Source organism: Pseudomonas sp. SO81 (assembly GCF_030374125.1).
Lineage (GTDB): Bacteria > Pseudomonadota > Gammaproteobacteria > Pseudomonadales > Pseudomonadaceae > Aquipseudomonas.
Genome location: NZ_CP126126.1, coordinates 959,568 through 1,013,394, shown reverse-complemented (window position 1 = coordinate 1,013,394; position 53,827 = coordinate 959,568). Strand labels below are relative to the sequence as shown.

Sequence of the window (53,827 nt, the reverse complement as noted above, 5' to 3'; positions counted from 1 at the left end):
AAGTCCAGGGAGGCATCGTACTGGCCGTTGAAGGCGCTGAAGATCGGGCCGTCACCGCCGGTGATGCGGGTGCGGCCTTCCAGGGTGTAGTCGACCTTGGAGTGGTAGGTCAGGCCCCAGGTCAGCTGGTCGGTGACGTCGACCATCACGCCGGCGTTGAAGCCGTAGCCAACGTCGTCGCCCTTGATGCCGACCTTGGTTTCGCCGGTGCCGAAGGCGGCACTGTTGTCCAGCTTGCTGACTAGCTTGCCCTTGATCTTGTTGATGGTCGGGCCGAAGCCGACGGACACGCGGTCGTTGATCTGGTAGCTGATGGTCGGCTGCAGGGTGACCACTTCCACCTTGCTGTACTGGCCCTTAAAGCGGCCGCCGAAGCTCTTCTCGTAGTCGCTGATCAGTGCATAGGGCACGTACAGGCCCAGGCCCCAGTGCCAGCTCTCGTCGATCGGGCTGGCGTAGAAGGCGAAGGGCACCGGGGTCAGCGGCACCATGTCGCCCTTGGCGGTTTCGTCACTGGCGTTGTCGAGGTCGACCTTGGCGTCGACCAGGCCGAAGCCGCCGGTCACTTCCGGGCGCTTGAGCTTGGTCAGGCCCGCCGGGTTGCCGAACAGGATGGAGGCGTCGTTGACCGCGGAGGCGCGACCGGCGAAGGAGGTGCCCATGCCGCTGACGCTCTGTTCGTTGATGGCAATTCCGTTGCCCAGGCTGTGAGTGGAAACCGCACCGATGGCCAGTGCGAGAGAAGTCTTCAACCAGAGTTTTTTCATTAGGAGGCTCACGAACAGCAAAAACGAGGGCGGCAAGCTAACCGGTTTGCCGGACCTTGCCAACCGCTCTGGGACGGCTTTTTCGTGAACTTTCGTTAACCCCGGGTCGGCCTGTAAGTGACTGGTTAGTCACAGAAAAGGTTCCACCTTTACCGCGTTCAAGCCGCCTGGTGAGGTTGTGGGATGCATTGCTGCCAGGCCTGTAGAAAGTCGCGCAGGCGGCCATGCGGATGGAACACCTTGCGCCAGATGCGCGCCATTCCGTGCAGGTCGTCGGCGGCCGGTAGCTCCGCATGTTCGCTCTCCACCAGCAGCCAGGCGATGGCCGTGGCGTAACGCAGGTTGACCGTCAGTTCGAGGTGCGGTGCGGCGAGGAACGCGTGTTGGCTGGCGAGGCCGCGGACCAGGCTGGCCAGGTCCGGATCGCGGGCCAGGTGCAGGTCCCACAGCTGCTCGTGGCGCAGGGCGCTGATGCGGTAGAGACCGTGGCCCTGGCTGTCGTCCAGCGCGCTGCCGAGTGCCGATTGACTGGCGGCGGCGCCCAGGAGCAGGGCTTCGGCGGTGGGTGAATGGCGCCCCAGATAGACGAGAGTGGGGCGGATGACGTGTTGGCACAGCTCGCTGGCAGCAATTCCCATGAGGCCCTCGCGAAAGGTGCCGGCGGGGTCAGGTGCTTGGCAGCTGTTCTTGGTTCTAATAAAGACCCCGCCGGAAGCGGGGTTAGCCGCTCAACTTGAAGTCTAGTGCGACAAATAGGATGTAAAGGCTTGTTTTTAAATCATTTGAGCCTCTAGTCGCGTCTGCATATGTCGAGCTGCGATTAAGAGTGATCTATTTACAAGCAAGCGCCGGCAGTAGCCGGCGCCTGTTACTCGCTTATTGGTGAGTGATCTTCAGTTGGTTGAACTCCGCGGCACCTGCCTCGGTGTTGTCGCCAATGTTGTCCTGAACATAGGAGCCGGCCTTGAAGTACATGGTCTGTGCGCCCCAGGTCGGGTCCAGCTTCGTCGTCCAGCGCTGGCTCACCGAATTGACCTTGGTATAGACCGCCAGCGTGCCGGCACGAGTGAGGCGGATGGAGTAGGAGAACGACTGGTTCATCGCTACGCCGCTGCGAATGGTGACGCTGACGCTATCGACACCCGGTTTGCTGCGATAAATCGCAACGATCTTCCCGGTCTTGTCCGAAGCGCTGTACTGGTACTGCACCTTGATGGGCGGATCGTCACCTTCAACGTTGTGGATCTGGCCGATCACGACCTTTCCGGTGGACGGAACCTGAGTGACTTTCAGCGTGGCGTCCAGGTTGTTGTTGTCGGCATCCTGATACTTCCAGTTGCGACGCGTGCCGTCGGCATAGGTCTCGCGCAGTTCGCTGCGCGGGTACTTGGCGTTCTTGGTGGTGGTGCCGTCTACCGGTGCCCAGAAGAACAGGACGCCATTGATGTTCTTGAAGTAGTCGTCCTGGTAACCGCCGGCGAGCATCGGGGTGTCGATGGTGGTAGCGGGTTCGCCAACAGGGATGGTGAGGTTCCAGGTGTTGAGGTCGATCATGAAAGTAAAAAACTCCGATGAATAAAGAGGTAAATCTCATTCGGAGCGCAGGTCGATCCCGACTTGAAAAACTGCCTAGCCGCCCTGCCAGTTACTCGCACACAGAATGAAGCTTTTGAAACCTGGCCAGTGATCCGGCCGGGGATGGAGCGCTTTATACGGAGCTGCGTCGGCTTTGGTAATTACCGTTCGTCGATATACTGGCGCCTACAAATTGACGGTAATTCGACACTGGATGCGATTTCTCTATCACATTGATGCGCAAGGGGTTTCCAACAGCGAAGCGGCGGATTGTCAATATTTGTTCGAAGATGACGACCGACGAACGGAAAGCCTCAGGCTAGAGCGGTTTGTGAAGCGATTCTCAAATCGTCAGGGGAGGATGTTTCAACAGCGAAACGGCTAATGGCGGCGGGATGTGAAGGGCGTCACGTGGCGTCGGCGGGGTGTCGGCGAACCCGAGAAGATTTCGTCAGTCTAGTGAGAGCTGCCCATCGTTCAGGCATCGATGGCGGTCGCCGGAAGCCGAGCATTCTCCGACTGGGAGTTCTCAATAATCTGGAGGATCGCCATGCACATCCGCTCTGCTTGCTTCTCTTCTATTGCTCTGGCCGCCGCGCTGTCCGCGCCTACGGCTCAGGGTGCCCCGACCATTATGGTCAGCAACACCCAAGACCTGTTTCGCCCGGCCTGCGTAAATGACTGCTCGCTGCGCGAGGCCATCTACAAGGCCAACCTCAACCCCGGCCCGGATCGCATCGAGCTGCGTCCGGGTACCTATCCCCTTACGCTGGCCGACCCTGGGTGGAACCCGGACGAGGAGCCCGATCCAGATGAGGACGTGGGTGTTCGCGGCGACCTGGATATCACCGGCGAGCTGACCATCGTCGGCGACATCTATACCAACACCTTTATTCAGGGTGTTTCCGATCGCCTGGTCGAAGTGTTGCCGGGTGCCAAGTTGAACCTGCGCAACCTAAGCCTGCGTGGCGGTCGTGCCGACACCTATGGCGGGGCGATACGCAACGACGGCGAGGCGGTGATCACCTACGTCGGCTTCTATGACAACCGCGCCACGCCGGGCATCCAGGGCAAGGGCGGGGCGATCGCCAACTTCGGCGAGCTGAATGTCAGGTTCAGCCTGTTCCGCGACAACAACTCCAACGGCGACGAGGGCTTCTCCGGGCGGGGTGGTGCCATCTACAACCTGGGCACGCTGGTGGTGCGCGACACGCACTTCCAGGGCAACAGCGTCACCGACAACGACGTCGACTACGCCCATGGCGGAGCCATCTACAACGAGGGAAATGCCGACGTGGCCCGTTCCTCCTTCGTCGGCAATCTGGCCGGGCAATATGCCGGCGGCGGTGGCGGGGCGGCGATCGTCAACAACGAGAGCGGCGTGCTGCGACTGGTCAACAGTACGGTCAGCGGCAACTTCGGCACCGACACCAATGGCGTGATCGCCAACGGCCTGGCCGGCTTCTCGCCCAGCGGCGCCGAGGCGCAGATGCAGCTGAGCTATGTCACCGTGGCCGGCAACGAGGGGCTCGGAGTCAGCAACCTGGGCAGCCTGGTGCTGCGCAACAGCATCGTCGCCGGCAACCGGCTCAACCAGGTGCCGATGAACTGCAGCCACCAGGGAGTTGGCTACCGGGCCCTGGGACTGTTGCTCGGATCGGACCTCACCACCTGCACCGATAACAGTGTCACGGTGGAGGACGATGTGGTGTTCACCCAGGTGCTCGCTGCGCGGCTGTCCTCGACGACAGTTGCCAACGGCAACGGGCCCGGCACCCAGTACCACCAGCTGCGCAATGGCAGCCCGGCGGTGGATGCCGGTCTGGGCTCCTGTACCCACAACGACCAGCGCGGCGTCGCCCGGCCGCGCGATGGCGACCGCAACGGCAGCTCGATCTGTGACCTGGGTGCCTACGAGCGTTGATAGGCCTGCCTGACCGGCGGTGCGGGCTGGCCGCCTTATTGGCTGGCTCGCACTGCTGACTCCGCTCGCCCCCCTCATTCCTTTCTTCCGGTACGCCATTCGGCCGATGTCGCGGCGCGTTCGTTGTGCTCTAGAGTCCCGTCGCTTATCGCAAGCGAGACAGGCCGGGCAGTGCTGTCCCTGCACCTCCAGCCAGATAACCATAACCACGGGGAATGCCTGATGAGCGATAACGCCAGCGACAGCCGGGATGTTCTTGCCGCCCGGCGCTTCGACATCCGCTACGACGAGCATGAAACGCCGCGGATCTGGGTCAAGGACGACGTCTTCCTGACTCATTGGCTGAACGCATACTCGATGACCATCCCCGACGGCGAGACCTTCATCGTCCAGACGATCAAGAAGTACCTCGGCCAGATCGAAGACCCCGCGCTGCTCCAGGAGGCGCGGGGCCTGATCGGCCAGGAGCTGTCCCATTCCCGCGGCCACGAGCAGTTCATCGAGGTGTTGCAGCGCCAGGGTTTCCGCATGCAGACGTTCCGGCGCTTCACCGGCTTCCTCTCGTTCAAGATCCTCACCCCGACCTCCACCGCACGGCAGCAGCTGGCCTTCGTGGTGGGCGTCGAGCGCATCAACGAGCTCTTCGCCGAAATCACCCTGAGCAGCGGCCGGTTGCGGCATTGCGATGCGCGGGCCGGCGCCCTGTACGAGTGGCACTTCGCCGAGGAGATCGAACACAAGTCGGTGGCCTTCGATGTGTACCAGGCCACCGAGGGCAGCCGTTTCTGGCTGGGCTACGGGGTGGTGATGGCCTACCTGGTCAACATGAGCTACCTGGCTCTGGCCTGCGCCACTTTCCTGCGCCAGGACGGCCAGTTGTTCCGTCTCGCTACCTGGCGCCGTGCCTTCCGCTACTTCTTCCGCGACGAGCGCTTCTTCGCGCGCATGACCCGTGGCTGCCTGCAGGTGCTTCGGCGCGACTTCCACCCGACGCAAACCGACAACCATGCGCTCGCCGAACACGTGCTGAGCAAGCAGGTGATCCGCGTGGATATCGGCGAAACCCAGCCTTCCGGGGGCTGAAGCGATGCAGACCGTTTCCACGTTGCTGGACGGCGACTGCGCCGAGCGGACGCAGCATTCACTGCTGTGGCCATTTCTGCTGCGCCACGGCAGCAGCGCGATGGCCTATTCCTCGCTGCAGCCCGGCGCGACCCAGTTCATTCACCCGCAGCTGGGCTATCTCGCCTATATCCCGGTCAGGCATCCCCTCTATGCGCCGCGCGGGATGAATGTGGTGATCGGCGACCCGATTGCGGCCAGGGCCGACTTCGCGCCGCTGCTCGACGCCTATCTGGCGGCCACCCGGGTGCTCACGGTGTTTCTCGACATCGGCAGCGCCTTCGCCGATGTGCTGAGCGCCCGCGGCTATCCGGTGAACGAGTTCGGCGTCAATTCGGAGATCGACCTGGCCGGCTTCGACCTCGAGCTGCGCGGCAAGCAATATGCCCACCTGCGCCGCTGGCGCAACAAGGCGCGCAGCGAAGGCGTCGAAGTGCACGAGGGGCGGCTCAGCGAGCAGGGCGGCGAGGAGCTGGACGAGCTCAACCGCGAATGGCTCGCGCGCAAGGGCGGCCATGATCTCGCCGGCCTGACGCGGCCACTGGTGTTGGAGGACGAGGAGGGCGTCCGCTACTTCTGGGCGCGCAAGCACGGCCGGCTTCTGGCCCTCGCCGTTTTCGACCCGCTGTACCGCGACGGCCGGGTCATCGGCTATCTGCACAACGCATCGCGGGCGATCAAGGACGCGCCGAACGGCACCAACGATGCCATCGTCCTGCATGCCATGGGTCAGTTCAAAGCCGAGGGCAAGGAACTCCTCACCCTGGGGTTGTCGCCGCTGGCGCTGAAGAAAGGCGAGGTCTATCCGCACAACGCCTGGGTGGCCTGGGCCTTCGACTTCATCTATCGCCGCTGCGCGTTCATCTATCCCTGCCAGGGGAATTTCTTTCACAAGCAGAAGTACTGCGGGCGCCAGGAGGCTTCCTTCGTCGCCGGCGTGCCGACGCTCAGGCTCTACCACCTGCTGGGAATCCTCAAGGCTCTGCGGGCCTTGTGATCGGCAGTCCCACAGGCACAACGTCACGAGGCAGGTGCATATGTCGGTACAGAACTCGCAGGAAAAACTCGCCAGAGGCCAGATGGTCGAGTTGGCGCAGCGCTACGCGACCCCCAGCTATGCGCGCTCGGGTTGGCAGATCGCGTCGACGCTGATTCCACATTTCGCGCTGAACTACCTGATCTACCAGAACTGGAGCGGGCCGCTGTGGATAACCGTTTCTCTGCTGCTGCTCAACAGCCTGTTCCTGGCGCGCAATTTCGTGCTGTTCCATGACGTCATGCACGGCTCGCTGTTCCGTTCCAAGCGCCTGAGCGATATGGTCGGCCCGTTGCTGGGGTTGCTGGTGTTCATGCCGGCGCACCACTGGCAGCACGAGCACAACATCCATCACGGCAGCACCAATGACCTGTCCCGCACCGGCATCGGCGACATGCCGCTACTCAGTGTTCGCCAATACCAGGCGCTGGGCCGCCGGCAGCGGCTCTACTACCGGATACTGCGCCATCCGGCCTTCTTCTTTACCCTGCACGCACTGTACAAGCTGGTGATCTTCCCCCGCGTGGTCGCGGACCGGCGCTGGCCGCGTCATGTGCACCTGTCCGTGCACCTCACCAGCCTGGCTATCCTGGTGATCGGGTTGGGCCTGTGGGCCTCGGGCTACGGCCTGGTGTTCGTGATCCAGCTGCTCAGCTACGCCCTCGGCACGCCGGTGATGGTGTTCCTGTTCTACATCAATCACCACTTCGAACAGTCACGCTGGTATCCGGCGCAGGAGTGGAACTTCGTCGACAGCGCGCTGCACGGCTCGTCCATCTTTATCTTCCCGCCGATATTGCGCTGGTTCTCCGCGAGCATCGGCATTCACAACGTTCACCACCTGATACCGCATATCCCCAACTACAACCTGAAGCGCTGCTGGCAGGAGAACGAGTTGTTCGTCAACTCCCAGGTGATTTCCTTCTGGGAGGGTTTGCGGGCGATGCGCCTCAGGCTCTGGGACGAGCGGACGGGGTGCTATGTGGGCAAGGAAGGCTATCGCTTCCCGGTTGCCGACGAAGCCTCTGCACCCGATACCAGCGCCTCCCCCGCGTAAGGGGAGGGGCTGGTCGGATTGGGCAGGTGCTGGTCAGTCGCGCAGCGCGTGATTCAGGCGATGGTCACTTGCCCGGCATCAGCATCAGGCGCTTGTTGCCGTAGACCTTGTCGACGTTGCGGCTCTGGAACGGGAAGCTCATGTAGCCGCCCTTGAGCCAGGCGTCGATTCCGTCGGCATAGTGCGGGCTGGCCGGGTTACCGGACTGGCCGGAGCTGTTGACCCCGATCATCGGTTCTTCCAGGCCGAAGTCGACCACCACTCGCATGGCCGGGATCAGCCATACGTTGAAGTCATTGCCCCATTCGTAGGCGGCCACGTTGAGGGTGCCGTGGTCGCCGCCGGCCGGGTAGGGGCCGCGATCCAGATAGCTGCTGATGGCCTCGATACCGCTGCGCTGGCTGGCGCTCAGGTAGGGCGCCATCTTGGTGGCTTCGCTGGTCCAGCGGTACTGGTGCAGCTTGCCCCACTGCCAGGCGCTGCGGTTGGCGCCCAGCTCGGCCTCCAGGTAGCTGACGGCGCCGGCCAGGCTGCGCGCCATGATCGCCGGCTTGTCTTCCTTCTGCGCGGTCTTCACGTCGTCCCAGAACGGGCTGTCGTCGCGCCCCAGCAGGTGGTCGGCCTGGGCCGAATAGCTGTTGTTGCCGATCTCCACCAGCGCACGCCAGGCCGGGCTGGTCTGCGGGCCCAGTTCATCGAGGAAGGTGGCCTTGGCGCTTTCCTGGAGGAAGGCGCTGTGCAACGCGGCGTCGGCGGAGGTGGCGGCCATGCGGCCATCGAAGGCCATCAGGCGCTTGTAGGCTTCCTCGGCCTTGCCGCGCTCGGCGGCCGGCAGGGCGGCGATGGCCTTCTTCAGTGGCGCGGCCATGCCCGGTGCGTCGAACATCGCCTGCAGCTTGCCGGCGAACGGCGTGGTCTGGTCGTACTGCATGGCGATCATGCTTTTCTGGTCATGCCTTCCGGAGCCGGCCAGCTGCGCGATGCGCTCGGCACGCTCGGGGTAGAACCAGGAATTGGACAGCTGCATGCCATAGCCGCGCGGCACCGTGCGGTGGTTGGCGGTGCCCAGCCAGCCCTGCATCGGGTCCTGGTCGTAGGGGTGTAGCATGGCGTCGGCGTAGCCGTCCCAGTCGTAGGCGCCGTCCCAGCCCGGCGACGGCACCAGGCCGGTGCCCTGCCTGCGGTTGGGGTAGCGGCCGGTGACCTGCCAGCCGATGTGCTGGGCGTCGGCGAATACGATGTTCAGCGCCATGGCGCGCACTTCGCGGGTGGCTTCGAAGGCCTGCTCCACGGACTGGGCGCGAGACAGGTCGAAGAAGGCGTCGATCGACTTGTCCGCCTCGCCCTGGATGGTGCGCAGGGCCAGGCCGTAGCCACTGGACATCTGCAGCGGTTGCAGTGGCGATTTGCGCTCGCCGAGGGCCGAGTTGAGCAGCGGGCCGTTGCGCGTCTCGTAGACGGTCTCGCGGATCGGTCGCTGGCCCCTGATGAAGAAGGTCTCCTGGCGCTCGCGGGCCGGCTGCCACTTGCCGTTGGCCTGGTAGTAGAGGCGGCCGCCCTCGCGCTTGACCTTCTCCAGGAACAGATCCTGGTTATCGCCCATGACCATGGTCATGCCCCAGGCCAACTTGCCGTTGAAGCCAGCGACCACCGCCGGCACACCGGCGATGGACACGCCGGCGGCCTGGAATTTCGGCGAGCGGATCTGCACGAAATTCCAGATCGACGGCATCGACAGCGGCAGGTGGGTGTCGTTGGCCAGCAGGCTCTTGCCGCTGCGGCTCTTCTGCGGGGCGATGGCCCAGTTGTTGGAAGCGGCGACGCCGAGCATGTTCAGCTCCGCCACCTGGCCGGCGGCGTTGTCCACCGCGGCCAGACCCGGAATCTTGCCGGTCAGGCTCAAGCCGCGCAGCTTCTCGGCTTCCTCGAAGGGCAGCGGCTCGTCCGGGTAGCTCGGCAGCAGCCAGGCCAGCTTGTCGGCACCGACCTTGTCCGCCAGGTTCAGCGAGGCGATTTCCTCCTGCAGGTTCACCGACAGGCCGAAGTTGAGCAGGCAGAACAGCAGTACCGAGTCCTCCGGCTTCCAGTAGGCCGGGCGGTAGCCGCTCTCGGCCAGGTCCATCGGCAGCTTGTCCTGGTAGCGGAACAGGTAGGCGTTGACGCCGCGCGAGTATACCTCGAAGAACTTCTTGATGCGCGGCGAGGCGTTCTTGTACAGCACCTCGGCGCTGGCGCGCAGGTTGACGGTGCGCATGAAACGGTCGATTTCCAGTACGCCGGGGCCGTTCATCTCGGCCAGGCGACCCTCGGCGAGCAGGCGCATGCCGACCATCTGGCTGAGGCGGTCGGCGGCGTGCACGTAGCCCAGGGCGAACAGCGCGTCGTGGAAGGTGGTGGTCTCGATCAGCGGCATGCCCAGCGGGTTGCGCCGTACCACCACACTCTGCGCCAGCCCCTGGACGCGGACGATGCCCTGGTCAGGATGGACGCTGCTGGCGTAGCGGCCATTGAGGAAGGACTGGCAGCCGCCGAGGAGCAGGGTGCTGCACAGGGTGGCGGCAGTGGCGACGAACAGCGGACGAGAAAACAGGCGCGAACCCATGACTGGCTCCTGGAGCAGGGCGGCGGACGATGGGCGGATTGTAGAGGGCGGAAGCAGCGGGGAGTAGGGGCCTGGCAGGGCATTGCGCCCTGCCGGGTGGGTTCAGGTCAGGCGCCGTGGCACTTCTTGAACTTCTTCTGGCTGCCGCACGGGCAGGGATCGTTGCGGCCGACTTCCTTCAGCGGGTTGCGCACCGGCTCCTGGTGATGATGGTTGCAGTGCGGGCCGTGCACGTGGCCATCGTCATCGTGGTGATGATCGTGGTCGTGGTTGCAGTCGGGGCCGTGAACGTGGGGTTGCTGAGTCATGAAGCTACTCCGGAATATGATCGCCGGGGATTATCTCGCCATTGCGCTGCAGATGCACGTCGCGGCCGAACAGCAGCCCGGTCTTCACCTCGCCGCTCAGGCGATAGCGGATCGGTCGGTTGGGATCTTCCAGGGCCTTGACCACGCCCTTGAGGTGGCGCCACAGGTTCGTGCGCACCGGCACCTCGAAGTTGCTGTGGCCATGGGCGGGAACGTTGAGCCACTCGCTGGACTCGCCTTCGGCCAGTGGCACGCCGTTGAGCTCGATGTCGTAGCTTAGGCCGCGCATCGGCAATTCGAAGTCGTTGGGATTGTCGATGCGAAAGCGCAGGGAAAACTGCTGCTCCAGCAGTTTGGCCTTGATCACATCGACCTTGACGAGGCGGACTTCCGGGTCCTGGAAGTCACCGCTGAACCAGCTGGTGCATCCCGTGAGGCCTGACACCAGACCGGTGATGATCGTCAGGGCGATGATGTGAAATCGCATCTGTGAAAACATTGCATCGCTCCAATGGACGCCCCAGTGTAACAAGCGGCTGCTTGGCGGCCACCTGCTGTTCCCAGAAAAAAACTGCGCCATACTGGGGGCCGAACTGGACAGGAGTGTGACCATGAGCCTCTACGAGATCGCCTTCGCCGGGCAGGTGGTGCCGGGTGCGGCGCTGGAGCAGGTGAAGGAGAATCTGGCGCGATTGTTCCAGGCCGATGCCCAGCGTATCGCCTTGCTGTTCTCCGGTCGGCGCATCGTGATCAAGAGCAACCTGGATGCCGCCGGTGCCGAGAAGTACCGCGCGACCATGGAGCGCGCCGGGGCGCTGGCCATCGTTCAGGCGCTGGAGGTGGAAGAGGTGGAGATGGCGCCGCCGCCGGCCCCTGCTCCGGTTGCCACCCCCGTTCCGGCACCTGCCGCAGTAGCTGCGGCGCCGGTTGCTGCCGCCAACAGCGCTACCTCGACGCGGGTGATTCCACGTGACGAGTACATGGCGGCCTTCAGTGATGTGCAGGCACCGGACTTCGGGATCGCGCCAGTAGGAACCGACCTGCAGGACGCCAAGCCCGAGGTCCAGGCCCCACAGGTGGATTTCTCGCAGTTCAGCCTGGCACCGACCGGCAGCGACATGGGCCAGGCCAAGGCCGCGCCGGCCGGGCCGCCGCCCGACACTTCGCACCTCAAGCTGCAGGAGTGAAGAACAAGGCCCGCATTTGCGGGCCTTGTCTTGTGCGGCTTCAGCTCTTGCTGGTCGTGCACTTGGCCTGGGCCTGAGGCGGCGTAAGGTTGCGGATCGAGGTGTAGAACAGCTCGCAGGTCTGCACCTTGTCGGTGACCTGCCATTTTTGCGTGCAGCTGTTGAGGGTCTGCTGCGGGTCGGCGGAAGGGTTCTGGCCCATGCCGGCCTGCCAGCAGGCGGCGCTGATGTCCTGGCCCATCACCTTGAGCCCGGCGGCATCGGCCTTCGCCTGGTCGCCGCCGTAGTTCTCCGGATCGGCCGCGTACCAGATATAGCTCGGGTGGTTGGCGCCGAGCACCGGCACGTTCTGGCCCGGTGCCGGGGTGATCTCGTCCAGGCCCAATACGCCGATGTTGACCTTGTACTGATTGTTGACCCAGGTGCGCACCGGTCCGCCGAACGCGACCATGGGCAGCGGCGTGCCGCTGCCGGCGGTGAGCTGGGCGACCATCGTCGTCTGGTAGTCGGTGAAGTAGCTGTAGACACCTTCCAGATCGCTGCCGGCGCTGGCCGGTGCGGCGATCGGAGCAATGTCGATGATGGTCTGGTAGGCCGGGGTCTGCGCCGCCGCCACGCCGTTCTCGGTCAGCAGCGAGGCCCAGCGGTCGGTGGTCTTGGACTCCAGGTAGTCCTGGGCCTGGGTCAGCGAGTAGTCCGGTGGGAAGTGCAGCAGTTCCACGCTCTTGCGGTTGTCCAGGGCCATGCCCAGGGGCAGGAAGAAGTACCAGCTGTACTGCCACTTGCCGTCACCGTTGAGCTTGCTGGCGCCCTCGAAGGCCGAGTCGCCGGCGGCCAGCAGGTTGCTCAGCGGGGTGCCGTAATCGGCGGGGACACCGCTGAAGCTGGCCGTTAGCATGTCGCCGCTCTGGCTGACCTTGACGGTGGCATCGGTGTAGCCGTCGCGCTCCAGGCTCTGCTGCAGGTAGTGCTCGGCGGTCTGCTCCAGCGTCCAGTCGCGATAGCAGATCACGCTGCAGTTGTTGGGGTAGGCGAACAGGCGGGTGACGCGCTCGCTGCTGCCCAGACTTACCTGCACGTCGTCCGCCTGCACGGCACCGACCATCAGCAGGGCGACCAGGCCGGCCGCCGCTCCACTGTGCTTGTGCTTCATCTACTGCTCCTTGTTGGCCCCGGCCCCCGCCGGGTTCTGGCTAACAAATGAAGCAGAGTTTTCTCAGCTCAGGTAGCTGCTGCAGCACTTCTTGAATTTCTGTCCGCTGTTGCAGGGGCAGGGGTCGTTGCGCCCGGCCTTGAGTGGCGTGGTGGGGTCGAGGAAGTACCAGCGGCCTTCGCGCTGGACGAAGGCCGAGCGCTCACGGTGGCTGTGCTCGCCGCTGCCATCGTGCCAGCGCGCGGTGAAAGTGACGAAGGCGTGCTCGGGCTGCGCGCCGATCAGCTCGCTGCCTTCCACCTCCAGCCCCAGCCAGGTGCTGCCCAGGCTCCAGGCGCGGATGCCGTCGCGGTCGAGACCCGCCTGCTGGGCGGGCAGGGTGGTGGCCACCAGGTAGTCGACCAGGCCCAGCACATAGGCGCTGTAGCGCGAGCGCATCAGGTGTTCGGCGCTAGGGGCCGGAGTGCCCTGGTGATAGTGGCCGCAGCAGGCGTCCAGCGAACTGCCGCTGCCGCAGGGACAGGCTTGGCTCATGGCATCACCACCAGTACTTGCCGAAGTTCTGCGGATTGGCCCAGAACTTGGCGTTCAGCCAGTCCGGAACCTGCTTGTAATCGCGCAGGTCGTAGGTGAACAGGGTCAGCGTCTGGCCTTCGCGCTGGAAGCTTTCGCTGGCCTGCAGGGCCAGGGCGAACAGCTCGGTTTCCTGCCAGCCACAGGCTGCCAGGTCGACCAGCACGGCCAGGCGACTGGCGTTGAGGTTGCGGATGCCACCGAGCAGTTCCAGCGCAGTGCGCTTGGGTAGGTGCTCCAGGCAGTCCACCACCAGTGCAAGATCGTAACGCTGGGCCGCCAGTTCCGCCGGTAACGCCCCGGCCGGAGCATGCGCCAATAGAGTTTGCGGATGGGCTTCCTGGAAGGCGGTTACCGCCGGCAACTGGCTGGCTCCGACCAGCAACAGACGCTGCGGCGTATGGTGATCGAGCAGCGCGGCCAAGGCCTGCTGCGGGGTGCGTGAGGATGGAGCGTGAGTCATATGGTGAAAATCCCGAATTCGAATGCCAAGACTATCGCGCTCCGAGCTTATGGCCTATGGACCTTGGTATGGAAACTGCCTATAACTGGCAGATAGTAAGGAAGCCATCTTTACTTCTTTGCTGTCGGTTGTATGCCGATTCCCTACAGGAGACCTAAGAAGATGAGTATCACAAGGAAAGCTGTACCCCTGATCCTGGCAAGCGGCCTGCTGACCGGCTGTGCTGGCATTCAGAAAACCGACTGGCCGACCTGCGCGGCCGTTGGTGGTGTGACCGGTGCTGCACTGGGTGCGATTGAAAGCTCTGAGTGGGCCGGTGGCGGTGCGCTGGTTGGCGCCGGTATGGCCGCGGCTTATTGCTGGGTGCACGGCGCCGAAGAGCAAGTGGCCGTGGTCGAAGAGACCGTGGTCGAGGAGACCGTCACTCCGGAGCCTGCTGAGCCGGTACGCGTCGAGCTGGACGTCAAGTTCGACTTCGACAAGGCCGCGGTCAAGGCTGAAAGCCAAGGCGACATCAAGGCACTGGCTGATTTCATGAGCCAGTATCCGTCCACCAGCACTGTGGTTGAAGGTCACACCGACTCCGTCGGCACCGACGCTTACAACCAGGGTCTGTCCGAGCGTCGTGCCAATGCCGTACGTGACGTACTGGTCAACCAGTATGGCGTCGGCGGTGACCGCGTGAGCTCGGTGGGTTATGGCGAAAGCCGTCCGGTGGCTGACAACTCCACCAGCGAAGGCCGTGCCATCAACCGTCGCGTGGAAGCCGAGGTTGAAGCTCGCCCCTAAGTAGTCATCTCCCGGCAAGGCGGCTGCAGCATATGGCGCAGTCGTCCACCGGGACTGGCTTGTACACTTTGGGGGACGGGTCTTTACTCCTGTGTTACCGGTAATCGAACCGGTGACACAGGAGATCCCGCCATGAGAAGAATCTCAAGGGCAGTTGTACCCCTTCTCTTGGTCAGTAGTGTTCTTTCTGGTTGCGTCACGACTTCCAGTACGGGAGATGCGCCGCTCAACCAAGGGAACTGGCCCATTTGCACGGCGATTGGCGGCCTGGCCGGAGGAGGTCTTGGCGCCATCGAAAGTTCTACTTGGGCAGCTGGAGGTGCCGTGGCCGGTGCGGTCATCGGAACTCTCATCTGCTATGCCCAGGACGGCGACCAGGATGGCGATGGTGTATTCGATCGCCGCGATCGTTGCCCCGATACCCCGCCCAACACTCCGGTACGGCACAACGGTTGCCCGCTGCCCACCTACCCGGATTCCGCCCCTGCCGCTGAGCCTGTAGTCGATGCAGGTGATCCGGTGCGTGTCGAGCTGGACGTCAAGTTCGATTACGACAAGTCTGTGGTCAAGCAAGAGAGCCAGGCCGATATCAAGGCAGTGGCCGACTTCATGAGCCAATACCCGCAGACCAGCACCACGGTGGAAGGCCACACCGACTCCAATGGCTCCGATGCCTACAACCAGGGTCTGTCCGAGCGGCGTGCCAATGCCGTGCGTGACGTGCTGGTCAACCAGTACGGCGTCGCGGGTGATCGGGTGTCGTCGGTGGGATACGGCGAGTCTCGCCCGGTGGCCGACAATGGCACCGACGAGGGGCGTGCCGTCAACCGTCGGGTTGAGGCGTCAGTCGAGGCGCAGCCCGCGCAATAGCGTTTTTGGCGGTGATCTACTCCCGCACCACTCTTGGGTGGTGCGGGAGCTGATTCGACGCTATCAGAAAGTCGGGCGGGCGGCCGCAATGGCCACCAGGGCAAGCCCCACCAGCAGATTGCTTCCCACCAGACGGCGGATGCGTCCGAGGGCTTCTCCACCCGCCGGCCAGTTCTGTGCCTCCACGGCCTGACGCAGCAGCGGCAGCTGCAGAAAGCGCACGCGCAGGAACAGGGCGAGCATCACCAGATACAGCCCCATCATCACCTGTACATAGCGCGGCGCCGTCTCGAAGCCGGCGAAGCGCATGTGCAGCATTCCCACCCCGGACACCGGCAGAAGCAGCACGGCGATCCATACCCAGAGAAAGAAGCGGCGGAACACTTCCAGCCACAGGGTCAGGCGTTCCGGTGCCTGCAGTTTGGCCACGGCGGCCGGGCGCAGGATCATCCAGGCGAAGAACATGCCGCCGACCCAGACCAGGGCGGCCAGCAGGTGCACGGCATACATAGCAGAGAAGACGGTCATCGGGAGTCTCGGTCGCGGGATGGCGCGCGAGCATAACCTATCGGTAAACTACTGAAAATTTATCCAGCCTTTTCCGCGCCCATGCTCAGCTCCGAACTCAAGTCCCAGATCCAGGGCGCCTACAGCCGTTTTCTCGAAGCCAAGGGGCTCAAGGCCCGCTATGGCCAGCGCCTGATGATCGCCGAAGTGGCCAAGGTGCTGGGGGCGATCAAGCACAACGAAGAAGGCCAGCGCGATGGCGAGCCCGCCGTAGTGGCGGTGGAGGCGGGGACTGGTACCGGCAAGACGGTGGCCTACAGCCTGGCCGCCATCCCCACCGCCAAGGCTGCCGGCAAGCGCCTGGTGATTGCCACCGCCACCGTGGCGCTGCAGGAGCAGATCGTCCATAAGGACCTGCCGGACCTGATGCGCAACGCCGGCCTGCAGTTCAGCTTCGCCCTGGCCAAGGGCCGCGGTCGCTACCTGTGCCTGTCCAAGCTGGACATGCTGCTGCAAGAGGGCCAGGCGCAGAGCGCCACGGCGCAGATGTTCGAGGAAGAAGGCTTCCGCATCGACGTCGACGAGAACAGCCAGAAGCTCTATAGCAAGATGATCGAGAAGCTCGCCGGCAACCGCTGGGACGGCGACCGCGACAGCTGGCCGGAGGAACTGGAAGACCAGGTCTGGGGCACCCTGACCACCGACCACAGCCAGTGCACCAATCGCCACTGTCCGAACTTCCAGCAGTGCGCCTTCTATAAAGCGCGCGAGGGCATGACCAAGGTCGACGTGATCGTCACCAACCACGACATGGTCCTGGCCGACCTGGCCTTGGGCGGCGGCGCCGTGCTGCCGGACCCGCGCGAGACGCTCTACGTGTTCGACGAAGGCCACCACCTGCCGGACAAGGCCATCGGCCACTTCGCCCATTTCACTCGCCTGCGCAGCACCGCCGACTGGCTCGGCCAGGTGGAGAAGAACCTGACCAAGCTGCTGGCCCAGCACCCGCTGCCCGGCGACCTCGGCCGCCTGATCGAGCAGGTGCCCGAGCAGGCCCGCGAGCTGCGCACCCAGCAGCAATTTATGTTCAGTGCCTGCGAACAGCTGGCCGACTTCCGCGCCGGCGAGGACATGGAGGGCCGCGAGCGCCCGCGCCATCGCTTCGAGGGCGGCCTGGTGCCCGAGCACCTGCGCGAGCTGGGCATCGAGTTGAAGAAGGGCTTCGCCAAGCTCACCGATGTCTTCACCCGTCTCACCGAACTGCTCAAGCAGGCCATGGATGACGAGGGCACCAGCATTGGGCTGGCCAGCCACCAGGCCGAGGAGTGGTACCCGTTGTTCGGCAGCCTCCTGGCCCGCGCCCAGGGCAACTGGGAGCTGTGGACCGCCTTCACCGTCGAGGACCCGGAGGACAGTCCGCCGATGGCGCGCTGGCTGACCCTGGCCGACAGCGGTGCACTGTTCGATATCGAGGTCAACGCCAGCCCGATCCTCGCCGCCGAGACCCTGCGCCGCAACCTGTGGAATGTCGCCTACGGGGCCCTGGTGACTTCGGCCACCCTGACCGCGCTGGGCACCTTCGACCGCTTCCGCATGCGTTCCGGCCTGCCCAAGGCGGCGGTTACTGCCGTGGTGCCTAGTCCGTTCCACCATGCCGATGCCGGCGTACTGCGGGTGCCGGACCTCAAGGCCGACCCGCGTGATGCCGCCGCCCACACCGCCGCCATCATTCGCGACCTGCCGGCACTGGTGAAGGGCGCGCGTGGCACCCTGGTGCTGTACTCCTCGCGCAAGCAGATGCAGGACGTGTTCGACGGACTCGACCGTGACTGGCGCAAACGCGTGCTGATTCAGGGCAACCTGTCCAAGCAGGAGACCCTGAACAAGCACAAGGCGCGGGTCGACGACGGCGAGGAGAGCGTGCTGTTCGGCCTGGCCAGCTTCGCCGAGGGCGTCGACCTGCCCGGTGCCTACTGCGAGCACGTGGTGATCGCCAAGATTCCCTTCGCCGTGCCGGACGACCCGGTGGAGGCGGCGCTGGCCGAGTGGATCGAGGCGCGCGGCGGCAATCCGTTCATGGAGATCGCCGTGCCCGACGCCTCCCTGCGCCTGATCCAGGCCTGCGGTCGCCTGCTGCGCACCGAGGCCGACCGCGGCACCATCACTCTGCTGGATCGCCGCGTAGTGACCCAGCGCTACGGCAAGGCCATCCTCAACGCCTTGCCGCCGTTCCGCCGCGAAATCGCCTGAATTCATTCACCTGCCAGGGAGTTGGCCATGCGCACCATCCTGATCACCGGTTGTTCCACGGGCATCGGCCATGCCACGGCGCTGGCCTGCCGCGCCGCCGGCTGGCGGGTGTTCGCCTCGGCACGCAAGGTCGAAGACGTCGCCCGTCTGCAGGCCGAAGGCTTCGAGGCGGTGCGCCTGGACCTGGACGACTCCGCCAGCATCGCCGAGGCCCTGGCCTGGGTGCTCGAACAGAGCGGCGGTGGCCTGGATGCACTGTTCAACAACGCTGGCTACGGCCAGCCCGGCGCTATCGAGGACCTGCCGCGGGTGGCCTGGCGCGAGCAGTTCGAGAGCAACCTGTTCGGCCCCATCGAACTGACCGCCGCGGTGCTGCCGGTCATGCGCCGCCAGGGTCACGGCCGCATCCTGTTCAACAGCTCGGTGCTCGGCTATGCGGCGCTGCCGCTGCGCGGCGCCTACAATGCCTCCAAGTTCGCCATGGAAGGGTTGGTCGACACCCTGCGCCTGGAATTGGCCGGCAGTGGCATCGAGGCGGTGCTGATCGAGCCGGGCCCGATCATCGCGCGTTTTCGCGCCAACAGCCTGCTGGCCCTGCGCAAGCACGTGGACACCAGTCGTGGCGCGCATGCCGCCAGCTATGCGCTGATGGAGGAGCGCCTGGCCAAGGAGGGCGCCGCGGTGAAGTACACCCTGCCGGCGGAGGCGGTGGCCGAGGCGGTGCTGCAGGCGCTGGACAGCCGCGTGCCGCGCACCCGCTACCCGGTGACGGTGCCGGCCAAGCTGTTCCGCGTGCTCAATCGCCTGCTGCCGGATCGGCTGCTTGACCGGATGAAAGGCGGTACCGTCTGATGCCGACGTGAGCTGGCGCAAGTCGGTGCGGATGGCGGCCTGCTAGGCTGCCGTCATCGCTCATGGATGAACCGAGGGGCAAGGATGAACCTGCACGATCTGGCCGCACGTACGGCCCTGGTACTGGAAACCAACAACCTGCGCGGTGGCGCCGACCTGGCCAAGGTGGCCGGCAGTCTCGGCCGCCTGTTCGAGCACCTCAAGGGCCAGAGCTTGCCGCTGGACCGCCTGGCTCAGGTGGTGGTGACCCACGACGGCCTGCCGGCGCAAACCTGCGCCGAGCTGGTTCGCAGCTCCGGTCTGGCCCTGGAGTTTGTGCTGATCGATGCCAGCACCGGCTACTACTCGGCGAAGAATCTCGGCTTCGCCGCCACTGACGCCGCGCGCTGTGATCATGTGGTGTTCGCCGATGCCGACTGCATTCCCGCCGCCGATTGGCTGGAGCAACTGCTCCTGCCGCTGTGCGGCGAGCAGCCACCGGCCGTGGTGGCCGGACGCACCAGCTACAGCACCAGCCTGGCCGGCACGGCGCTGACCACCATCGACTTCATGTATTTCCCCAGCCCTTTGCAGGCCGGGGCCACCCGTAACTTCTACGCCAACAATGTGGTGTTCCGCCGCGACGTGTTCGCCGAGCATGCCTACCAAGCGCTGGACGGCGTGTACCGCGCCCACTGCCAGGTGCTCGGCCTCAACCTGCAGGCTGCCGGTGTGGCCCTGCATTACGCCGCCGCAGCGCACACCGAACACCGCCTGCCGGACAGCCGCGGCGAAGCGCTCAAGCTGCGCTGGATGCGCGGTCAGGACTCGGTCGGCCTGACGCCCTATCTGTTGCGCGCCTATTTGCCGGCCCGCCTGCAGTGGCTCGCCCGCAGCGGCCCGCTGGCGCCGCTGGCGATCCTCTTTGCGCGTCTGGGCTTCAGCCTGCGCGCGCTCAACCAGCAGGACCTGCCGCCCGTGCGCGGCCTGCGCCTGCTCGGCGCCATGGGCCTGATAGTGGCGTTCTCCGCCGTCGACATGTGCGGCGCCCTGGCCCGTGGCCTCGGCATCAATACCCTGGGCCGCAGCGATGCCGATGCCCAGGCCCTGTCCTACCACAAGCCCGCCATCCACTGAGGAACGACCATGGAAGTGTCGAAGTTTCTAGCGCGCAGCGCCCTGCCACTGGTCCTGGGTCTGCTCTCCAGCCTGGCCCAGGCCGAGCAGTTCAGTGGCCGCGGCGTGCACACCTTCGCCAGCGCCAGCGGTTGCCCGCTGGCGCCGCTGACCAGTTGCAACCGCATCGCCCTGGACGACGAGCACGGTCGCGTCGAGCTGGACCAGACGGCCGGAACCATCCTGTTCGGCAATGGCCACGAGTACGCCGATGAAGCGGTGATCGGCGACGTGCTGCTGCACGGCCAGGCCAAGGCCGCCGATGGCCGCGTGGTGCCGGTCAGCCTGCACCTGCTGGTCAGCAAGGATGGCCAGGAGTGGAGCAGCAGCGTGCATGCCCACGCGCCGGTGCCGGGCGATCTCGGCGAGGTGCGCCTGGACGCCTACCGCATCGAGGCCGAGGTCGATGGCAAGCGCCAGGTCCTGCTGCCCCACGAGCAGGCGCTGCAGACCCTGGCGTCGCCTTCCACCGCCGCCAGGCTGGCCAAGCAGTTCGTCCAGGTGCGCGACAACCGGGTCGAGGCGGCCAAGGCCGAGTACGCCGACATCACCATCGCCCTTGGCCTGGAAAAGGCCGCGCTGCCGGCGGTACGCGCCAGCCTGCATGCGCCGGGCGGCCATGGCGACCTGGCCAAGACGCTGCAGGGCGGCAGCTGGACCCTGGAACTGCAGGCCCTGCGCAGCCGTTTGCCGCTGTCAGTGATCCAGCGCGACCTGTTCCTGTTCGGCATGGAGAACGTCGAGCTGCTGCAACCGCTGAGCAGCGAGGGCTTCGCCAAGCACGACAAACTGCTGCTGGGCGCCCGCGACGGCAAGGGCTACCTGGCCTTCCGCGGCCAGCAGATCGACTACCCGCAGGCTGGCGCAGCCGCCCAGGCCTTCCTGCAGGACAGCTTCATAGGTCTGGTGCTCAGCGGCCAGCAACACGCCAGCCAATGACCGTCGTCCACCTGTCGGCCTTCGCCGCACCGCGGCTGCGTGGCTGGCCGCGTCTGCAGGCCTGGCTGGTCGATCGCATCAAGCGCGCCGCCCTGCGCCAGCTGCACGGCAGCAGGGCCGGTGAGCTGTTGCTGCTGCGCATCTACCTGATCGGCGAAGAGGCTACCGAGAAGACCCTGCAGCACGAGCTGATGCCGACCGCGCCGGCCTGGCTTGAGCGTCAGGTGCAGCAGCACCTGCGCGAGGAGCAGGAGCACAGCGAGCTGTTCGCGGCGGCCATGCGCGAGCGCGGCATGCAGCCGCCTGCGGAGCTGCGCCTGGACTGGCTCAGCCGGGCCAAGATCCGCCGCTGGCAGCGCATCGCCCGACGCCATGCCCCGCATTTCCAGCAGGGCGTACTGGTGCCGGCCTATGCCATCGGCCTGTGTGCCGAACAGATGGCCGAGCGGGTGCTGGCGCGCCACTGTGCGGTGCTGGCCGCCGATCATCCGCTACAACCGCTGCTGAGCCGCGTGCTGCAGGACGAGCGCAAGCATGTGCGCCTGTGCATGCGCACCCTAGGGCTGAGCGTGGGCGATGCGGAGATGCCGCGCCTGCAGCGCATGCTGGCCGAGGCGCGGGCGGTGGACCGGGCCTTCGGTGTCAGCGGGGCGCTGGGCATGTACCTGGCCGGCGTTGGCCTGCGCTTGAGGGCGCGTTTCGCCGGATGAAACCACGAATTCTCTATCTGGCCACCGCCGATGCCCGTGGCCATCTGATGCGTGCCCAGCTGCTGGCCCATGCCCTGATCGAGCGCGGCGCCGATGTACAGGTGCTGACCACCTCGGACGCGGGCGCGACCTTCCTCGGCGAGTTCGGCATCGCGGCCGAGGTGCTGTCGCGTCACTACGCGGTGCAGTTCGACGAGCGGCAGAACATGCAGCGCGGCGCCACCGACGGCAATGTTGCGCGCTACCTGTTCGACCCACGGCACATGCTGCGCGATATCTGGCGCCTGCGCCGCCGCATCGCCACGGTCGACCTGCTGGTCAACGACTCCTTCCATCCGGCGCTGCTGGTGATGGGCTGCCTGCCCGGTTGGCGGCGCAAGATCGTGCATGTCTATGGCGCCAGTCTGCGGCGAGCGTTGCTGGATAATTTCCAGGGGCGCCTGCCGAACTGGCTGGCGCGGGGTTTTGCCGCGGCCATCGGCTTCGAGCTGCGCCGGGCGCGGGCCTGCCTGCAGCACGATTTCGCCTATGCCGCGCCGGCGCGGGTGGCGCCGCGGGTGTTTAACCTGCCGACGCCGATCGCCCTGGCACAGCTTCCGCAGCAAGTGCAGGGGCCGCGCGCCGCCGTCTATCTCAATCCGCATTTTCGCGATCCACAGCTGGCTACAGGTCTGGAACAGGGGCTGGCGGCCATGGGCCTGCAGGCGCTGCTGGTGGGCGAGGGCTATGCCGGACGCGCCGGCTGGACACCGCGCGATCCGCAATGGATCGATGCCGCGGCGCATAGCGCGTTGATCGTCTCGGCACCGGGCATGGCCGCGCTGTCGGCGGCCCAGGTGTACCGCCGACCGATCCTGCTGCTGGTCACCGACCAGCCGGAGCAGCGCAGCAACGCCGCCCGCGCCGCCGAGCTGGGCCTGGTGCACGAGGTGGTGTGCTGGTCGGGCGATGCCCGGCTGTTTGCCACACAGGTGCAGGAGGCCCTGCAGCGGTTGCGCGCAGCGCTGGTCGAGGAGGGCGCCGATGCTGGCTCGCAGCGGGCACAGCAACGCCTGGATGCCTGGGGCGATTGTCTGCTGGAGCTCGCCGCAGAGCCCAAGTAAGGCGTTTCGGGGTGGCATTGGCAGGCCCGCCTGGTGTCTACTTGGCAATCTTCCGGAGTACCAGTTCGATGATTCGCCGTTATCTCCCCCTCGTTCTCGCCCTCCATCTCGCAGCGCCCGCTGTGGCCGCTCCCGAGGGCCAGCAGACCCTGTTCAGTTTCATCAAGCCCACCGACGTGGTGAAGGTCGAGAGCCAGGCCGCCAGCTTTCCCGAGCTGACCGCCGAGCCCACCGCCGAAGGCGAGGTGCTGCGCCGCTTTACCTTCAATGTCGGCGATAACCCCAGCCTGCGCCTGAGCCCGCAGAGCGGCGACTGGGACTGGTCCCAGGCCGGCGCCATGAGCCTGCGCCTGCAGAGCGCGATGGACTGGGCCATCACCCTGGACGTACGCATCGAGAGCCGTGACGGCAAGGTGCTGACCAGCCGCATCGCCCTGCCGGCCGGCCCGGCGCAGACCCTGCTGGTGCCGCTTGCCGCCACCTCGCCGCGTGCCCAAGGCATGCGCGCCGGCCCGCCCATGCCGGTCACCGTCGACGGTCAGCGCGTGCTGCTGGCGGAAACCGTGGAGGGCGAGCTGAACCCGGCCCAGGTCAGCGCCGTGGTGCTGAGCATGAGCAAGCCGAACGCGCCGCAGAGCATTCTCCTCAGCCGCTTCGGCGTGCAGTCGGCCGCCGCCGCGCAGCAGGCCATCTATAACGGCATGGTCGACGAGTGGGGCCAGTACAGCCGCGGCCAGTGGCCGGAGAAGATCGGCAAGGACCAGCAGCTGCGCGATGCCGCCGCCCGCGAAGGCGAGCAGCTCAAGGCCTGGCTGGCCGAGCGCCCCCAGCAGGACAAGTTCGGCGGCTGGCTGAACGGCCCGAGCTTCGAGGCCAAGGGCTTCTTCCGCACCGAGAAGCGCGACGGCCGCTGGTACCTGGTGACTCCCGAGGGGCATCCGTTCTATTCGCTGGGCGTCAACGCGGTCAGCGCCTGGCAGAGCCAGACCTACGTGGAAGGCCGCGAGAGCATGTTCGCCGCGCTGCCCAAGGACGGCGAGCCGCTGGCCGCCTACTATGGCAAGCGTGACAGCCGCAGCAACAGCGGCGCCAGCCGCGGCCGCGCCTTCGACCACGGCCGCTGGTACGACTTCTACCGTGCCAACCTGCAACGCACCCATGCCGAACCCTGCGCCACCGCCCAGCCGCCGCTGGCCGCCACGCCGGCGCCGGCCGAGCTGGCGCCGTGCCCGGCAGCGGGCTTCGACGCCGACCGCTGGACCCAGCACACCCTCGACCGCCTGCAGGCCTGGGGCTTCAACAGCCTGGGCAACTGGAGCGACGACACCCTGGGCAAGACCCAGCGCATGCCGTACAGCATCCCGCTGTCGATCTCCGGTGACTACGCCATCATCAGCACCGGCCACGACTGGTGGGGCGGCATGCCCGATCCGTTCGACCCGCGCTTCGCCATGGCCGCCGAGCGCGCCATCGCCATCGCCACCCGCGATCGCCGTGACGACCCCTGGCTGCTCGGCTTCTTTGCCGACAACGAGCTGGCCTGGGCCGCGCCGGGCGACGATCCCAAGGCCCGCTACGCCCTGGCCTACGGCACCCTGCGCCTGACCACCGACGTGCCGGCCAAGCGCGCCTTCCTCAAGCAGCTGCGCGACAAGTACCGCAACCAGAACGGCCTGTCCAAGGCCTGGGGCATCGAGCTCAAGGCCTGGGAGCTGATGGAGGACCCGGGCTTCGAGCCGCCGCTGCCGAGCGCCGAGTTCCCGCAGATCGAGAAAGACCTGCAGGCCTTCCAGCGCCTGTTCGCCACCACCTACTTCAAGACCATCGCCGATTCGCTGAAGTGGCATTCGCCCAACCACATGCTGCTCGGCGGCCGCTTCGCCATCGCCACCCCCGAGGCGGTCGAAGCCTGCGCCGAGTACTGCGACGTGCTCAGCTTCAACTTCTACGTGAACGAGCCGCAGCACGGCTACGACTTCGCCACCCTGCGCGCGCTGGACAAGCCGGTGCTGGTCAGCGAGTTCCACTTCGGCTCGCGCGACCGCGGTCCGTTCTGGGGCGGCGTGGCCGAGACCTACAAGGAAGAGGAGCGCGGCCCGGCCTACGCCAACTTCCTGGCCAAGGCCCTGGAAGAGCCGTCGATCGTCGGCGTGCACTGGTTCCAGTACCTGGATCAGCCGGTCAGCGGTCGCCTGCTCGACGGCGAGAACGGCCACTTCGGCCTGGTTGCCATCACCGACCGCCCCTGGCAGGGCTTCGTCGAGGCGGTGCGCAAGGCCAACCTCAAGGCGCCAGCCGCGCTGCTGCCCAAGACCGCGCCGGCCAAGGCCGCGGAACCCGCCAAGCCCTGATTTTCCTCGCTTGCAGTCCAACCCGGAGCGCCTCGCGCGTTCCGGGGCTGCGGACCGTTGGTCCGACGAAGTGACTTGAGCAAAGCGCCAGGATTCACAGGAGTAGCCGGGACTGGAACAATGCCGGCCATTCTGACCGAGGAGTATCAGGTTGCAGATTCAGGGCCATTTCGACCTGCGCTTCGAAGCGCTGAAAGATGCCTTCGTCGAACTGTTCGACGATCCCCAGGAACGTGGCGCCGCGTTATGCGTGCAGATCGGCGGCGAAACCGTCGTCGATATCTGGGCCGGCACGGTCGACAAGGACGGTGCCGAGGCCTGGCACAGCGACACCATCCTCAACCTGTTCTCCTGCACCAAGACCTTCGCCGCCGTCGCCGCCCTGCAGCTGGTGGAGCAGGGCAAGCTGGAGCTGGATGCTCCCGTGGCGCGCTGGTGGCCCGAGTTCGCCGCCGCCGGCAAGGAGCGCGTGACCCTGCGTCAGCTGCTCAGCCACCGCGCCGGCCTGCCGGCCCTGCATGCACCGCTGCCGGCCGAGGCACTCTACGACTGGCCGCAGATGACCGCCGCCCTGGCCGCCGAACGCCCCTGGTGGACACCGGGCGATGCCCACGGCTACTCGCCGATCACCTACGGCTGGCTGGTGGGCGAACTGCTGCGCCGCGCCGACGGTCGCGGGCCCGGCGAGTCCATCGTCGCCCGCATCGCCGAGCCGCTGGGCCTGGATTTCCATGTCGGCCTGGCCGAAGACCAGTTTCCCCGCGTCTCCCATATCGCCCGCAAGAAGGGCGACATGGGCGATGCCGCCGCCCAGCGCCTGCTCAAGTGCATGATGAACGAGCCGGCCTCGCTGACCACCCGCGCCTTCACCAATCCGCCGTCTATTCTCACCAGTACCAACAAGCCGGAATGGCGGCGCATGCAGCAGCCGGCGGCCAATGGCCACGGCAATGCCCGGGCCCTGGCCGGCTTCTACGCGGCGCTGCTGGACGGCCGCCTGCTTGAGCCGGAGCTGCTTGGCGAGATGACCCGCGAACACTCCAGCGGCGAAGACCGCACACTACTCACCCAGACCCGCTTGGGCCTGGGCTGCATGCTCGACCAGCCGGAGGTGGCCAACGCCACCTACGGCCTCGGCCGCACGGCCTTCGGCCACCCCGGAGCGGGTGGTTCGGTGGGCTTCGCGGACCCGGAACGCGAGATCGCCTTCGGTTTCGTCACCAACAGTCTCGGACCTTACGTACTCATGGACCCGCGCGCGCAGAGACTGGCGCGAACGCTGGGCCAATGCCTGTAACTTGCCTGGGGGAAGATCTAACCATGCACAAGAAATCACTCGTCCTGCTCTGCTGCCTGAGCCTCGCCGCCTGCGCCAACTCCGACAAGAAGGAGGAGGGCGGCAGTAGCTGGTGGTCCTTCGGCGGCAGCGACAAGCCGGCGGCGGCCGCCAAGAAGGCCCCGCCGAAGATCGATCACGAAGTCACCAACGCCTGGCTGGACGAGTACGAGCCGCGCCTGAAGGTCGCCCTGAGCGGCAGCAAGATGGAGCTGGAGCGCCGCGAGAACGTGCTGGTGGTCACCGCCCCGGTGGACAGTTCGTTCAACCCGGATCGCCCGAGCATGCTGATGCCGGCCGTGCTCGGTCCGTTCACCAAGGTCGCCAAGATCTTGGAGAAGGACCCGCGTACCGGCGTGCTGATCCTCGGCCATGCCGACAGCCGCGGCCAGCTGGACGCCAACTTCAAGCTGAGCGAGGACCGCGCCAAGGCCGTGGCCTCGATCTTCCGCCTCAGCGGCCTGCAGCGTGATCGCCTGCTGCTCAAGGGCGTCGGCTCGGACATGCCGCGCGCCGCCAACGACAGCAACGCCGGCCGTGCCCTGAATCGCCGGGTGGAAATCGTCCTGACCGCGAAGCCGACTCTGGTCGCGCTGCTGGCCAAGTACAACCAGCCGGCGCCGGTGGCGGCCATGCCGGTGGCCCAGGTTGCCGCAGATCAAAAGAAAAAGGACAAGGCGCAGTAAGCTGACGCTTCACTGTCCGAGGAAGCCAGCATGGCGGAGAACCGCATGTCCCAGTCCCTTGCCGATATGCGTCGCGACTATACCCGCGACGGCCTCAGCGAAGCGGAGGCGCCGGGCGAGCCCTTCGCCCTGTTCCGCCGCTGGTTCGACGATGCGGTGAAGACCGAGCAGCTGCCGGTTGAGCCCAATGCCATGACCCTGGCCACAGTGGACGGCGAAGGCCGTCCGCACTGCCGGGTATTGCTGCTCAAGGGCCTCGACGAGCGTGGCTTCACCTTCTTCAGCAACTACCACAGCGCCAAGGGCGAGCAGCTGGCGGCGCGTCCGTTCGCCGCCATGACCTTCTTCTGGCCGAGCCTGGAGCGCCAGGTGCGCATCGAAGGACGGGTGGAGAAGGTCTCGGCAGCCGAATCCGATGCCTACTTCCAGGTCCGCCCGCTGGGCAGCCGCCTGGGGGCATGGGCCTCGCCGCAGAGCCGGGTGATCCGCGACCGCGACGAGCTGCAGCAACTGCTCGCCGACACCGAGCAGCGCTTCCTCGACCGCGCCCCGGACTGCCCGCCGCACTGGGGCGGCTATCGCCTGCTGCCCGAGCGCATCGAGTTCTGGCAGGGCCGCTCCAGCCGCCTGCACGACCGCCTCAACTACCGCCTGCAGGACGACGCCTGGCTGCGCGAACGCCTGGCACCCTGACCCGCCGATGAAGCTGGTCATCGCCCCCGACTCGTTCAAGGAGAGCCTCTCCGCGCCCGAGGTGGCGGCGGCCATCGCCCGTGGCTGGCGCCAGGTCTTTCCCAACGCCGAGATCCTCCTGCGGCCCATGGCCGATGGCGGCGAGGGCACGGTCGACGCGGTCCTGGCCGCCGTGGGTGGCGAGCGCCGCGAGCAGATAGTCCGTGGTCCGCTGGGCGAGCCGGTAACGGCTCCCTGGGGCTGGCTCGGCGACGGCACCGCGGTGCTGGAGATGGCCGCGGCCAGCGGCCTGCACCTGGTGCCCAGCGAACGCCGCGATGCCACCCTCACCAGCAGCCAGGGCACCGGCGAGCTGATCCGCGCGGCGCTGGACGCCGGCGCCCAACGCATCATTCTCGGTCTAGGCGGCAGCGCCACCAACGACGGTGGCGCCGGCTTGTTGCAGGCCCTCGGCATGCGCTTCCTCGACGCCGCCGGGTGCGAGTTGCCGCCCGGTGGCGCGGCGCTGGCGCAGCTGGCGCGCATCGATGCCAGTGGCCTGGACCCGCGTCTGGCGCAGGTGCGGATAGAAATCGCCGCCGATGTCGACAACCCGCTGTGCGGCCCGCGCGGCGCGTCCCGGGTATTCGGCCCGCAGAAGGGTGCCAGTCTCCAGCAAGTCGAATTGCTGGACGCCGCCCTGAGTCATTACGCCGATGTGGTTGCGGCGACACTGGGTGAGGATCATCGAACGCTGCCCGGCGTCGGCGCCGCCGGCGGCCTGGGCTTCGCCGCCAAGGCTTTTCTGCGCGCCGGTTTTCGCCCCGGTGTCGAGCTGGTGGCCGAGTTGTCCGGCCTGGCCGAGGCGCTGCACGGCGCCGATCTGCTGATCACCGGCGAGGGGCGCCTGGATGCGCAGAGCCTGCACGGCAAGACGCCGGTCGGCGTGGCGCGTATCGCCCGTGCCGCCGGTGTGCCGGTGATCGCGTTGGCAGGTAGCCTGGGGGAGGGCTATCAGGCGCTGTATGAGGTGGGCATCGATGCGACGTTCAGCCTGAGCTCGGGGCCACAGAGCCTGGAACAGGCAATGGCCGCTGCCGAGGTCGAGTTGCAGGCGCGCGCCTGCGACCTGGCGCGAATATGGCGTCTGGCGAGGCGTAGCTAGTTATTGCGCTGCAGATAGTCGCGCGCCGCCTGGTGCAGCCAGTCTTCCAGTTGTCCGCGGCGTACGCCTCGAGAAGCGGCCTCGGCGAGACGCTCGAGCATGTAGCTCTGCATGGCCGGGTCGCCGGCGGCCATGGACAGGGCCAGGTCACGGTCCATCCAGCGGCGGATGCGCAGGTACAGCCAGCCATGGAAGACCAGGCCGGCTAGGGTGGCGATGGCAACGATGAAATAGTCCATGGCATGGCTCGCGAGGGTGAATCGCCATCCTGCGCCAGCCCGCCACGCCTGCAAATCTGACCCGATGTCGCACCCTGGCGCCAGACGGGCTGGTGACAGCCGCCTGGCGCCGCGGTCTAATGGACACTGCCTCATATGGAGAGAACCACATGCGTAATACCAAGCTGTTGACTGCCTCCCTCGTCGCCCTGACCCTCGCGCTGGGTGGCTGTGTCTCCAACCTCAGCGGCGACAGCTACAGCCGCGACGAGGCCCGCAAGGTGCAGACCGTGCGCCTGGGCACCATCGAGATGCTGCGCCCGGTGAAGATCGAAGGCACCAAGACTCCGATCGGCGCAGGTGCCGGTGCGGTGGTGGGCGGCGTAGGCGGCAGCGCCATCGGCGGTGGCCGCGGCTCGGTGGTGGCGGCGGTGATCGGTGCCGTGGCCGGCGGTCTGCTCGGTTCCATGACCGAGGAAGGCCTGACCCGCACCCAGGGCGTGGAAATCACCGTGCGTGAAGACGACGGCACCCTGCGCGCCTACGTGCAGCAGGTGCAGGAGAACGAGATCTTCCGCGTCGGCGAGCGTGTGCGCATCATGACCGTCGACGGCACCAGCCGCGTCGCACACTAAGCGTTACCCAGGGCCCGGCATTTGCCGGGCTTTTCTTTGTCCACTTCTTCGACCAGGGAAGGCTCATGAAGAAGATCGCTCTGCCGCTGGCGGTACTGATCGCGTTTTCGGCCTATACGGCCTTCGTCATGCTGCAGGCCGACCAGTCGCTTCTGCAGTTCGGCCTGCAGCTCGTGTCCCGCCTGGATACCGCCCAGGTGGTGATCGATCTCTACATTCTCGCGACGCTGGCCTGCGTCTGGATGTACCGGGACAACCAGGCGCGGCATAAGCCGTTCGCTGCCATCGCTCCCTATCTTCTGCTCACGCTCGTGTTCGTATCCATCGGCCCTCTGTTGTATCTGGTGGTCAGAGGCGTGGCCACACCGGCGGCTACCCATGAGTGAAGCTCGTCGATTACCGGGAGTTATTGCGCTTTATCAGCGCCATGCCCGGGGATTGCGGCGGGCAAGCACGCGACGGTATTGATGTTCCCCTCATTGGGAGCCTGATCTGCCGGGCTCCAGGGCTGAAAGGGAACTGCCAATGTCCGGTCTGCTGCGAAATCTTATCGCCTTTTTTATCGGCCTGTGCGGCTACGCCAGCCGGGCGACCACCGATACCGTCGAAACGCGCTTCTGGGTCACGCCCTTCGACTCGGGTGTGCGCGTGCTCAAGAGCGACAAGTACCTGCAGTACGCCGAGACCGCGCAGCTAGACTACCTGCTCAAGGTCGGGTGCTTCTTCGCCGTGCTGCGTGGCGGTGCCGGTTTCGTCAACCTGGCTCAGCAGGTACGCTTTCTGCGTCCCATCGCCTTGTTCAGCCGGGTGAGCGTGGAGACTCGGCTGCTGTATGCCGATGACAGGTGCGCGTATTTCCAGCATGCGCTGCATGCGCGGGGCAACCTGGCGGCGGAGGTGCTGGTGAAGATGAAGTTCAAGAGGGCCGGCCGCACCCTGGCGCCTGCGACCTTCCTGGCGTTCAGCTTCGACGCCATGCCCGACTCCGTGCGCAGCTGGGAAACTGCACTGCAGGGATGAGCGGCGCTGGATTCAAGCTGTCCACTATCTGATCTATCCTCGCTGCTGAGCGGAAAGCTCTGTGCATAATGTAATAATTTATCCATGGCTTAGTTCTGATAGTTATGGATAATCGCGGCACGCCCTTCGCAAACAGAGGCCCGGCCGCGCGAGGAACAGAGTAGATTTGCCCGATCCGCCAGCCGGACCGGGCCTGGACAGGGGAGATTCATGGAGCTGCTGCTCATCGTCGGACTGCCGTTTCTCGGCGCCTTCCTTCCCGTCCTGTTCGAGCGTCATGGCCGCCTCGCGTGCAGCCTGGCCACCGCTGTGGCGCCGCTGCTGGGCCTGGGCATCCTGCTGTGGCTGGCACCGCGGGTATTCGCCGGCGAGCTGTTGCTGGTGTCGCAACCTTGGTTGAGCCAGATCGGTTTCAACCTGTCCCTGCGCCTGGATGGCCTGGCCTTCCTGTTCGCCCTGCTGATCCTCGGCATCGGCCTGCTGGTGATCCTCTACGCCCGCTACTACCTGTCCGAGCGCGAGGCCATCGGCCGCTTCTTCAGCTACTTGCTGCTGTTCATGGGCGCCATGCTCGGCGTAGTGCTGTCGGAAAACCTGCTGCTGATGCTGACCTTCTGGGAGCTGACCAGCCTGTCGTCGTTCCTGCTGATCGGCTTCTGGAGCAAGCGCAGCGATGCCCGCAAGGGCGCACGCATGGCCCTGGCGGTGACCGGGGGAGGAGGGCTGGCGCTGCTCGCCGGCATCCTGCTGATCGGCCATATTGTCGGCAGCTTCGAGCTCAGCGTGGTGCTGGCCTCGGCCGAGCTGATCCACGCCCACGCCCTTTACCCGGTGGCACTGGTGCTGGTGTTGCTTGGCGCCTTCACCAAGTCGGCGCAGTTCCCCTTCCACTTCTGGCTGCCCCACGCGATGGCGGCGCCCACCCCGGTGTCGGCCTATCTGCACTCGGCGACCATGGTCAAGGCCGGGGTATTCCTGCTGGCACGTCTGTATCCGGCGCTGGCCGGCTCGGATCTGTGGTTCTACCTGGTCGGCCTCACCGGCCTGGCGACCCTGCTGCTCGGCGCGGTGATGGCGCTGTTCCAGCACGATCTGAAGGGCCTGCTGGCGTACTCGACCATCAGCCACCTGGGCCTGATCGTGCTGCTGCTGGGCATGGACTCGCAGCTGTCCAACGTCGCCGCGGTGTTCCATATCATCAACCACGCCACCTTCAAGGCCTCGCTGTTCATGGCCGCCGGCATCATCGACCACGAGACCGGCAGCCGCGACATGCGCCGCATCAACGGCATGTGGAAGTACATGCCGCATACCGCCGTGCTGGCCATGGTGGCGTCCTCGGCGATGGCCGGGGTGCCGCTGCTCAACGGCTTCCTGAGCAAGGAAATGTTCTTCGGCGAGACCCTGCAACAGGCGCTGCAGGGCAACTACTTCAACTGGCTGATCCCGCCGCTGGCGACCCTGGCCGCGGTGTTCTCGGTGGCCTATTCGCTGCGCTTCATCCACGACGTGTTCTTCAACGGCGAACCGATCAACCTGCCCAAGTTCCCGCCTCACGAACCGCCGCGCTACATGAAGATTCCGGTGGAGATCCTGGTGTTCCTCTGCCTGCTGGTGGGCATGCTGCCGGGCTACACGGTGGCGCCGCTGCTGGCAGTGGCGGCGCAGGCCAGCCTGGGCGGGGCGCTGCCGGCCTATGACCTGGCGATCTGGCACGGCTTCAACCTGCCATTGGCGATGAGCTGTCTGGCGCTGGTCGGCGGCATCCTCGTCTATGTCGGGCGCAAGCCGCTGTTCCGCGCCTACGAAAGCCTGCCGGAGGTGGATGCCAAAGAGGTGTTCGAGCAACAGGTCCAGCGCCTGGTGGCCCTGGCCGGCTGGATCACCTCGCGCCTGGAGAACGGCTCGCTGCAACGCTATCTGGCGTTGCTGCTGGGCAGCGCCCTGGTGCTGGTCGGCGTGGCCCTGGCGCCGCTGCCGCAGCTGACCGGCGAGCGCGGCCTCAGCCCGCTCGACGGTTTCACCGCCCTGGGCATGCTGGTGCTGGCGGCCAGCGGCTTGCTCACCGCGATCTTCCATCGCCAGCGCCTGGTGGCGCTGCTGATCCTCGGTGTCGGCGGCATGCTGGTGGCCCTGGCCTTCGCCCGTTTCTCCGCACCGGACCTGGCGCAGACCCAACTGGTGGTGGAGGTGGTGACCATCATCCTGCTGATGCTGGCGCTCTATTACCTGCCGTCGCGCACGCCCGGCGAGAGTTCGCTGCCGCGCATCCTGCGCGACCTGCTGCTGGCCGGCGGTTGTGGCGCACTGGTGGCGGTGCTGGCCTACGCGGTACTGACCCGCCCCTACGACACCGGCATCGCCGAGTTCTTCCTGGCCAACAGCATCAGCGGCGGTGGCGGCACCAACGTGGTCAACGTGATCCTGGTGGACTTCCGCGGCTTCGATACCCTGGGCGAGATCACCGTGCTGGCCATCGCCGCCGTCGGTATCTTCGCCATGCTCGACGGCCTGCGCCTGACCCATCCGACCTGCGATCCCCAGGGCCGGCGCTGGGCCTGGGCGAAGAACCCGCTGATCCTGATGACCCTGTCGCGCCTGCTGCTGCCGCTGGCGTTGCTGATCTCGGTGTTCATCTTCCTGCGTGGCCACAACCTGCCGGGCGGCGGCTTCATCGCCGGGCTGATCACCGCTGTGGCCTTGGCCCTGCAGTACATCGCCAGCGGCGTGGTCTGGGTCGAGCAGCGCCTGCCGCTGAACTACCAGCGCATGGCCGGCGCCGGCGTGCTGATCGCCGCGCTTACCGGGCTCGGCAGCTGGGTGTTCGGCCGGCCCTTCCTGACGTCCGCCTTCGGCCACTTCGAGCTGCCGCTGGTGGGTGAGTTCGAGCTGGCCACCGCCATGCTGTTCGACCTCGGCGTGTACCTCACCGTGGTCGGCGCCACCCAGATGGTGCTGGTCAACCTGGGCAAGCTCAGCCTGTCCCCACCCGCGAGCAAGGAGATCCACTGATGGAAGCGCTGTTCGCCGCAACCCTCGGCCTGCTCACCGCCAGCGGCGTGTACCTGCTGCTGCGCGCGCGTACCTTCGCCGTGGTGCTGGGCCTGACCCTGCTGTCCTACGCGGTCAACCTGTTCCTGTTCTCCATGGGCCGCCTAAGTGGCGACGTAGCGGTGCTGGGGCAGGGCGGCAACCCGGCCGACCCGCTGCCCCAGGCGCTGGTGTTGACCGCCATCGTCATCGGCTTCGCCATGACCGCCTTCGTCGTGGTCCTGGCCCTGCGCGGCGTGGCCAACCTGGGTAATGACCATGTGGACGGTAAGCCGGACGGCCAGTCGGACCGGGAGCGGGCGTCGTGAATCACTTGATCATCCTGCCGATCCTGATCCCCCTGCTGGTCGGCGCGCTGCTGCTGGTGCTGCCGTCGCTGGAGCGCCTCAAGCGCACCCTGTCGCTGCTCGCCACCCTGGCCCTGTTGCCGCTGGCCGTGGCCCTGCTGCTGCAGGCCGACGATGGCCGCCTGCACGTCTATGCCCTGGGCGACTGGCAGCCACCGTTCGGCATCGTCCTGCTGCTCGACCGGCTCAGCGCCCTGTTGCTGCTGGCCGTCGCCGTGCTGGCCAGCGCCGTGGTGCTCTACGCCCTGCGTGGCGATGATCGCCGCGGCCCGCGTTTCCACGCCCTGCTGCAGTTCCAGCTGCTGGGCATCAATGGCGCCTTCCTTACCGGCGACCTGTTCAACCTGTTCGTGTTCTTCGAGGTCCTGTTGATCGCCTCCTACGCGCTGCTACTGTACGGCCGCAGCGCCGAGCGGGTGAGGGCGGGGCTGCACTACGTGATCCTCAATCTGGTCGGCTCGGCGCTGTTCCTCATCGCCCTGGGCCTGATCTACGGGGTCAGCGGTACCCTGAACATGGCCGACCTGTCCCGGCGGGTCGCCACGGCCAGCGGTGACAGCGTGCCGCTGCTGGCCGCCGCCGGCCTGCTGCTGATACTGGTGTTCGCCCTCAAGGCGGCGCTGTTGCCGCTGTCCTTCTGGCTGCCGCGTGCCTATGCCGCGGCCAGTGCACCGGTGGCGGCACTGTTCGCGATCATGACCAAGGTCGGCATCTACGCCATCCTGCGGGTCTGCACCCTGGTATTCGGCAGCGGTGGCGGCGAGCTGGCCAATCTGGTCCAGCCCTGGCTATGGCCGCTGGCCCTGGCCACCTTGGCGTTTGGTGCGCTGGGCGCCCTGGCCGCGCGCAACCTGCAAACGCTGCTGGCCTACCTGGTGCTGGTGTCCGCCGGCACGCTGCTGGCGGCGGTGGCCATCGGCACGCCCGAGGCCATTGCGGCGGCGCTGTTCTACCTGCTGCACAGCACCTGGGTGGCCGGCGGCCTGTTCCTGCTCGCCGACCTGATCGTCCGCCAGCGCGGCAGGCATGGTGGCGAACTGGTGCAGGGTGCGGCGCTGGAGAATCCCCATCTGCTCGGCGCGCTGTTTTTCTTCGGCGCCGTGGCGGTGATCGGCCTGCCGCCGCTGTCCGGTTTCCTCGGCAAGCTGCTGTTGCTCCAGGCCGCACCGTCGGCAGCGCTGTGGGCGGTGGTGCTGCTCGGTGGCTTCGCCGCGCTGGTGGCCTTCAGCCGCGCCGGCAGTACCCTGTTCTGGCGGGTCGGCACCAGCACCCTGGACAGCGCCGAGCTGGACCGCGGCCGCCTGGCGGCCTGTGTGCTGCTGCTTGCCAGCAGCCTGGGATTGGTGGCCCTGGCTGCGCCGCTGCTGGACTACAGCCGCGCCGCCGGTGCCCAACTGCACGACCTTGCGCCGTACCGGGCGCTGATCGGGGAGGTCCGGCCATGAAACGACTGCTGCCGCACCCGGCGCAGAGCCTGTTGCTGCTGCTGACCTGGATGCTGCTGGTGGACACTTTCGCCTTCGGCCAGTGGCTGCTGGGCGGCGTGCTGGCCGTGCTGATCCCGCTGGCCTGCAACCGCCTGCTGGTGGAGCACCCGCCGCACTGGAAGCCGCTCAAGCTGCTGCGCTTCCTGCTGATGGTGATGGGCGACATCCTGGTCGCCAACTTCCAGGTGGCGCGCCTGACCCTGGGGCGCGTGCGCGAGCTGCGTCCGGCCTTCGTCGAGGTGCCGATCGACCTGGACAACGAGCTGGCCATCAGCGTGCTGGTCAGCGTGGTGTCGCTGACCCCCGGCTCGCTGGCCGCCGACCTCAGCCTGGATCGGCGCAACCTGTTGGTGCATGGCCTCGACGTGCCGGATGCGCAGGCGATGATCGACGAGATCAAGCAGCGTTACGAGGCGCCGCTGAAGGAGATATTCCCATGCTCGGCTACGTGATCCCGGTCTGCCTGGCCATGCTCGCCGCGGCTTTGCTGCTGGCCGCCGCGCGCCTGATCAAGGGCCCCAGTCTGCCGGATCGGGTGCTGGCGCTGGACACCCTGTACATCAACGCCATCGCCCTGATCATCCTCTACGGCATCTGGAAGGGCACCGAGCTGTTCTTCGAGATCGCCCTGCTGATCGCCGTGCTCGGCTTCGTCAGCACCGTGGCGGTGGCCAAGTACATGCTGCGCGGAGACATCATCGAATGAGCCTGTGGCTGGAAATCCTCATCTGCGCGCTGCTTCTGCTCGGCAGCGGCTTCGTCCTGATCGGTGCCATCGGCCTGTATCGCCTGCCGGACTTCTTCACCCGCCTGCACGGCCCGACCAAGGCCACCACCCTGGGTGTCGGCGGGATGGTGGTGGCCTCGCTGATCTTCTTCAGCGCCGGCGAGCGCACCCTGAGCTCTCACGAGCTGCTGATCAGCCTGTTCCTGTTCATCAGCGCCCCGGTCAGCGCCTACATGCTGGCCAAGGCGGCGGTGCTGCAGCAGCTGCCGCTGGAGCCAAGGACACGCGGCAAGCCCTGGGAGCAGTAAGGCGACACAGTTTCTCCTCGCCGCTGTGTCTGTCCGCCTCTGGGCCCGCCACCTACACTGAGTTTTTGACCCAGAGGTAGTGGTGATGGCCCCGCAGGGACGGTTGTTCGCGATGGCGTGCCTGGTGCTGGCCATGGCCCTGTGGGGCAGCTCCTTCATCGCCCTCAAGTTCGCCTTCGCCGAACTGCCGCCGATGTGGGTGATCTTCGGCCGCATGGCCCTGGGCAGCCTGGTGTTCCTGCTGGCCTGGCGCTGGCGTGGACGCCTCGACTACCGCCCCGGCGACTGGCGCTACCTGCTGGCCCTGGCGGCCTGCGAGCCCTGCCTGTACTTTATCTTCGAGGCTCTGGCGCTGCAGCACACCAGCGCCACCCAGGCCGGTATGATCACCGCGTTGCTGCCACTGCTGGTGGCCATGGGTGCGTTCCTGTTTCTGCATGAGCGCGTGGCCAGAAGCACCTGGGCCGGCTTTCTCCTGGCGGTGATCGGGGCGATCTGGCTGAGCGTGGCCAGCGAGGCGGACAGCCATGCGCCGGCGCCGCTGCTGGGCAACTTCTACGAATTCGTCGCCATGCTCTGCGCCACTTGCTACACGCTGCTGCTGAAGTTCCTCTCCGAGCGCTACTCGCCCTTCATCCTCACCGCCATGCAGGCGTTCATCGGTTCGCTGTTCTTCCTGCCGCTGGCGCTGGTCACCGAGCCGCTGCCGAGTCAGTTCGGCCTGCTCGGCATCGGTTCGGTGATCTACCTCGGCGTGGTGGTGACGGTCGGCGCCTACGGCCTGTACAACTTCGGCGTCAGCCGCCTGCCGGCCAGTCAGGCGTCCGGCTTCACCAACCTGCTGCCGGTGTTCACCCTGATCTTCGCCGCGCTGCTGCTGGGCGAGAGCCTGACACCGGCCCAGTACGCCGCCGCGGCCCTGGTGTTCGTCGGCGTGGCGCTGAGCCAGTGGCGCAGCGCCGCCCCAGCGCCCGTCGGCATTCTGGATTGAGGAGCACGTCATGACCGATACACGCCAGTGGACCCGCGAGGCGGTGCGCATCATCGAGGCGGACTTCCAGCGCAGCGCCGATACCCACCTGATTCCCCTGGCACTGCCGGGTTTGCCGGGCGTCGAGCTGTACTTCAAGGACGAGTCCAGTCACCCCACCGGCAGCCTCAAGCACCGCCTGGCCCGCTCGCTGTTCCTCTATGCGCTGTGCAATGGCTGGCTCAAGCCCGGTGCGCCGGTGATCGAGGCCTCCAGCGGCTCCACCGCCATCTCCGAGGCCTACTTCGCCCGCCTGCTGGGGTTGCCCTTCATCGCCGTGGTGCCGGCCAGCACGGCCAGAGAGAAGCTGGCGCAGATCGCCTTCTACGGCGGCCAGGCCCACCTGGTCGACGACCCCACGCGCATCCACGCCGAGTCCGTGCGCCTGGCCGGCGAGACCGGCGGCCACTTCATGGACCAGTTCACCTACGCCGAGCGCGCCACCGACTGGCGGGCGAACAACAACATCGCCGAGTCAATCTTCCAGCAGATGCGCCATGAGCGTTTCCCCGAGCCGACCTGGCTGGTGTCCAGCCCCGGCACCGGCGGCACCCTGGCCACCCTGGGCCGCTACGTGCGTTACCGCCAGTACGCCACCCGCGTGCTGTGCGCCGACGCCGAACGCTCGGTGTTCTTCGACAGCTACGTCAGCGGCGATCGCAGCCTCACCCTGGACTGCGGCTCGCGCATCGAGGGCATCGGCCGGCCGCGGGTCGAGCCGTCGTTCATGCCTCAGGTGTTGGACGCCATGTGCAAGGTGCCGGATGCCCTGTCCCTGGCCGCCATGCATTACCTGGCGCAGCGCCTGAACCGCCGCGTCGGCGCTTCCAGCGGCACCAACCTGATCGGTGCGCTGCTGGCGGCGCTGCAGATGGTCGAGGCCGGCCAGAGCGGTTCGGTGGTGACCATCCTCTGCGACGGCGGCGAGCGCTACGCCACCAGCTACTACTGCGATGCCTGGCTGACGCAGCAGGGCTACGACCTGACGCCGCTGATCGAGGCGGTGGCGGCCTGTGTCGAGCGCGGCGCGGCCCTGCCGGATTTGCCCAGGAGCGGACTGTGAACGAAACCTTCACCAGCCGCGCGGCGCGGCCCGAGGACATCCCGGCCATGGCCGTGTTCATCTTCGAGCACGGCCCCAATCCCTGGAACTACCTGCCGCAGGAGGCCGTACTGGCGCACCTGCAGGGCATCGCCGAGGGCTCGGTACAGGCCGTGCTGGCGGAACAGGAGGGTGGTGCGCTGGCCGGCTTCGTCACCTTCCTGGCCAGCAGCAACTTCGAGCGCTATCAGGCGAAAGAGCGTCGTGATCGGCCCATGGGCTATGTCGGCGAGGCGGTGGTGCACCGCGAACTGGCCGGGCGCGGCCTGGGCAGTCGTTTGCTCGGCGAGGCGATAGAGGGCCTGACTGCCCAGGGCATTCGCGATATCTACATCGAGCGCCACGAGGAGAACGCCGGCTCGGCGGGCATGATGCGCAAGGCCGGTTTCGTCGAGGTGGAGACCTTCCCCGACCCACAGCGGCGTGGCGCCGGTTCGCGGCGTACCACCCTGTGCTATCTGCGGGCCGGCGACTAGCCGGGCTGCACCGGCACCGTGCGATTCGGCTCCAGCGGCTTGAGCCAGGCCTGCAGCACGTCCAGCAGGCGATTGGCGAAGGCCCACTCGTTGTCGTACCAGGCCAGCACCTTGACCAGATTGCCGTCCTGCACCCGGGTGTGGTTGAGGTCGACCACGCAGGACACCGGGTAGCCGTTAAAGTCGGCGGACACCAGCGGCAGGTCGTTGCACTCCATCACCCCCAGCGGCAGCTGGCGCGCGGCCTTCTGCAGGATGTCGTTGACCGCCTCGCGGCTGGTCGGGTGTTCGCTGGTGAAGGTCAGGTCGAGCAGCGACACGTTGGCGGTCGGTACCCGCACCGCCATGCCGTCCAGGCGGCCCTCCAGTTCGGGGATGACCAGGCCGATGGTCTTGGCCGCCCCGGTGGCGGTGGGGATCATCGACAGCGCGGCGGCGCGGGCGCGATAGAGGTCGTTGTGGGTCTTGTCGAGCAGGTTCTGGTCGTTGGTGTAGGCGTGCACCGTGGTCATCAGGCCCTGCTTGATGCCCACCGCGGTGTGCAGCACCTGGGCCAGCGGCGCCAGGCAGTTGGTGGTGCAAGAGGCGTTGGAGACGATCTGCTGGTTGCCCAGCAGGTGATGGTTGACCCCGTAGACCACGGTCAGGTCGGCCGTCTCCAGCGGGTGTGAGAGCAGCACGCGCGGCGCGCCGGCGGTCAGGTGCTGTTCGGCGAGAATGCGTTTCTTAGCCTTGCCGGTGCAGTCCACCACCACATCCACCGCCAGCTGCTTCCACGGCAGCTGGGTGAAATCCTTCTGGCCGATCAGGCGGATCGACTGGCCGCGCACCTGCATCACGTCTTCATGGATGTCCACCTGGCCGAGGAAGCGGCCGAAGGTGGAGTCGAAGCGGGTCAGATGGGCCAGGGTGGTGAAATCGCCGGTCTCGTTGATCGCCTCGACGTGCAGCTGGCTTTCCAGCCCGCGTTCGAACAAGGCGCGCAGCAGGGCGCGACCGATGCGCCCGTATCCGTTCAGGGCAATACGCAGCATGGCAGTCTCCGACTGTCTGGGTCCGTCTTCAGCATAGGCGGCCCAGGGGCCTCACGAAAGCGAGGCGCGGTCGGCTCAGCGGTTGCGCGCACCACCCAGGGACGCGCAGCCGCGCTGCACTTCGCCGTTCAGGCGCAGCTCGGCACTGAGGTGCTGCACCGCGCCGCTCATGCTGTCCACGCAGCTTTGCGGCGCCAGCCACAGTTCCAGGCGCTGGCCGTTGGCCTCGCTGCTGAGGCTGAAGCTGCCGTTGGGCAGCTGCTCTTCCAGGTAGGGCACGGCCAGCGGCTCCTGGCTCGGGCGCAGCAGCACCAGGCCCTGTTCGCCGACACCCAGGGTCCAGTCCGGCTCATGGCCGCTGGCGCGCAGCAGCAGGCGATCGAAGCCCGGCTCGTTGCAGGCCGGGCCTTCGCCCTGCAGGCGGTAGACCTGGTCCAGGCGCAGCTCGCCGTCCAGGCCCGCCTGCTTGGTCGCCACCGGCCAGCCGCGCAGGTCGACGAACAGGCTGTCGTTGCCGCCGGCCAGCAGCTCGCCCGCATCACGCATGATGTCGCTGCTGCCGTCGTTGATCAGGGCAATGCGGCGCTCTTCGCCGCAGGGCTGGAGAATCAGCTGGCCCTGTTCCAGGAACAGCTGGCCTTGCAGGCGCTGGACCGGCGTGGGGGGCGTGGCGTCGTACACTTCGAACAGCTGACAACCGGCAAACAGCGGCAGCAGGGCGGCGAACAGCAGCGAACGGGCGTGGGTCATCGATGGCTCTCCTTGCGAGTGCGGCAAACTTACCCAGCCCGGGCCGCCAGCTCAAGTCGGAAACATCCCGCAAGCTTGTATAGTCGCGGCGATGCGGCCATCCTCATGACGAGACCGCCCCGAGTGTGACCATGGATAGAAGCACGGGCTCTGGCCTGTCATTCGCCAAGCGCATCTACCTGCCCCGCGGCATCGGCCTGGGCATCGGCTTCTTCTGTGTGGCGTTCGCGCTCTGGCCGCTGCGCCCGGCGCCCTGGCTGTGGGCGCTGCTGGTGTTCAACGGCTTCCTCTGGCCGCACCTGGCCTACCAGCTGGCACGTTTATCGGCCACACCCTATAAGGCCGAACGGCGCAACCTGCTGATCGACTCGGTGTTCGGCGGCTTCTGGGCGGCGACCATGCAGTTCAACGTGCTGCCGACCGTGACCATCCTGGCGATGATGGCGATGAACAACATCGCCGCCGGCGGCGCGCGCTTCTTCCTCAAGGGCAGCCTGGCCATGTTGGCTGGCACCGGCCTGGCCCTGCTGCTGTTCGGCCCGGCATTCAACCCCGATACCAGCATGCCGCAGCTGTATGCCTGCCTGCCGATGCTGATCCTCTATCCGCTGGCGCTGGGCTGGGTCAGCTATCGCCTGAGCATAAAGCTGGCCGAGCACAAGCAGGCGCTGCGCGCGGCCAGCCGCACCGACAGCCTGACTCGCCTGTTCAACCACGGTTACTGGCAGGACCTGCTGCAGAGCGAGTTCATCAAGTGCCGCGGCGGCCAGCAGCGCGCCACGGTGGCGCTGATCGACGTGGACCACTTCAAGCGGATCAACGACCAGCACGGCCACCTGGTCGGCGACAGCGTGCTGCGCCTGCTCAGCGAGAAGCTGGTGCTGAGCCTGCGCCAGGAGGACATGGCCGGGCGCTACGGCGGCGACGAGTTCTGCGTGATCCTGCCCAACACCCCACCGGTGCTGGCTGGCGAAGTGATGGAGCGCCTGCGCCAGGAGCTGGCCGAGGTGCGCAGCCCGCTGGCGCCCGAGCTGCGCATCACCCTCAGCATCGGCCTGGCCGGCTACAGTCCGTTCCAGCTGGACGCCACCCAATGGCTCAACGCCGCCGACCAGGCCCTCTATCAGGCCAAGAGTCGTGGTCGCGACCAGGTGGTGACCGCCAGCGAAACCCTGGTCGCCACCGACGAAGAGCTGCAGGCCTACCCGGGCGCCTGAGTTCCCAGCGCGCGCCGCTCGTGGCAGGCTAGTGGCCTTTTCTACCTCGCACGGAATCGCCCCATGTCCAGCGCCACCGAAGGCTTCGAGCCGCTCAACGCCACCGAGGTCCGCATCCTCGGCTGCCTGATCGAGAAGCAGGCCACCACCCCGGAAACCTACCCGCTGACCCTCAACTCCCTGGTCCTGGCCTGCAACCAGAAGACCAGCCGCGAGCCGCTGATGAACCTCACCGAAGGCCAGGTCGGCCAGGCCCTGCGCGCCCTCGAGGGGCGCGGCCTGACCCGCCTGGTGATGGGTGGCCGCGCCGACCGTTGGGAGCATCGGGTGGACAAGGGGCTGGAGCTGGTCAAGCCGCAGCAGGCGCTGCTCGGCCTGCTATTCCTGCGCGGGCCGCAGACCATCAACGAGCTGCTCACCCGCAGCAACCGCCTGTACCAGTTCGAGGACGGCGCCGAGGTTCAGCACCAGCTGGAGCGCTTGATCGGCCGCGAGCTGGCCTGCCTGCTGCCACGCCAGAGCGGCCAGCGCGAGGACCGTTACATGCACCTGCTGGGCGAGGCGGCTGATCTGGAAGCCCTGCTGGCCGCGCGGCAGGCCGATGCACCGGCGCGCGGCGCGCAGGACGACTCGCGCATCGCCGAGCTGGAGGCCCGGGTGGCCGCCCTCGAGGAGCGTCTGGCGCGCCTGGAGGCTGGCGCCTGAAGTCTTCCGGTAGCTTCAGGATTCATTAAGACTCGCTACCGATACTCCCCCTCAAGGCAAACCAGAGAGGGGAGTGCCATGGCTCATTCCGATTGGAATAGCAGTTTTCCGCTGCCGCTCGGCGGCGAGTCCGAGCGCAGCACCAGCCTGTGGCTGGCGCGGGCCGGCAACGTGCAGCGCCAGGCCTTCGAGGAATTCATCCGCCAGCGTTTCGATGAGGCGCACGGGGCGCGGATCAGCAGCTTCATGCCCGACCTGTTCGGCCTGCACGATGCCCGGCAGCACCTGAGCGCCGTGTGTGGCGCGCGTCTGGCCGTCGAGCAGCCGCTGTTCCTCGAGCAGTACCTGGCCGCGCCGGTCGAGCAGATCATCGCCCGCCTGGCGGAGCGTCCGGTGTTGCGCGACGAGATAGTCGAAGTCGGTAACCTGGCGTCGGTCAGCACCGGCAGCGCACGCATGATCATCGTCATCATGACCTACCTGCTGGCCCGGCGCGGCCTGCAGTGGGTGGTGTTCACCGGCGCCGCGTCGCTGATCAACAGTTTCCATCGCCTCGGTCTGGAGCCGCTGCGCCTGTGCTCGGCCGATCCGACCGTGCTGGGCGAGCAGCGTCATGACTGGGGCCAGTACTACGAGCAGCGCCCGCAGGTGTTCGCCGGCAGCATTCAGCTTGGCTATCGCCAGCTGTGCGAACGCGGCATCCCGCAGCGCCTGGGGCTGCACTCGGCCTGTGCGGAGGCGCCCCATGCAGCCTGATCCGCTGTTCGCTGCGCTGCAGCACCATGCCGTCCAGTGTCCCACCGCCCTGGCGCTGAGCGACAGCCAGCGCCAGGTCGATTACGCCCAGCTGTGGCGGGAGGTGGAGATCCGTGGGGCGCGGTTGCGCGCCCTACAGGTGCCACTGCTGGCCCTGGCCCTGAACAACGGCTGCGAGGCGCTGATCTGGGACCTGGCGGCGCTGCGCGCCGGCGTGGCCTGCCTGATCCTGCCGCCGTTCTTCAGTCCGGCCCAGCGCGCCCATTGCCTGGAGCAGAGCGGTGCCACCCTGGCACTGGCCGAGGGGCCGTTCGCCGAGGAACTGGCACCGCTGGGCTTCGCCGTCGCCGGTGAGTTCTGGCAGCGTGACAGCGCGCCAGCCGGCCTGCCGCTGCCCGCCGGCACGGCGAAGATCACCTACACCTCCGGCACCACTGGCGTGCCCAAGGGCGTGTGCCTGAGTGCCGAGGCCATGCTGCGGGTCGCCGCCGAGCTGGAGCTGGTCAGCCGCGAGTGCGCGCCGCAGCGTTACATGGCTGTCCTGCCGCTGGCCGTGCTGCTGGAAAACCTCGGTCTGTACGCCGCACTGATCGCCGGCGCCACCCTGCATCTGCCGACCCAGCAGGAGCTGGGCATGAGCGTCGCCGGCTCCGTCGAGTGGCCGAAGCTGTTCGGGCAGATGGTCCGGCACGGTTGCCAGAGCCTGATCCTGGTGCCGCAGCTGCTGTTCGGTCTGGTGGTGGCGGTGGAGCGTGGCTTTGTCCCGGCAGCCGGCTTTCGCTTTATCGCCGTCGGTGGCGCGCGGGTCTCGCCGGAGCTGCTGGAGCGTGCGCAGCGCGTCGGCCTGCCGGTGTTCGAGGGCTACGGCCTGTCGGAGTGCGCCAGCGTGGTCTGCCTCAATCGCCCCGGCGCCCAGCGTCCCGGCACGGTCGGGCGGCCGCTGCCGCATGTGCAGGTGCGCCTGGCCGAGGATGGCGAAGTGCTGGTCGCCGGCTCGACCCTGCTCGGCTACCTGGGGGACACGCCCTTCGCAGGGCAGTGGTGGCCTACCGGCGATATCGGCGAGTTCGATGCCGACGGCTACCTGAGCCTGCGCGGGCGCAAGAAGCACCAGTTCGTCACCAGCTTCGGCCGCAACGTCAACCCCGAGTGGGTCGAGGCCGAGCTGACCCAGGGCGGCGTGCTGATGCAGGCCTTCGTCTATGGCGAGAGCCTGCCGAGCAATGTCGCGCTGCTCTGGCCGCTGGACCCGAACTGCGCCGATGCGGCCATCGAGGCCGCCGTACAGAAAGCCAACGGCGGCCTGCCGGATTACGCCCGAGTCGGGCGCTGGGTGCGCCTGGATACACCGTTCAGCCCCGCCAACGGTTTGCTCACGGCCAATGGCCGACCTAAACGCGACGCCATCCTGGCGCGCTACCGCGAACACTTTTCCGAACCCGTCAACGCCTGAGGTATTCCCATGAATTTCTTCGACCAACTGCAGGAAGCCACCTGCGAGGAACGCGAAGCGCTTTACGCCGTACCGGTGATCCGCGATGCGCTGGCTGGCCAGGTCGGCCTGGAAGGCTACGTCGCCTTCCTGACCCAGGCCTACTACCACGTGCGCCACACCGTGCCGCTGATGATGGCCTGCGGCGCGCGCCTGCCGTCCTCGCAGGAGTGGCTGCGCAAGGCGGTGTGCGAGTACATCGACGAGGAATACGGCCATGAGCAGTGGATCCTCAACGACATCGCCGCCTGCGGTGGCGACGCCGAGGCCGTGCGCCTGGGCCAGCCGAGCCAGGCCATCGAGCTGATGGTCAGCTATCTGTACGACACCATCGCCCGTGGCAACCCGGTCGGCCTGTTCGGCATGGTCAACGTGCTCGAGGGCACCAGCATCGCCCTGGCCACCCAGGCCGCCGGCACCATCCAGCAACGCCTGGCCCTGCCGCCGCAGGCGTTCAGCTACCTGACCTCGCACGGCGCCCTGGACATCGGCCACATGCAGCATTTCCGCGAGCTGATGAACCGCCTGGAGCGCGACGAGGACAAGGCGGCGGTCATCCATGTCAGCAAGGTGGTCTATCGCCTGTACGCCGACATGTTCCGTGGCCTACCGCGCACGGTGCAGAACGAGGTGCAGCATGCGCTTGCCTGAGTGCCGTGCGGTGCTCACCGGGGCCAGCGGCGGTATCGGCCTGGCCCTGGCAGAAAAGCTCTGTGCCGGCGGCGCGCAGCTGATCGCGGTGACCCGCCAGGAGGGGGCGCTGAGCGAGCTGCGCGGGCGTTATCCGAAGCAGGTACGGGTGGTGGCGGCCGATCTCGGCAGTGCCAGCGGCCGCCAGGCGGTGGTGGATGCCGCGCGTGCCCTCGGCGGGGTCAACCTGCTGATCAACGCGGCCGGGGTTAACCGTTTCGCCCTGCTGGAGCAGCTGGATGACCAGGCCGTGGCCGAGCTGCTGGGTATCAACCTGGTCGCCACCGTCCAGCTGACCCGCGCCATGCTGCCGCTGCTGCGTCAGCAGCGGCAGGCGCTGCTGGTCAATGTCGGCTCCATCTACGGCTCCATCGGCTACCCCGGCTATGCCACCTACTGCGCCAGCAAGTTCGCCCTGCGCGGTTTCTCCGAGGCGTTGCGCCGGGAGATGGCCGACACCGGTGTCGGCGTGCTCTACGTGGCGCCGCGTGCCACCCGCACCCCGATGAACAGTGCGCAGGTGGTGGCCCTGAACAGCGCCCTCAAGGTGGCCATGGACCCGCCTGAAAGCGTCGCCGATGCAGTACTGCGCGCCATCGAGCTGGACCACAGCGAGCTCTACCTGGGCTGGCCGGAAAAGTTCTTCGTCCGCCTCAACGGCCTGCTGCCGGGCCTGGTGGATAAGGCGCTGCGCAAGCAGCTGCCGCTGATTCGTCAATTCACTCACAAGGAGATGCGCCCATGAAACGCTTGCTGCCCCTGATGCTCGCGGCCGGACTGAGCCTGCCCGCCTGGGCCCTGGACGAGGCTGGCCAGGCCCGCCTGCATGCGGTACAGACGCGCTGGGCCGAGATCCAGTACCAGCTGCCCGAGCCCCAGCGTGAGGCCGCGCTGGAGAAACTCGCGGCCGACAGCGCCGCCTTCACCCGCGAACAACCGCAGGCGGCCGAGGCCTGGGTCTGGCATGGCATCGTCACCAGCAGCTGGGCTGGCGCCCAGGGCGGGCTGGGCGCGCTGGGCAAGGCCAAGGACGCCAAGGCCTACCTGGAGAAGGCCATCGCCCTCGACCCGGCTGCGTTGCAGGGCTCGGCCTACACCAGTCTGGGTACGCTGTATGACCGTGTGCCGGGCTGGCCCATCGGTTTCGGCGACGAGGACAAGGCCGACCAGCTGCTGCGCCAGGCGCTCAAGGTTAATCCCGAGGGGATCGACAGCCTGTATTTCTGGGGTGACCATCTGCTGCGCCAGGGGCATTATGCCGAGGCCAAGGCGGCGCTGGAGAAAGCCAAGCAGGCCGCGCCGCGGCCGGGACGCGAGTTGGCCGACAGCGGCCGGAAGGGCGAGATCGACCAGTTGCTGCTGGAAGTGAACAGGAAACTCAACTGAGGAGGCGCGATGCGCTTGCTGCTGGTCGAGGACGACAAGGCCCTGGGCGAGGGATTGCGCCTGGGGTTGCGCCAGGAAGGCTACACGGTGGACTGGCTGCAGGACGGCGCCAGTGCGCTGCACGCCCTGCTCAGCGAGGACTTCGACCTGCTGGTGCTGGACCTCGGCCTGCCGCGCATGAGCGGCCTGCAGGTGCTGCGCGAGCTGCGCCGCAGTGGCTCGGCGCTGCCGGTGCTGATTCTGACGGCGCGCGATGCCACCGAGGATCGCATCGCCGGGCTGGATGCCGGCGCCGACGATTACCTGGTCAAACCCTTCGACCTCGATGAGCTCAAGGCCCGCCTGCGCGCGCTATTGCGCCGCAGTGCCGGGCGCGCCGAGCTGCGCATCGAACACGCCGGGGTCAGCCTCGACCCGTCCAGCCAGCAGGTCAGCTACCAGGGCAAGCCGGTGCCGATGACGCCCAAGGAGTACCTGCTGCTGCACGAACTGCTGTCGCAGCCGGGCAGGGTGCTGACCCGCGAGCGCCTGGCCCAGCTGCTCTACGGCTGGGATGAGGAGGCCGAGAGCAACACCCTCGAGGTGCACATCCATCACCTGCGCAAGAAGCTGTTCAGCGGCCTGATCCGCACCGTGCGCGGCGTCGGCTACCTGGTCGAGGAGCAGTCATGACCTCCATGCGCCGCCGTACCCTGGCCCTGGTGCTGGGGTTGATGCTGCTGGGCACGCTGGCGATGACTCTGTTCAACTACTTCGACAGCACCCACGAGGTCGAGGAAATCTACGACGCCCAGCTGGCGCACAGCGCCCGTCTGCTGCAGGGATTGATGCGCACCCCGGTGCTCGAGGAAGAACGCGCCGGCCTGTACCGGGCCTTCAACGAGGCGCTGGCACAGGCCGGGCAACGCAGCAAGCCCGGCCACCCCTACGAGAGCAAGCTGGCGTTCCAGGTCTGGGACGCTGCCGGTCGCCTGCTGGTGCACAGCGCGGGTGCTCCGCAGCTGAGCGGGCCGACGCTGGCCGAGGGCTTTGCCACGCTCGACCTGGGTGAGCACAAATGGCGCGGCTTTCTGCTGCGCGACAGCGCCCACGGGCTGCTGATCTGGACCGGCGAGCGTGATGACGTGCGCCGCGAGTTGGTCACCAGCATCGTTCGCCATACGCTGTTCCCGACCCTGCTCGGCAGCCTGCTGCTCGCCGCGCTGTTGTGGTGGGCCATCGGCTGGGGACTGGCGCCGCTGCGCAACATGGCCGCGGTGATTCGCGCCCGCCATGCCGACTCGCTGGAGCCGCTGCAGCTCGAACCGCTGCCCAGCGAGCTGGCGCCCATGCAGGCGGCACTTAATCGCCTGCTGGGGCAGATCGAACAATTGCTGGAGCGCGAGCGGCGCTTCATCGCCGATGCCGCCCACGAGTTGCGCACGCCGCTGGCGGTGCTGCGCGTGCATGTACAGAACGCCACCCAGGCGCGCGACGAGGAAGAGCGCCAGCAATCGCTGGGCTACCTGCTCGGCGGCATCGACCGCGCCACCCGGGTGGTCAATCAGCTGCTCACCCTGGCGCGCATGGAGCCGCCGCTGGAGCGCGGCGAGCTGGCGCAGGTCGATGTGCTGGCGCTGGTGCGCGAGACTCTGGCCGAGCTGACCCCCTGGGTACTCAAGCAGGGCCTGGAGCTGGATCTGGAAGCCGGGGAGGGTGACTACCGCCTCAATGCCGACCCGGGCAGCCTGGGCATCGCCCTGCAGAACCTGGTGACCAACGCGGTCAATCATTCGCCGGCGGGCGGCATGCTGCAGGTGCGCCTGAGTGCCGACGCGCAGCGCCTGCTGCTGCAGGTCGAGGATCAGGGACCCGGCATTGCTGCCGAGGATATCGAGCGAGTCTTCGAGCGCTTCTACAGCCGCGGCAATGGCCAGGGCGCCGGGCTGGGGCTGGCGATCGTGCAGAGCATCGCCCGTCGGCATGCCGGCAGCATTCGCCTGCGCAACCTCGACAGCGGAGGGCTACAGGCCAGCCTGGAACTGCCGCGCAGCGCCTGACGTATCATGTGGCCTTTGCCGACCGGGAGACCGAGATGACCGAGACCACCAGCCTGCTGCAAGAACTGGAGCAGGCCGACATGCTGCTGATCGATGGCCTGCATGCCTGGCAGTTCGAGCTGGACGAACAGGGCCAGCTGAGCGTCGAGTGCATGGACGGCCGCACCCGTCGCCTCTGGCGTTTCAGCGCCGCCGCCGTGGCGGCCGCCCGTCCGGGCGCCGCGCCGGATGCCTGGCATATCGAGGATGCTGAGGGCGCGCACGAGTTGATCTGCCTGGGGGCGATCAGCGCCGACAACGATGATCAGGACGACGACCCGGACGATGTGGAGTAAACGATGATCCGCTGCAAGCGTGTGTACGAGCCGATCGACGCCGCCGATGGCGAGCGGGTGCTGGTCGACCGCCTGTGGCCACGCGGCTGCAAGAAGGAGAGCCTGGCCCTGAGCGCCTGGCCCAAGGACGTGGCGCCGTCGGACACCCTGCGCAAGGGCTTCTGTCACGATCCCGCGCTGTTCGACGAGTTTCGCCTGCTCTACCGCGGCGAGCTGGCGGCCCATCCCGAGCACTGGCAGGGCCTGCTGGCCATGGCGGAGCGCGGTACGCTGACGCTGCTGTTTGCCGCTCGCGAAGAGCGCCTCAACAACGCCCGGGTGCTGGCCGAATTCCTCGAGGAAGAGCTGGAGCGGCGCGGACCGTCCAGCTCGCCGGTGTGCTACGCCGACTAGAAGATCCCGGAGTCGTTGCACACCAGTTCGTCGTTTTCGGAGATCGCATAGCAGATCATTTCCTCGTCCTTGAACGGCAGCTGCAGCGCATAGCCCGGCTTGTCGTTTACCAGCGTGCCCAGCTTGTCCTTGGTCGGGGTGATGTTTACGGTATTGCCGTTGTCCCAGACCCATTCGCTGTGAAAGTACTGGTCGGTGGCCGCGCAGGTGGTCACGGCGCATTCGCCCTGGCCCTTCAGTTCGCCCTTCTTGTAGTAGTAACAGGTGCCACGGCCCTCGCCGCAGCCGGCGTAGGCGCTGCCCGCGAGCATGGTCAGAAGTAATGTGATGCCGAATTTACCCATGGAAAGGCTCCCTTTTCCGCTTGGTTCATAGGTTGAGTAGTTGCGCTGTCCAGCCGTCTGGACGGCCGTGCAGTATCAGCAGCTGTTCGCCGGGGCCCTGTGCGGCGCGAGCCCCAGTTTGTTTGCCAGGCGACGGCCGAGCAGGCCGGCCAGGCCCTGGCCGTAGCGCACCTCTACCTCGCCTGCCAGCTCGCCACCTTCCCGATGAAGGCGCTGCAGTAGTGGATGCAGTTCGGTGAAGTGCTCGCCGAACCAGCTGGTGACGGAGTTACCTTCCATGGACTCTGTTCCTTGAGTGAGCTCGCCGAGGCGTCCTTTCGTTGGCAGCGATTGTTCATTCGCTCGGCCGGTTGGGCAAGTGCTGCGGGCGTAAAGCCGCCCGGAGGCGGCCTTCTTGTTGCGGTGTTCTCAGGCCTTGTCGCGTGCCATGCAGGCCGCGGCGGTGAACAGCACGTCGGTGGAGGAGTTCAGCGCGGTTTCGGCGCTGTCCTGCAGGATGCCGATGATGAAGCCGATGGCGACCACCTGCAGGGCGGTTTCGCTGGGGATGCCGAACAGGCTGCAGGCCAGCGGGATCAGCAGCAGCGAGCCGCCGGCCACGCCGGAGGCGCCGCAGGCGCAGATCGCGGCGACCACGCAGAGCAGGATGGCGGTGGGCATGTCGACGGCGATGCCCAGGGTATGGGTGGCGGCCAGGGTCAGCACGCTTATAGTGATGGCCGCGCCGGCCATGTTGATGGTGGCGCCCAGCGGGATGGACACCGAGTAGGTGTCCTCATGCAGGCCGAGGCGTTCGGCCAGCTGCAGGTTGACCGGCACGTTGGCCGCCGAGCTGCGGGTGAAGAAGGCGGTGATGCCGCTCTCGCGCAGGCAGGTGAACACCAGCGGGTAGGGGTTGCGGCGGATCTGGCTGAAGACGATCAGCGGATTGACCACCAGGGCGACGAACAGCATGCAGCCGATCAGCACGGCGAGCAGCTGGGCGTAGCCGACCAGGGCCTTGAGGCCGGCGTCGGCGAAGGTGGTGGCGACCAGGCCGAACACGCCGAGCGGGGCGAAGCGGATCACTACCTTGACGATCAGCGACACGCCGCTGGCCAGGTCGGCGAATACCGCGCGAGTGGTGTCGCTACCGTGGCGAATGGCGATGCCGATACCGATGGCCCAGCTCAGGATGCCGATGAAGTTGGCGTTGGCCAGGGCGCTGATCGGGTTGTCCACCGCGCTCAGGGCCAGCGACTTGAGGACCTCGCCGATGCCGCCGGGCGGGGTCGAACCGGAGGCGGCACTGCTCAGCACCAGGGTGGATGGCCACAGGCTGCTGGCAATCACCGCGACGATGGCGGCGGCCAGGGTGCCGATCAGGTACAGCACCAGGATCGGGCGGATGTGAGTGGGCTGGCCCGGCGTGTGGTTGGCGATGGCCGAGGCCACCAGGATGAACACCAGCACCGGTGCCACGGCCTTGAGCGCGGAGATGAACAGGCTGCCGAGGAAGCCGACCTCATCGGTGGCCTGCGGGGCGAGCAGGGCGAGGAGAATGCCGGCGATCAGGCCGATGGCGATCTGCAGGACCAGGCTGGTGCGCGTGATCAGCTGCAGGAGGGGACGGTGGATCATGCTTGGTGCTCCTGTGGTTCAACCGCCACGTGGATAACGTGGCTGCGGTGCGGCATCGCGATCGAGCGGCTGCCGGCTCCCGCAATCCACCGGGTGCGGTGGGCGCGGAAAAAGGGGGCGATTCTATAGAGGCGCGCGCCTCCTGTGTGGCCTTCGGTCGGTACAAATGAAAACGGCCCACGAGGGGCCGTTTCATTCGAGCCATCGACATCAGCCGCCGAGGTAGGCGTCTCGCACTTTCGGATCGACCAGCAGATCGGCACCGGTGCCTTGCATGACGATGCGTCCGTTCTCCAGCACGTAGGCGCGGTCGGCCAGCTTGAGCGCCTGGTTGGCGTTCTGCTCGACCAGGAACACGGTCACACCATCCTTACGCAGCTGTTCGATGATGTCGAAGATCTGCTGGATGATGATCGGTGCCAGGCCCAGAGACGGCTCGTCGAGCAGCAGCAGCTTGGGCTTGCTCATCAGCGCGCGGCCGATGGCGAGCATCTGCTGTTCGCCGCCGGACATGGTGCCGGCGCGCTGCGCGAAGCGCTCCTTGAGGCGCGGGAACAGTTGTAGGACCTTGTCCAGCTGCTCCTGGTTGTCGCCCTTGCTGCCGAAGAAGCCGCCCATGGCTAGGTTCTCCTCGACGGTCAGGCGGGCGAACACGCGGCGGCCTTCCGGCACTACCGCGATGCTCTTGCGCATGATGTCGCAGGATTCCTGGCCGACCAGTTCCTCACCCATGTAGCGGATGCTGCCGCTGGCCGCGCGCGGCGAGCCGCACAAGGTCATCAGCAGGGTCGATTTGCCGGCGCCGTTGGCACCGATCAGGGTGACGATCTCGCCTTGCTCGACATCGATGCTGACATTGTGCAGGGCCTGGATCTTGCCGTAGAAGGTGGAGACGTTGTTGAAATTCAGCATGCTTACGCCTCCCCCAGATAGGCTTTGATCACGTCCGGGTTGTTGCGGATCTGCTCCGGCGTGCCGTCGGCCAGGGGAGTGCCCTGGTTGATCACATAGATGTGGTCGGAGATGCTCATGACCAGGTGCATGTCGTGCTCGATCAGCAGCACGGTCACGTCATGGTCGTTGCGTAGCATGCCGATCAGCTGCTTGAGATCCTCGGTTTCCTTGGGGTTGAGGCCGGCGGCCGGCTCGTCGAGCATGAGGATGCGCGGGCGCGTCATCATGCAGCGGGCGATTTCCAGGCGGCGCTGCTGGCCGTAGGCCAGAGTGCCGGCCGGGCGGTTGGCCACGTCGGTGAGGTTCACTTCTTCCAGCCAGTGCGCCGCGTACTCCATGGCCGCCTTCTCGCTGCGGCGGAAGTTCGGGGTCTTCAGCAGGCCGGCGAGGAAGTTGGTGTTGAGGTGGCGGTGCTGGGCGACCAGCAGGTTCTCCACCGCGGTCATTTCCTTGAACAGGCGAACGTTCTGGAAAGTACGCACCACGCCCTTGTGGGCGATCTTGTGGCCCGGCAGGTGCTGGATCGGCTCGTCGTCGAGCAGGATCACGCCACCGGTGG

The 53,827-nt window shown here is 66.7% G+C and carries 57 protein-coding genes and 2 pseudogenes (2 of these 59 only partly in view); 41 read left to right on the top strand and 18 right to left on the bottom strand.

Annotated elements, in window-relative coordinates; translation table 11 throughout:
• The 3 genes from OH686_RS04820 to OH686_RS04810 all read right to left on the bottom strand — a co-directional run.
• Positions 1 to 767, bottom strand: partial view of an outer membrane protein transport protein gene (locus OH686_RS04820; protein ID WP_289536502.1) — the 5' portion only. The gene continues 517 nt to the left of window position 1, outside the view; the window shows 767 of its 1,284 coding nt (coding positions 1-767); it begins with the start codon at positions 765 to 767; its stop codon lies beyond the left edge, outside the window.
• A 158-nt stretch (positions 768 to 925) separates the two neighbouring features.
• Positions 926 to 1,405 carry a hypothetical protein gene (locus tag OH686_RS04815; protein WP_289536500.1) on the bottom strand — a complete coding sequence of 160 codons (480 nt, stop codon included), beginning with the start codon at positions 1,403 to 1,405 and terminating at the stop codon, positions 926 to 928.
• Between the two features lie 238 nt (positions 1,406 to 1,643).
• Positions 1,644 to 2,321 (bottom strand): polysaccharide lyase family 7 protein, encoded by a 678-nt coding sequence (locus OH686_RS04810; protein ID WP_289536498.1) that lies wholly within the window; start codon positions 2,319 to 2,321, stop codon positions 1,644 to 1,646.
• Positions 2,322 to 2,892: 571 nt separating this feature from the next.
• Between OH686_RS04810 and OH686_RS04805 the strand changes: the two genes are divergently transcribed.
• From OH686_RS04805 to OH686_RS04790, 4 genes are all read left to right on the top strand, one after another.
• Positions 2,893 to 4,266, top strand: coding sequence for a choice-of-anchor Q domain-containing protein (locus tag OH686_RS04805; RefSeq protein WP_289536496.1), 1,374 nt, complete (start codon positions 2,893 to 2,895; stop codon positions 4,264 to 4,266).
• A 222-nt stretch (positions 4,267 to 4,488) separates the two neighbouring features.
• Positions 4,489 to 5,349, top strand: coding sequence for a metal-dependent hydrolase (locus OH686_RS04800; RefSeq protein ID WP_289536495.1), 861 nt, complete (start codon positions 4,489 to 4,491; stop codon positions 5,347 to 5,349).
• Between the two features lie 22 nt (positions 5,350 to 5,371).
• Positions 5,372 to 6,385 (top strand): DUF2156 domain-containing protein, encoded by a 1,014-nt coding sequence (locus tag OH686_RS04795; protein WP_289536493.1) that lies wholly within the window; start codon positions 5,372 to 5,374, stop codon positions 6,383 to 6,385.
• Positions 6,386 to 6,425: 40 nt separating this feature from the next.
• Entirely contained in the window at positions 6,426 to 7,481 is a 1,056-nt protein-coding gene (locus tag OH686_RS04790; protein WP_289536491.1) for a fatty acid desaturase, read from the top strand.
• Between the two features lie 64 nt (positions 7,482 to 7,545).
• Here the strand turns inward: OH686_RS04790 and OH686_RS04785 are convergent, their stop codons facing one another.
• The 3 genes from OH686_RS04785 to OH686_RS04775 all read right to left on the bottom strand — a co-directional run bounded on the left by OH686_RS04785 (position 7,546) and on the right by OH686_RS04775 (position 10,890).
• A complete protein-coding gene (locus OH686_RS04785; protein WP_289536490.1) occupies positions 7,546 to 10,083 on the bottom strand; it encodes a penicillin acylase family protein in 2,538 nt (845 codons plus the stop codon).
• 107 nt (positions 10,084 to 10,190) lie between these two features.
• Positions 10,191 to 10,391, bottom strand: coding sequence for an SEC-C metal-binding domain-containing protein (locus OH686_RS04780; protein ID WP_081963338.1), 201 nt, complete (start codon positions 10,389 to 10,391; stop codon positions 10,191 to 10,193).
• Between the two features lie 4 nt (positions 10,392 to 10,395).
• Entirely contained in the window at positions 10,396 to 10,890 is a 495-nt protein-coding gene (locus OH686_RS04775; RefSeq protein ID WP_502942773.1) for an LEA/WHy family protein, read from the bottom strand.
• Between the two features lie 112 nt (positions 10,891 to 11,002).
• Between OH686_RS04775 and OH686_RS04770 the strand changes: the two genes are divergently transcribed.
• Complete coding sequence (locus tag OH686_RS04770; RefSeq protein ID WP_289536485.1) at positions 11,003 to 11,578, top strand: hypothetical protein; 576 nt, start codon at positions 11,003 to 11,005, stop codon at positions 11,576 to 11,578.
• Positions 11,579 to 11,618: 40 nt separating this feature from the next.
• Here the strand turns inward: OH686_RS04770 and OH686_RS04765 are convergent, their stop codons facing one another.
• The 3 genes from OH686_RS04765 to OH686_RS04755 all read right to left on the bottom strand — a co-directional run bounded on the left by OH686_RS04765 (position 11,619) and on the right by OH686_RS04755 (position 13,767).
• On the bottom strand, positions 11,619 to 12,683 hold the full coding sequence (locus OH686_RS04765; RefSeq protein ID WP_289538827.1) for a hypothetical protein: 1,065 nt from the start codon (positions 12,681 to 12,683) through the stop codon (positions 11,619 to 11,621).
• Positions 12,684 to 12,794: 111 nt separating this feature from the next.
• On the bottom strand, positions 12,795 to 13,265 hold the full coding sequence (locus OH686_RS04760) for a YchJ family protein (protein WP_289536484.1): 471 nt from the start codon (positions 13,263 to 13,265) through the stop codon (positions 12,795 to 12,797).
• Positions 13,266 to 13,269: 4 nt separating this feature from the next.
• Positions 13,270 to 13,767 (bottom strand): DUF6231 family protein, encoded by a 498-nt coding sequence (locus tag OH686_RS04755; protein WP_289536483.1) that lies wholly within the window; start codon positions 13,765 to 13,767, stop codon positions 13,270 to 13,272.
• 426 nt (positions 13,768 to 14,193) lie between these two features.
• Between OH686_RS04755 and OH686_RS04750 the strand changes: the two are divergent.
• Together OH686_RS04750 and OH686_RS04745 are read left to right on the top strand one after the other, a co-directional pair.
• Positions 14,194 to 14,556 (top strand): annotated as a pseudogene (locus OH686_RS04750) (OmpA family protein); the annotation flags it as partial.
• A 132-nt stretch (positions 14,557 to 14,688) separates the two neighbouring features.
• Positions 14,689 to 15,426: a PA1041 family peptidoglycan-binding anchor lipoprotein gene (locus tag OH686_RS04745; RefSeq protein ID WP_137972469.1), complete on the top strand. Its 738-nt coding sequence runs from the start codon at positions 14,689 to 14,691 to the stop codon at positions 15,424 to 15,426.
• Between the two features lie 63 nt (positions 15,427 to 15,489).
• Here OH686_RS04745 and OH686_RS04740 read toward each other — a convergent pair whose 3' ends face one another.
• A complete protein-coding gene (locus OH686_RS04740) occupies positions 15,490 to 15,954 on the bottom strand; it encodes a CopD family protein (RefSeq protein ID WP_289536482.1) in 465 nt (154 codons plus the stop codon).
• 81 nt (positions 15,955 to 16,035) lie between these two features.
• Between OH686_RS04740 and dinG the strand changes: the two genes are divergently transcribed.
• The 11 genes and pseudogenes from dinG to OH686_RS04685 all read left to right on the top strand — a co-directional run bounded on the left by dinG (position 16,036) and on the right by OH686_RS04685 (position 29,152).
• Positions 16,036 to 18,183 (top strand): ATP-dependent DNA helicase DinG, encoded by a 2,148-nt coding sequence (dinG, locus tag OH686_RS04735; RefSeq protein WP_289536480.1) that lies wholly within the window; start codon positions 16,036 to 16,038, stop codon positions 18,181 to 18,183.
• 27 nt (positions 18,184 to 18,210) lie between these two features.
• On the top strand, positions 18,211 to 19,035 hold the full coding sequence (locus tag OH686_RS04730; RefSeq protein ID WP_289536478.1) for an SDR family NAD(P)-dependent oxidoreductase: 825 nt from the start codon (positions 18,211 to 18,213) through the stop codon (positions 19,033 to 19,035).
• Between the two features lie 84 nt (positions 19,036 to 19,119).
• Entirely contained in the window at positions 19,120 to 20,151 is a 1,032-nt protein-coding gene (locus OH686_RS04725) for a glycosyltransferase family 2 protein (protein WP_289536476.1), read from the top strand.
• Between the two features lie 9 nt (positions 20,152 to 20,160).
• Entirely contained in the window at positions 20,161 to 21,129 is a 969-nt protein-coding gene (locus OH686_RS04720; protein ID WP_289536474.1) for a hypothetical protein, read from the top strand.
• Positions 21,126 to 21,839 (top strand): hypothetical protein, encoded by a 714-nt coding sequence (locus OH686_RS04715; protein ID WP_289536473.1) that lies wholly within the window; start codon positions 21,126 to 21,128, stop codon positions 21,837 to 21,839. Before OH686_RS04720 ends, OH686_RS04715 begins: the two co-directional genes overlap by 4 nt.
• The gene (locus OH686_RS04710) at positions 21,836 to 22,942 is read left to right on the top strand and encodes a glycosyltransferase family protein (RefSeq protein ID WP_289536472.1); all 1,107 of its coding nucleotides are present in this window, start codon (positions 21,836 to 21,838) and stop codon (positions 22,940 to 22,942) included. Before OH686_RS04715 ends, OH686_RS04710 begins: the two co-directional genes overlap by 4 nt.
• Before the next feature lie 68 nt (positions 22,943 to 23,010).
• Entirely contained in the window at positions 23,011 to 25,293 is a 2,283-nt protein-coding gene (locus OH686_RS04705; RefSeq protein WP_289536470.1) for a beta-agarase, read from the top strand.
• Between the two features lie 151 nt (positions 25,294 to 25,444).
• Positions 25,445 to 26,590 carry a serine hydrolase domain-containing protein gene (locus OH686_RS04700; RefSeq protein ID WP_289536468.1) on the top strand — a complete coding sequence of 382 codons (1,146 nt, stop codon included), beginning with the start codon at positions 25,445 to 25,447 and terminating at the stop codon, positions 26,588 to 26,590.
• A pseudogene (locus tag OH686_RS04695) lies at positions 26,581 to 27,297 on the top strand (OmpA family protein); the annotation flags it as partial. The gene OH686_RS04700 and the pseudogene OH686_RS04695, both read left to right, overlap by 10 nt.
• A 63-nt stretch (positions 27,298 to 27,360) precedes the next feature.
• On the top strand, positions 27,361 to 28,008 hold the full coding sequence (pdxH, locus tag OH686_RS04690) for a pyridoxamine 5'-phosphate oxidase (RefSeq protein ID WP_289536467.1): 648 nt from the start codon (positions 27,361 to 27,363) through the stop codon (positions 28,006 to 28,008).
• 7 nt (positions 28,009 to 28,015) lie between these two features.
• Positions 28,016 to 29,152: a glycerate kinase gene (locus OH686_RS04685; RefSeq protein WP_289536466.1), complete on the top strand. Its 1,137-nt coding sequence runs from the start codon at positions 28,016 to 28,018 to the stop codon at positions 29,150 to 29,152.
• Here OH686_RS04685 and OH686_RS04680 read toward each other — a convergent pair.
• The gene (locus OH686_RS04680; RefSeq protein ID WP_137972481.1) at positions 29,149 to 29,391 is read right to left on the bottom strand and encodes a hypothetical protein; all 243 of its coding nucleotides are present in this window, start codon (positions 29,389 to 29,391) and stop codon (positions 29,149 to 29,151) included. The two genes, OH686_RS04685 and OH686_RS04680, sit on opposite strands and share 4 nt — an antisense overlap.
• Before the next feature lie 149 nt (positions 29,392 to 29,540).
• Here OH686_RS04680 and OH686_RS04675 point away from each other — a divergent pair, with 149 nt between their 5' ends.
• The 12 genes from OH686_RS04675 (at position 29,541) to OH686_RS04620 (ending at position 39,553) form a co-directional block, all read left to right on the top strand.
• On the top strand, positions 29,541 to 30,005 hold the full coding sequence (locus tag OH686_RS04675) for an outer membrane lipoprotein (protein WP_289536464.1): 465 nt from the start codon (positions 29,541 to 29,543) through the stop codon (positions 30,003 to 30,005).
• A 65-nt stretch (positions 30,006 to 30,070) separates the two neighbouring features.
• Positions 30,071 to 30,391, top strand: a complete 321-nt coding sequence (locus tag OH686_RS04670; protein WP_289536463.1) for a DUF2834 domain-containing protein — start codon at positions 30,071 to 30,073, stop codon at positions 30,389 to 30,391.
• Between the two features lie 139 nt (positions 30,392 to 30,530).
• Positions 30,531 to 31,025, top strand: coding sequence for a thioesterase family protein (locus OH686_RS04665; RefSeq protein ID WP_289536462.1), 495 nt, complete (start codon positions 30,531 to 30,533; stop codon positions 31,023 to 31,025).
• Positions 31,026 to 31,235: 210 nt separating this feature from the next.
• A complete protein-coding gene (locus tag OH686_RS04660; protein ID WP_289536460.1) occupies positions 31,236 to 34,037 on the top strand; it encodes a monovalent cation/H+ antiporter subunit A in 2,802 nt (933 codons plus the stop codon).
• Positions 34,037 to 34,384, top strand: a complete 348-nt coding sequence (locus OH686_RS04655) for a Na+/H+ antiporter subunit C (protein ID WP_289536459.1) — start codon at positions 34,037 to 34,039, stop codon at positions 34,382 to 34,384. Before OH686_RS04660 ends, OH686_RS04655 begins: the two co-directional genes overlap by 1 nt.
• Positions 34,381 to 35,868, top strand: coding sequence for a monovalent cation/H+ antiporter subunit D (locus OH686_RS04650; protein ID WP_289536457.1), 1,488 nt, complete (start codon positions 34,381 to 34,383; stop codon positions 35,866 to 35,868). The genes OH686_RS04655 and OH686_RS04650 overlap by 4 nt, the downstream gene beginning before the upstream one ends.
• Positions 35,865 to 36,362, top strand: a complete 498-nt coding sequence (locus OH686_RS04645; RefSeq protein ID WP_289536456.1) for a Na+/H+ antiporter subunit E — start codon at positions 35,865 to 35,867, stop codon at positions 36,360 to 36,362. The genes OH686_RS04650 and OH686_RS04645 overlap by 4 nt, the downstream gene beginning before the upstream one ends.
• Positions 36,347 to 36,616 (top strand): K+/H+ antiporter subunit F, encoded by a 270-nt coding sequence (locus OH686_RS04640; protein ID WP_137972488.1) that lies wholly within the window; start codon positions 36,347 to 36,349, stop codon positions 36,614 to 36,616. The genes OH686_RS04645 and OH686_RS04640 overlap by 16 nt, the downstream gene beginning before the upstream one ends.
• Complete coding sequence (locus OH686_RS04635; RefSeq protein ID WP_289536455.1) at positions 36,613 to 36,945, top strand: Na+/H+ antiporter subunit G; 333 nt, start codon at positions 36,613 to 36,615, stop codon at positions 36,943 to 36,945. Before OH686_RS04640 ends, OH686_RS04635 begins: the two co-directional genes overlap by 4 nt.
• A gap of 85 nt (positions 36,946 to 37,030) precedes the next feature.
• Entirely contained in the window at positions 37,031 to 37,936 is a 906-nt protein-coding gene (locus OH686_RS04630) for a DMT family transporter (RefSeq protein WP_289536454.1), read from the top strand.
• Between the two features lie 10 nt (positions 37,937 to 37,946).
• Positions 37,947 to 39,038 (top strand): PLP-dependent cysteine synthase family protein, encoded by a 1,092-nt coding sequence (locus OH686_RS04625; protein ID WP_289536452.1) that lies wholly within the window; start codon positions 37,947 to 37,949, stop codon positions 39,036 to 39,038.
• Positions 39,039 to 39,085: 47 nt separating this feature from the next.
• A complete protein-coding gene (locus tag OH686_RS04620; RefSeq protein WP_502942799.1) occupies positions 39,086 to 39,553 on the top strand; it encodes a GNAT family N-acetyltransferase in 468 nt (155 codons plus the stop codon).
• On the opposite strand, the gene gap is transcribed toward OH686_RS04620, so the two are convergent.
• Together gap and OH686_RS04610 are read right to left on the bottom strand one after the other, a co-directional pair.
• Positions 39,550 to 40,587: a type I glyceraldehyde-3-phosphate dehydrogenase gene (gene gap, locus OH686_RS04615; RefSeq protein ID WP_289536449.1), complete on the bottom strand. Its 1,038-nt coding sequence runs from the start codon at positions 40,585 to 40,587 to the stop codon at positions 39,550 to 39,552. The genes OH686_RS04620 and gap overlap by 4 nt on opposite strands.
• Positions 40,588 to 40,662: 75 nt before the next feature.
• A complete protein-coding gene (locus OH686_RS04610; RefSeq protein ID WP_289536447.1) occupies positions 40,663 to 41,337 on the bottom strand; it encodes a COG3650 family protein in 675 nt (224 codons plus the stop codon).
• Between the two features lie 131 nt (positions 41,338 to 41,468).
• On the opposite strand from OH686_RS04610, the gene OH686_RS04605 reads away from it, so the two are divergent.
• From OH686_RS04605 to OH686_RS04555, 11 genes are all read left to right on the top strand, one after another.
• Positions 41,469 to 42,554: a diguanylate cyclase gene (locus OH686_RS04605; protein ID WP_289536446.1), complete on the top strand. Its 1,086-nt coding sequence runs from the start codon at positions 41,469 to 41,471 to the stop codon at positions 42,552 to 42,554.
• Between the two features lie 63 nt (positions 42,555 to 42,617).
• Positions 42,618 to 43,259 (top strand): YceH family protein, encoded by a 642-nt coding sequence (locus tag OH686_RS04600; protein ID WP_289536445.1) that lies wholly within the window; start codon positions 42,618 to 42,620, stop codon positions 43,257 to 43,259.
• Positions 43,260 to 43,337: 78 nt separating this feature from the next.
• Complete coding sequence (locus OH686_RS04595) at positions 43,338 to 44,015, top strand: thermostable hemolysin (RefSeq protein ID WP_289536443.1); 678 nt, start codon at positions 43,338 to 43,340, stop codon at positions 44,013 to 44,015.
• On the top strand, positions 44,005 to 45,468 hold the full coding sequence (locus tag OH686_RS04590) for an AMP-binding protein (RefSeq protein WP_289536442.1): 1,464 nt from the start codon (positions 44,005 to 44,007) through the stop codon (positions 45,466 to 45,468). The genes OH686_RS04595 and OH686_RS04590 overlap by 11 nt, the downstream gene beginning before the upstream one ends.
• Before the next feature lie 9 nt (positions 45,469 to 45,477).
• A complete protein-coding gene (locus tag OH686_RS04585; RefSeq protein WP_289536440.1) occupies positions 45,478 to 46,158 on the top strand; it encodes an iron-containing redox enzyme family protein in 681 nt (226 codons plus the stop codon).
• Positions 46,145 to 46,942, top strand: a complete 798-nt coding sequence (locus OH686_RS04580) for an SDR family oxidoreductase (RefSeq protein ID WP_289536438.1) — start codon at positions 46,145 to 46,147, stop codon at positions 46,940 to 46,942. Before OH686_RS04585 ends, OH686_RS04580 begins: the two co-directional genes overlap by 14 nt.
• Positions 46,939 to 47,583, top strand: a complete 645-nt coding sequence (locus tag OH686_RS04575; protein WP_289536437.1) for a tetratricopeptide repeat protein — start codon at positions 46,939 to 46,941, stop codon at positions 47,581 to 47,583. Before OH686_RS04580 ends, OH686_RS04575 begins: the two co-directional genes overlap by 4 nt.
• 9 nt (positions 47,584 to 47,592) lie before the next feature.
• Positions 47,593 to 48,255, top strand: coding sequence for a response regulator (locus OH686_RS04570; protein WP_289536436.1), 663 nt, complete (start codon positions 47,593 to 47,595; stop codon positions 48,253 to 48,255).
• A complete protein-coding gene (locus OH686_RS04565; RefSeq protein WP_289536435.1) occupies positions 48,252 to 49,622 on the top strand; it encodes an ATP-binding protein in 1,371 nt (456 codons plus the stop codon). The genes OH686_RS04570 and OH686_RS04565 overlap by 4 nt, the downstream gene beginning before the upstream one ends.
• 35 nt (positions 49,623 to 49,657) lie before the next feature.
• Positions 49,658 to 49,957, top strand: a complete 300-nt coding sequence (locus OH686_RS04560) for a DUF5629 family protein (protein ID WP_289536434.1) — start codon at positions 49,658 to 49,660, stop codon at positions 49,955 to 49,957.
• 3 nt (positions 49,958 to 49,960) lie between these two features.
• A complete protein-coding gene (locus tag OH686_RS04555) occupies positions 49,961 to 50,350 on the top strand; it encodes a DUF488 domain-containing protein (protein WP_289536433.1) in 390 nt (129 codons plus the stop codon).
• On the opposite strand, the gene OH686_RS04550 is transcribed toward OH686_RS04555, so the two are convergent.
• The 5 genes from OH686_RS04550 to livG all read right to left on the bottom strand — a co-directional run.
• On the bottom strand, positions 50,347 to 50,694 hold the full coding sequence (locus OH686_RS04550; RefSeq protein ID WP_289536432.1) for a hypothetical protein: 348 nt from the start codon (positions 50,692 to 50,694) through the stop codon (positions 50,347 to 50,349). The genes OH686_RS04555 and OH686_RS04550 overlap by 4 nt on opposite strands.
• A 75-nt stretch (positions 50,695 to 50,769) precedes the next feature.
• Positions 50,770 to 50,973 carry a hypothetical protein gene (locus tag OH686_RS04545; protein ID WP_289536431.1) on the bottom strand — a complete coding sequence of 68 codons (204 nt, stop codon included), beginning with the start codon at positions 50,971 to 50,973 and terminating at the stop codon, positions 50,770 to 50,772.
• Positions 50,974 to 51,102: 129 nt separating this feature from the next.
• Positions 51,103 to 52,314 carry a serine/threonine transporter SstT gene (sstT, locus tag OH686_RS04540; RefSeq protein WP_289536430.1) on the bottom strand — a complete coding sequence of 404 codons (1,212 nt, stop codon included), beginning with the start codon at positions 52,312 to 52,314 and terminating at the stop codon, positions 51,103 to 51,105.
• 210 nt (positions 52,315 to 52,524) lie between these two features.
• Positions 52,525 to 53,226: an ABC transporter ATP-binding protein gene (locus OH686_RS04535; protein WP_137972503.1), complete on the bottom strand. Its 702-nt coding sequence runs from the start codon at positions 53,224 to 53,226 to the stop codon at positions 52,525 to 52,527.
• A gap of 2 nt (positions 53,227 to 53,228) precedes the next feature.
• Positions 53,229 to 53,827, bottom strand: the 3' portion of a protein-coding gene (gene livG / locus OH686_RS04530; protein WP_137972504.1) for a high-affinity branched-chain amino acid ABC transporter ATP-binding protein LivG. Its footprint extends 169 nt past the window's final position; only the last 599 of its 768 coding nucleotides appear in the window; its start codon lies off the right edge, out of view; the stop codon is at positions 53,229 to 53,231.

What these genes read in the sequence shown, in the direction of transcription:
- OH686_RS04625 (WP_289536452.1), top strand. Translation starts at nt 37,947, where the DNA reads ATGACCGATACACGCCAGTGGACCCGCGAGGCGGTGCGCATCATCGAG.
- OH686_RS04595 (WP_289536443.1), top strand. Translation starts at nt 43,338, where the DNA reads ATGGCTCATTCCGATTGGAATAGCAGTTTTCCGCTGCCGCTCGGCGGC.
- OH686_RS04815 (WP_289536500.1), bottom strand. Translation starts at nt 1,405, where the DNA reads ATGGGAATTGCTGCCAGCGAGCTGTGCCAACACGTCATCCGCCCCACT.
- OH686_RS04775 (WP_502942773.1), bottom strand. Translation starts at nt 10,890, where the DNA reads ATGTTTTCACAGATGCGATTTCACATCATCGCCCTGACGATCATCACC.
- OH686_RS04765 (WP_289538827.1), bottom strand. Translation starts at nt 12,683, where the DNA reads ATGGTCGGTGCCGTGCAGGCGGACGACGTGCAGGTAAGTCTGGGCAGC.
- OH686_RS04670 (WP_289536463.1), top strand. Translation starts at nt 30,071, where the DNA reads ATGAAGAAGATCGCTCTGCCGCTGGCGGTACTGATCGCGTTTTCGGCC.
- OH686_RS04785 (WP_289536490.1), bottom strand. Translation starts at nt 10,083, where the DNA reads ATGGGTTCGCGCCTGTTTTCTCGTCCGCTGTTCGTCGCCACTGCCGCC.
- OH686_RS04720 (WP_289536474.1), top strand. Translation starts at nt 20,161, where the DNA reads ATGGAAGTGTCGAAGTTTCTAGCGCGCAGCGCCCTGCCACTGGTCCTG.
- OH686_RS04705 (WP_289536470.1), top strand. Translation starts at nt 23,011, where the DNA reads ATGATTCGCCGTTATCTCCCCCTCGTTCTCGCCCTCCATCTCGCAGCG.
- OH686_RS04745 (WP_137972469.1), top strand. Translation starts at nt 14,689, where the DNA reads ATGAGAAGAATCTCAAGGGCAGTTGTACCCCTTCTCTTGGTCAGTAGT.
- OH686_RS04730 (WP_289536478.1), top strand. Translation starts at nt 18,211, where the DNA reads ATGCGCACCATCCTGATCACCGGTTGTTCCACGGGCATCGGCCATGCC.
- OH686_RS04590 (WP_289536442.1), top strand. Translation starts at nt 44,005, where the DNA reads ATGCAGCCTGATCCGCTGTTCGCTGCGCTGCAGCACCATGCCGTCCAG.
- OH686_RS04600 (WP_289536445.1), top strand. Translation starts at nt 42,618, where the DNA reads ATGTCCAGCGCCACCGAAGGCTTCGAGCCGCTCAACGCCACCGAGGTC.
- OH686_RS04680 (WP_137972481.1), bottom strand. Translation starts at nt 29,391, where the DNA reads ATGGACTATTTCATCGTTGCCATCGCCACCCTAGCCGGCCTGGTCTTC.
- OH686_RS04605 (WP_289536446.1), top strand. Translation starts at nt 41,469, where the DNA reads ATGGATAGAAGCACGGGCTCTGGCCTGTCATTCGCCAAGCGCATCTAC.
- OH686_RS04620 (WP_502942799.1), top strand. Translation starts at nt 39,086, where the DNA reads ATGGCCGTGTTCATCTTCGAGCACGGCCCCAATCCCTGGAACTACCTG.
- OH686_RS04555 (WP_289536433.1), top strand. Translation starts at nt 49,961, where the DNA reads ATGATCCGCTGCAAGCGTGTGTACGAGCCGATCGACGCCGCCGATGGC.
- pdxH (WP_289536467.1), top strand. Translation starts at nt 27,361, where the DNA reads ATGTCCCAGTCCCTTGCCGATATGCGTCGCGACTATACCCGCGACGGC.
- OH686_RS04560 (WP_289536434.1), top strand. Translation starts at nt 49,658, where the DNA reads ATGACCGAGACCACCAGCCTGCTGCAAGAACTGGAGCAGGCCGACATG.
- OH686_RS04665 (WP_289536462.1), top strand. Translation starts at nt 30,531, where the DNA reads ATGTCCGGTCTGCTGCGAAATCTTATCGCCTTTTTTATCGGCCTGTGC.
- OH686_RS04545 (WP_289536431.1), bottom strand. Translation starts at nt 50,973, where the DNA reads ATGGAAGGTAACTCCGTCACCAGCTGGTTCGGCGAGCACTTCACCGAA.
- OH686_RS04685 (WP_289536466.1), top strand. Translation starts at nt 28,016, where the DNA reads ATGAAGCTGGTCATCGCCCCCGACTCGTTCAAGGAGAGCCTCTCCGCG.
- OH686_RS04755 (WP_289536483.1), bottom strand. Translation starts at nt 13,767, where the DNA reads ATGACTCACGCTCCATCCTCACGCACCCCGCAGCAGGCCTTGGCCGCG.
- OH686_RS04585 (WP_289536440.1), top strand. Translation starts at nt 45,478, where the DNA reads ATGAATTTCTTCGACCAACTGCAGGAAGCCACCTGCGAGGAACGCGAA.
- OH686_RS04740 (WP_289536482.1), bottom strand. Translation starts at nt 15,954, where the DNA reads ATGACCGTCTTCTCTGCTATGTATGCCGTGCACCTGCTGGCCGCCCTG.
- OH686_RS04565 (WP_289536435.1), top strand. Translation starts at nt 48,252, where the DNA reads ATGACCTCCATGCGCCGCCGTACCCTGGCCCTGGTGCTGGGGTTGATG.
- OH686_RS04640 (WP_137972488.1), top strand. Translation starts at nt 36,347, where the DNA reads ATGCTCGGCTACGTGATCCCGGTCTGCCTGGCCATGCTCGCCGCGGCT.
- OH686_RS04610 (WP_289536447.1), bottom strand. Translation starts at nt 41,337, where the DNA reads ATGACCCACGCCCGTTCGCTGCTGTTCGCCGCCCTGCTGCCGCTGTTT.
- OH686_RS04580 (WP_289536438.1), top strand. Translation starts at nt 46,145, where the DNA reads ATGCGCTTGCCTGAGTGCCGTGCGGTGCTCACCGGGGCCAGCGGCGGT.
- OH686_RS04770 (WP_289536485.1), top strand. Translation starts at nt 11,003, where the DNA reads ATGAGCCTCTACGAGATCGCCTTCGCCGGGCAGGTGGTGCCGGGTGCG.
- OH686_RS04570 (WP_289536436.1), top strand. Translation starts at nt 47,593, where the DNA reads ATGCGCTTGCTGCTGGTCGAGGACGACAAGGCCCTGGGCGAGGGATTG.
- OH686_RS04810 (WP_289536498.1), bottom strand. Translation starts at nt 2,321, where the DNA reads ATGATCGACCTCAACACCTGGAACCTCACCATCCCTGTTGGCGAACCC.
- OH686_RS04550 (WP_289536432.1), bottom strand. Translation starts at nt 50,694, where the DNA reads ATGGGTAAATTCGGCATCACATTACTTCTGACCATGCTCGCGGGCAGC.
- OH686_RS04760 (WP_289536484.1), bottom strand. Translation starts at nt 13,265, where the DNA reads ATGAGCCAAGCCTGTCCCTGCGGCAGCGGCAGTTCGCTGGACGCCTGC.
- OH686_RS04660 (WP_289536460.1), top strand. Translation starts at nt 31,236, where the DNA reads ATGGAGCTGCTGCTCATCGTCGGACTGCCGTTTCTCGGCGCCTTCCTT.
- OH686_RS04790 (WP_289536491.1), top strand. Translation starts at nt 6,426, where the DNA reads ATGTCGGTACAGAACTCGCAGGAAAAACTCGCCAGAGGCCAGATGGTC.
- OH686_RS04675 (WP_289536464.1), top strand. Translation starts at nt 29,541, where the DNA reads ATGCGTAATACCAAGCTGTTGACTGCCTCCCTCGTCGCCCTGACCCTC.
- OH686_RS04725 (WP_289536476.1), top strand. Translation starts at nt 19,120, where the DNA reads ATGAACCTGCACGATCTGGCCGCACGTACGGCCCTGGTACTGGAAACC.
- OH686_RS04575 (WP_289536437.1), top strand. Translation starts at nt 46,939, where the DNA reads ATGAAACGCTTGCTGCCCCTGATGCTCGCGGCCGGACTGAGCCTGCCC.
- OH686_RS04645 (WP_289536456.1), top strand. Translation starts at nt 35,865, where the DNA reads ATGAAACGACTGCTGCCGCACCCGGCGCAGAGCCTGTTGCTGCTGCTG.
- dinG (WP_289536480.1), top strand. Translation starts at nt 16,036, where the DNA reads ATGCTCAGCTCCGAACTCAAGTCCCAGATCCAGGGCGCCTACAGCCGT.
- OH686_RS04780 (WP_081963338.1), bottom strand. Translation starts at nt 10,391, where the DNA reads ATGACTCAGCAACCCCACGTTCACGGCCCCGACTGCAACCACGACCAC.
- gap (WP_289536449.1), bottom strand. Translation starts at nt 40,587, where the DNA reads ATGCTGCGTATTGCCCTGAACGGATACGGGCGCATCGGTCGCGCCCTG.
- OH686_RS04630 (WP_289536454.1), top strand. Translation starts at nt 37,031, where the DNA reads ATGGCCCCGCAGGGACGGTTGTTCGCGATGGCGTGCCTGGTGCTGGCC.
- OH686_RS04635 (WP_289536455.1), top strand. Translation starts at nt 36,613, where the DNA reads ATGAGCCTGTGGCTGGAAATCCTCATCTGCGCGCTGCTTCTGCTCGGC.
- OH686_RS04710 (WP_289536472.1), top strand. Translation starts at nt 21,836, where the DNA reads ATGAAACCACGAATTCTCTATCTGGCCACCGCCGATGCCCGTGGCCAT.
- OH686_RS04655 (WP_289536459.1), top strand. Translation starts at nt 34,037, where the DNA reads ATGGAAGCGCTGTTCGCCGCAACCCTCGGCCTGCTCACCGCCAGCGGC.
- OH686_RS04805 (WP_289536496.1), top strand. Translation starts at nt 2,893, where the DNA reads ATGCACATCCGCTCTGCTTGCTTCTCTTCTATTGCTCTGGCCGCCGCG.
- OH686_RS04800 (WP_289536495.1), top strand. Translation starts at nt 4,489, where the DNA reads ATGAGCGATAACGCCAGCGACAGCCGGGATGTTCTTGCCGCCCGGCGC.
- OH686_RS04715 (WP_289536473.1), top strand. Translation starts at nt 21,126, where the DNA reads ATGACCGTCGTCCACCTGTCGGCCTTCGCCGCACCGCGGCTGCGTGGC.
- sstT (WP_289536430.1), bottom strand. Translation starts at nt 52,314, where the DNA reads ATGATCCACCGTCCCCTCCTGCAGCTGATCACGCGCACCAGCCTGGTC.
- OH686_RS04535 (WP_137972503.1), bottom strand. Translation starts at nt 53,226, where the DNA reads ATGCTGAATTTCAACAACGTCTCCACCTTCTACGGCAAGATCCAGGCC.